The organism is uncultured Veillonella sp., from assembly GCF_963551295.1.
GTDB lineage: Bacteria > Bacillota > Negativicutes > Veillonellales > Veillonellaceae > Veillonella.
Window position 1 is genome coordinate 1 of the sequence record NZ_CAUVFT010000002.1, and the last position, 57,671, is coordinate 57,671.

At 40.4% G+C, this 57,671-nt stretch carries 45 protein-coding genes and 1 tRNA gene (1 of these 46 running past the window's edge); 38 read left to right on the forward strand and 8 right to left on the reverse strand.

Annotated elements, in window-relative coordinates; translation table 11 throughout:
* The 27 genes from RYO55_RS00460 to RYO55_RS00590 form a co-directional block, all read left to right on the forward strand.
* Positions 1–420, forward strand: a 420-nt coding sequence (locus RYO55_RS00460; protein WP_314983659.1) for an ABC transporter substrate-binding protein, incomplete at its 5' end; no start/stop codon positions are given.
* The gene (locus RYO55_RS00465; protein ID WP_302497986.1) at positions 404–1,405 is read left to right on the forward strand and encodes an iron ABC transporter permease; all 1,002 of its coding nucleotides are present in this window, start codon (positions 404–406) and stop codon (positions 1,403–1,405) included. The genes RYO55_RS00460 and RYO55_RS00465, both read left to right, overlap by 17 nt.
* On the forward strand, positions 1,402–2,190 hold the full coding sequence (locus RYO55_RS00470; protein ID WP_314983660.1) for an ABC transporter ATP-binding protein: 789 nt from the start codon (positions 1,402–1,404) through the stop codon (positions 2,188–2,190). The genes RYO55_RS00465 and RYO55_RS00470 overlap by 4 nt, the downstream gene beginning before the upstream one ends.
* Before the next feature lie 252 nt (positions 2,191–2,442).
* Complete coding sequence (locus RYO55_RS00475) at positions 2,443–3,030, forward strand: DedA family protein (RefSeq protein WP_004694680.1); 588 nt, start codon at positions 2,443–2,445, stop codon at positions 3,028–3,030.
* A gap of 11 nt (positions 3,031–3,041) precedes the next feature.
* Positions 3,042–4,673: a glycosyltransferase family 39 protein gene (locus tag RYO55_RS00480; protein WP_314983662.1), complete on the forward strand. Its 1,632-nt coding sequence runs from the start codon at positions 3,042–3,044 to the stop codon at positions 4,671–4,673.
* Between the two features lie 322 nt (positions 4,674–4,995).
* On the forward strand, positions 4,996–5,949 hold the full coding sequence (locus RYO55_RS00485; protein WP_314983664.1) for an ABC transporter substrate-binding protein: 954 nt from the start codon (positions 4,996–4,998) through the stop codon (positions 5,947–5,949).
* A gap of 10 nt (positions 5,950–5,959) precedes the next feature.
* Positions 5,960–6,712, forward strand: a complete 753-nt coding sequence (locus RYO55_RS00490) for an ABC transporter permease (RefSeq protein ID WP_314983666.1) — start codon at positions 5,960–5,962, stop codon at positions 6,710–6,712.
* A gap of 11 nt (positions 6,713–6,723) precedes the next feature.
* On the forward strand, positions 6,724–7,497 hold the full coding sequence (locus RYO55_RS00495) for an ABC transporter ATP-binding protein (RefSeq protein WP_004698211.1): 774 nt from the start codon (positions 6,724–6,726) through the stop codon (positions 7,495–7,497).
* Positions 7,498–7,840: 343 nt separating this feature from the next.
* Entirely contained in the window at positions 7,841–8,638 is a 798-nt protein-coding gene (locus RYO55_RS00500; RefSeq protein ID WP_314983668.1) for a uracil-DNA glycosylase, read from the forward strand.
* Between the two features lie 12 nt (positions 8,639–8,650).
* Positions 8,651–9,727, forward strand: a complete 1,077-nt coding sequence (locus tag RYO55_RS00505) for a DUF805 domain-containing protein (protein WP_314983670.1) — start codon at positions 8,651–8,653, stop codon at positions 9,725–9,727.
* Between the two features lie 395 nt (positions 9,728–10,122).
* Positions 10,123–12,291, forward strand: a complete 2,169-nt coding sequence (locus RYO55_RS00510; RefSeq protein ID WP_314983672.1) for a ribonuclease J — start codon at positions 10,123–10,125, stop codon at positions 12,289–12,291.
* Positions 12,292–12,484: 193 nt separating this feature from the next.
* Positions 12,485–13,444: a DUF2232 domain-containing protein gene (locus tag RYO55_RS00515; protein WP_314983674.1), complete on the forward strand. Its 960-nt coding sequence runs from the start codon at positions 12,485–12,487 to the stop codon at positions 13,442–13,444.
* A 17-nt stretch (positions 13,445–13,461) separates the two neighbouring features.
* A complete protein-coding gene (locus RYO55_RS00520) occupies positions 13,462–15,489 on the forward strand; it encodes a DHH family phosphoesterase (RefSeq protein WP_314983676.1) in 2,028 nt (675 codons plus the stop codon).
* On the forward strand, positions 15,486–15,932 hold the full coding sequence (rplI, locus tag RYO55_RS00525; protein WP_004694699.1) for a 50S ribosomal protein L9: 447 nt from the start codon (positions 15,486–15,488) through the stop codon (positions 15,930–15,932). Before RYO55_RS00520 ends, rplI begins: the two co-directional genes overlap by 4 nt.
* Before the next feature lie 69 nt (positions 15,933–16,001).
* A complete protein-coding gene (gene dnaB, locus RYO55_RS00530) occupies positions 16,002–17,360 on the forward strand; it encodes a replicative DNA helicase (protein ID WP_105087211.1) in 1,359 nt (452 codons plus the stop codon).
* A gap of 214 nt (positions 17,361–17,574) precedes the next feature.
* A complete protein-coding gene (locus tag RYO55_RS00535; protein WP_008602176.1) occupies positions 17,575–18,042 on the forward strand; it encodes a hypothetical protein in 468 nt (155 codons plus the stop codon).
* Positions 18,043–18,237: 195 nt separating this feature from the next.
* Positions 18,238–19,521 carry a DNA repair protein gene (locus RYO55_RS00540; RefSeq protein WP_314983680.1) on the forward strand — a complete coding sequence of 428 codons (1,284 nt, stop codon included), beginning with the start codon at positions 18,238–18,240 and terminating at the stop codon, positions 19,519–19,521.
* Positions 19,522–19,604: 83 nt separating this feature from the next.
* Complete coding sequence (locus RYO55_RS00545) at positions 19,605–19,931, forward strand: YolD-like family protein (RefSeq protein ID WP_308521268.1); 327 nt, start codon at positions 19,605–19,607, stop codon at positions 19,929–19,931.
* A 183-nt stretch (positions 19,932–20,114) separates the two neighbouring features.
* Complete coding sequence (locus RYO55_RS00550) at positions 20,115–21,647, forward strand: glycine betaine ABC transporter substrate-binding protein (protein ID WP_314983683.1); 1,533 nt, start codon at positions 20,115–20,117, stop codon at positions 21,645–21,647.
* A 218-nt stretch (positions 21,648–21,865) separates the two neighbouring features.
* Positions 21,866–23,995, forward strand: a complete 2,130-nt coding sequence (locus RYO55_RS00555) for a heavy metal translocating P-type ATPase (protein ID WP_314983686.1) — start codon at positions 21,866–21,868, stop codon at positions 23,993–23,995.
* Positions 23,996–24,460: 465 nt separating this feature from the next.
* Positions 24,461–25,414 carry a magnesium transporter CorA family protein gene (locus RYO55_RS00560; RefSeq protein ID WP_008602185.1) on the forward strand — a complete coding sequence of 318 codons (954 nt, stop codon included), beginning with the start codon at positions 24,461–24,463 and terminating at the stop codon, positions 25,412–25,414.
* Between the two features lie 139 nt (positions 25,415–25,553).
* A tRNA-Ser gene (locus RYO55_RS00565) sits at positions 25,554–25,642 on the forward strand.
* A gap of 294 nt (positions 25,643–25,936) precedes the next feature.
* Complete coding sequence (locus RYO55_RS00570; protein WP_314983688.1) at positions 25,937–26,518, forward strand: hypothetical protein; 582 nt, start codon at positions 25,937–25,939, stop codon at positions 26,516–26,518.
* Positions 26,519–26,964: 446 nt separating this feature from the next.
* On the forward strand, positions 26,965–28,251 hold the full coding sequence (locus RYO55_RS00575) for an AAA family ATPase (protein WP_314983690.1): 1,287 nt from the start codon (positions 26,965–26,967) through the stop codon (positions 28,249–28,251).
* Positions 28,248–28,811, forward strand: a complete 564-nt coding sequence (locus RYO55_RS00580) for a hypothetical protein (protein ID WP_314983692.1) — start codon at positions 28,248–28,250, stop codon at positions 28,809–28,811. Before RYO55_RS00575 ends, RYO55_RS00580 begins: the two co-directional genes overlap by 4 nt.
* 179 nt (positions 28,812–28,990) lie before the next feature.
* Positions 28,991–30,217, forward strand: a complete 1,227-nt coding sequence (locus tag RYO55_RS00585; RefSeq protein ID WP_314983694.1) for an MFS transporter — start codon at positions 28,991–28,993, stop codon at positions 30,215–30,217.
* Between the two features lie 148 nt (positions 30,218–30,365).
* Complete coding sequence (locus RYO55_RS00590) at positions 30,366–30,914, forward strand: GDSL-type esterase/lipase family protein (protein WP_314983696.1); 549 nt, start codon at positions 30,366–30,368, stop codon at positions 30,912–30,914.
* Positions 30,915–31,077: 163 nt separating this feature from the next.
* On the opposite strand, the gene RYO55_RS00595 is transcribed toward RYO55_RS00590, so the two are convergent.
* Positions 31,078–32,070 carry a hypothetical protein gene (locus RYO55_RS00595; protein WP_314983698.1) on the reverse strand — a complete coding sequence of 331 codons (993 nt, stop codon included), beginning with the start codon at positions 32,068–32,070 and terminating at the stop codon, positions 31,078–31,080.
* Between the two features lie 350 nt (positions 32,071–32,420).
* Between RYO55_RS00595 and RYO55_RS00600 the strand changes: the two genes are divergently transcribed.
* A complete protein-coding gene (locus tag RYO55_RS00600) occupies positions 32,421–35,978 on the forward strand; it encodes a PD-(D/E)XK nuclease family protein (protein WP_314983700.1) in 3,558 nt (1,185 codons plus the stop codon).
* Positions 35,968–39,834 (forward strand): helicase-exonuclease AddAB subunit AddA, encoded by a 3,867-nt coding sequence (gene addA / locus RYO55_RS00605; protein WP_314983702.1) that lies wholly within the window; start codon positions 35,968–35,970, stop codon positions 39,832–39,834. The genes RYO55_RS00600 and addA overlap by 11 nt, the downstream gene beginning before the upstream one ends.
* An 80-nt stretch (positions 39,835–39,914) precedes the next feature.
* Here addA and RYO55_RS00610 read toward each other — a convergent pair whose 3' ends face one another.
* On the reverse strand, positions 39,915–40,856 hold the full coding sequence (locus tag RYO55_RS00610; protein WP_101928544.1) for a diacylglycerol kinase family protein: 942 nt from the start codon (positions 40,854–40,856) through the stop codon (positions 39,915–39,917).
* A gap of 208 nt (positions 40,857–41,064) precedes the next feature.
* On the opposite strand from RYO55_RS00610, the gene RYO55_RS00615 reads away from it, so the two are divergent.
* Complete coding sequence (locus RYO55_RS00615; RefSeq protein ID WP_308521259.1) at positions 41,065–41,772, forward strand: GntR family transcriptional regulator; 708 nt, start codon at positions 41,065–41,067, stop codon at positions 41,770–41,772.
* Between the two features lie 177 nt (positions 41,773–41,949).
* Here RYO55_RS00615 and RYO55_RS00620 read toward each other — a convergent pair whose 3' ends face one another.
* The gene (locus RYO55_RS00620) at positions 41,950–42,333 is read right to left on the reverse strand and encodes a helix-turn-helix domain-containing protein (RefSeq protein WP_278617732.1); all 384 of its coding nucleotides are present in this window, start codon (positions 42,331–42,333) and stop codon (positions 41,950–41,952) included.
* 189 nt (positions 42,334–42,522) lie between these two features.
* On the opposite strand from RYO55_RS00620, the gene crcB reads away from it, so the two are divergent.
* The 3 genes from crcB (at position 42,523) to RYO55_RS00635 (ending at position 46,929) form a co-directional block, all read left to right on the forward strand.
* Positions 42,523–42,903, forward strand: a complete 381-nt coding sequence (gene crcB, locus RYO55_RS00625; RefSeq protein ID WP_314983707.1) for a fluoride efflux transporter CrcB — start codon at positions 42,523–42,525, stop codon at positions 42,901–42,903.
* Between the two features lie 127 nt (positions 42,904–43,030).
* Positions 43,031–44,011 carry a molybdopterin-binding protein gene (locus RYO55_RS00630; RefSeq protein ID WP_314983709.1) on the forward strand — a complete coding sequence of 327 codons (981 nt, stop codon included), beginning with the start codon at positions 43,031–43,033 and terminating at the stop codon, positions 44,009–44,011.
* Positions 44,012–44,430: 419 nt separating this feature from the next.
* Positions 44,431–46,929: an S-layer homology domain-containing protein gene (locus RYO55_RS00635; RefSeq protein WP_314983710.1), complete on the forward strand. Its 2,499-nt coding sequence runs from the start codon at positions 44,431–44,433 to the stop codon at positions 46,927–46,929.
* A gap of 243 nt (positions 46,930–47,172) precedes the next feature.
* Here the strand turns inward: RYO55_RS00635 and RYO55_RS00640 are convergent, their stop codons facing one another.
* The 3 genes from RYO55_RS00640 to RYO55_RS00650 all read right to left on the reverse strand — a co-directional run bounded on the left by RYO55_RS00640 (position 47,173) and on the right by RYO55_RS00650 (position 49,029).
* Complete coding sequence (locus RYO55_RS00640; protein ID WP_004698256.1) at positions 47,173–47,403, reverse strand: hypothetical protein; 231 nt, start codon at positions 47,401–47,403, stop codon at positions 47,173–47,175.
* A 9-nt stretch (positions 47,404–47,412) separates the two neighbouring features.
* Complete coding sequence (locus tag RYO55_RS00645; protein ID WP_314983711.1) at positions 47,413–48,180, reverse strand: metallophosphoesterase; 768 nt, start codon at positions 48,178–48,180, stop codon at positions 47,413–47,415.
* A gap of 75 nt (positions 48,181–48,255) precedes the next feature.
* Positions 48,256–49,029, reverse strand: coding sequence for a DUF4931 domain-containing protein (locus tag RYO55_RS00650; protein WP_004698244.1), 774 nt, complete (start codon positions 49,027–49,029; stop codon positions 48,256–48,258).
* A 117-nt stretch (positions 49,030–49,146) separates the two neighbouring features.
* On the opposite strand from RYO55_RS00650, the gene RYO55_RS00655 reads away from it, so the two are divergent.
* The 3 genes from RYO55_RS00655 (at position 49,147) to RYO55_RS00665 (ending at position 52,167) form a co-directional block, all read left to right on the forward strand.
* Positions 49,147–49,668 carry an 8-oxo-dGTP diphosphatase gene (locus RYO55_RS00655; RefSeq protein ID WP_314983712.1) on the forward strand — a complete coding sequence of 174 codons (522 nt, stop codon included), beginning with the start codon at positions 49,147–49,149 and terminating at the stop codon, positions 49,666–49,668.
* A 203-nt stretch (positions 49,669–49,871) separates the two neighbouring features.
* The gene (mutY, locus tag RYO55_RS00660; protein ID WP_314983713.1) at positions 49,872–50,969 is read left to right on the forward strand and encodes an A/G-specific adenine glycosylase; all 1,098 of its coding nucleotides are present in this window, start codon (positions 49,872–49,874) and stop codon (positions 50,967–50,969) included.
* Between the two features lie 16 nt (positions 50,970–50,985).
* Positions 50,986–52,167 (forward strand): metallophosphoesterase, encoded by a 1,182-nt coding sequence (locus RYO55_RS00665; protein WP_302497964.1) that lies wholly within the window; start codon positions 50,986–50,988, stop codon positions 52,165–52,167.
* Positions 52,168–52,264: 97 nt separating this feature from the next.
* Here RYO55_RS00665 and RYO55_RS00670 read toward each other — a convergent pair whose 3' ends face one another.
* Entirely contained in the window at positions 52,265–53,620 is a 1,356-nt protein-coding gene (locus RYO55_RS00670; RefSeq protein ID WP_314983714.1) for a class II fumarate hydratase, read from the reverse strand.
* 579 nt (positions 53,621–54,199) lie between these two features.
* Between RYO55_RS00670 and RYO55_RS00675 the strand changes: the two genes are divergently transcribed.
* Together RYO55_RS00675 and RYO55_RS00680 are read left to right on the forward strand one after the other, a co-directional pair.
* Positions 54,200–56,278: an OPT family oligopeptide transporter gene (locus RYO55_RS00675; RefSeq protein ID WP_314983716.1), complete on the forward strand. Its 2,079-nt coding sequence runs from the start codon at positions 54,200–54,202 to the stop codon at positions 56,276–56,278.
* A gap of 11 nt (positions 56,279–56,289) precedes the next feature.
* Complete coding sequence (locus RYO55_RS00680; RefSeq protein ID WP_120054949.1) at positions 56,290–57,135, forward strand: hypothetical protein; 846 nt, start codon at positions 56,290–56,292, stop codon at positions 57,133–57,135.
* A gap of 95 nt (positions 57,136–57,230) precedes the next feature.
* On the opposite strand, the gene RYO55_RS00685 is transcribed toward RYO55_RS00680, so the two are convergent.
* Positions 57,231–57,671: the 3' portion of an S-layer homology domain-containing protein gene (locus tag RYO55_RS00685; RefSeq protein WP_314983718.1), read on the reverse strand. It continues 942 nt past the right edge of the window; only the last 441 of its 1,383 coding nucleotides appear in the window; its start codon lies off the right edge, out of view; its stop codon occupies positions 57,231–57,233.

Here is a 57,671-nt window from a genome sequence, read left to right on the forward strand (position 1 = left end):
GATGAGTCGGCACCGCGTGTCCTCATCGTTTTTGGGACACCTACAAGTTACCAACTAGCCTCCAGTAAAACATATGTGGGAGATATTTTTCAAAGATTAGGGGCAAAAAATGTGGCTGATGTATATTTGCCGCAAGATGTATCGGAGAATGCTTTGGATGGATATATTCCGCTTAATCTGGAGACGATGGCAGTTCTTGATTGTGACAAGGTTATCTTGATTAATCATGGCAGTAGCGGTGAGAAAGATATAGCAGCTTTTAAAAAGGCTTTTAAAACGCCGGCATGGCAGAATGTACCTGCTGTTGCTAATGGGAATATAGAGGTCTTGCCAGGTCCGTTGTTTGCGTCGGTGCCGACCGCTCGAATGGATCAAGTGTTATTATATGCGGAAAAGGTGTTATATGGACAATCTCATTAATGTGCAGGAACGTCGGGGCTTACGCGTTTTTGTGGCCGCGCTGATTCTGTTAATAGCAGGTGTGTTGCTGAGTATGAAATTGGGCGCTGTTCCATTAACTTGGGGCGAACTATACCAAATCATAACGGGTAGCGACACATCGAAAATTGGTCAAATTATCATGACTATACGCTTACCACGTGTTGTAGTGGGCTTTTTAGCGGGCATGAATCTTGCCTTAGCTGGCGTGATTTTACAAGGTATCTTGCGAAATCCTTTGGCGGATCCTGGAATTATTGGCATTACCTCTGGCGGTGCTTTGGCGGCTATGATTATTATGATTCTCATGCCTACTTACGTTATGCTTGTTCCTATTGGCGCTTTTGTTGGTGCGTTAGCAGCATCGTTTTTGGTTTATGGGATTTCTTGGCAAGGTGGGCTCAATCCGTTGCGCCTTATCTTGGCCGGTGTGGCTGTAGCTGCTTTTTTCGGCGGATTTAATACGATTCTATCCGTATTTTATCCGGATCGTGTTCAAGGAACGGTGAGCTGGATGGCAGGTGGTTTTGTAGGGCGCAGCTGGGATGATGTAATGATGATCTGGCCTTATACGGCTATAGGAATTATTGGATCTATGATATCTATCAGATGGCTTACATTGCTTAGTTTAGGCGATGATACGGCGCGCACTTTAGGTGTGCATGTTGAAAGATGTCGATTGTCCTTACTCGTATTAGCTTCTTTATTAGCCGCATCAGCGGTGAGCGTGTCGGGAATGTTGGGATTTGTAGGCCTTATCGTGCCTCATGTGGCGCGTCTCATTGTAGGTGTGGATTATCGTTATTTGATTCCTACGTCTATGGTTTTTGGTGGCATATTAATTGTTTATGCCGATACTTTGGCGCGCATGATGATTGCGCCTGGTGAAATCCCTGTAGGCGTACTGATGAGCTTTTTGGGTGCTCCATTCTTCTTGTATCTATTGAAAGGGGTGGGGCGAAGATGAGTGTGTTAACAGTCGATAATATAACGGTAGGCTATGGAAAACGATTGATACTGGAAAATCAATCCATCGTCTTTGATAAACCGGAAATAATATCTATTATCGGTCCAAATGGTTCGGGAAAATCAACGTTTTTGAAAGCTTTGGCCCGACTTATTAAGCTAAAACAAGGCACCATATTGCTGGATGAAAAATCTTTACATTCGTGGAATACAAAGGAATTAGCGCGCCATATAGCTTTGTTGCCGCAAATTACGACAGCCCCTGAAGGAATGTTAGTTGAGCAGTTGGTTCGATCTGGACGAAATCCGTATGTATCGATTTTTAAGGAACTATCTGATGCGGATTTAGCTGCTGTGGAGCAGGCGATGAAATGTACAGATGTATGGAAATATCGGTATCGGCACATAGGGGAATTATCCGGCGGTGAACGGCAACGCGTATGGCTTTCGTTAAGTTTGGCTCAAGAACCAAATATTTTACTCCTCGATGAACCGACTACCTATCTCGACAGTCGTCATCAAATTGAATTGATGGAACTGGTTAAACGGACACAGCGGGAACGAAATATTATGGTCGTTATGGTGCTACATGATTTGAATCTAGCTTTGCGCTATAGTGACCGCATTATTGCCATCAAAGAGGGGGCTATCGTCGGTGATGGAGCTCCGCATATGATGATGACTGCAGAGAATCTAGCAAATTGGTTCGGCATTAAAGCGGATATTTTACAAAGTCCTCGTAGTGAAGAAACATGTCCTATATGTGTACCATATGGTCTTGCTTAAACAGAGAAGTTTAGATGCCGTATAGCTAGTTAATTGTTAGTTGTTTTTAATGAGCTGTACACAATAGCAAAAAAAACTATTGTGAAAATCGCATACTGTTTATACCTTAAAGAGGCCCCACTTGTGGTGAGGGTCTCTTTATTATGGTAAAATATATGGTATACCAAATGGTTGGGTGAAACTTTCACGAAACGATGTACAAGAATAAGTACATTATAGAACCCGGATGGGGATTTTTAGTGAGGTAAAATAGTGGAATATATTATTTCGTTTATGGAAACATATGGCTATACGGCCATGTTTATTGCAATGGTTCTAGAAAATGCTAACGTGCCTATTCCAAGTGAAATCGTACTTGGTTTTGCGGGGTATTTGATAGCTCAAGGCATATTTGATATGCATACGACAATGGTGGTAGGTATCTTAGCAGGGATTGTTGGTTCTATAGTATCCTACTGGATGGGTGAGCATGGTGGGCGCCCTTTATTATTGAAATATGGTAAATATATATTTTTTAATGAACATAAATTTGAACTGGCAGAAAAGATGTTTAATAAATATGGCGGTGTAGCTGTATTTTTTGGTCGACTTTTACCCGGTGTTCGTACCTTTATCTCCTTCCCAGCAGGAATGGCACGCTATCCCATGTGGCATTTCATCATCTGGACGGTACTCGGTACGATTCCTTGGACGATTTTGCTCGTTTACTTAGGCAAGGTACTTGGTGAAAATTGGCAAGACCTTATCGAGTACAATCATGAGTTCTTGATTGGTATGATCGTTGTATTTGTCATTATAGCTGCAGTACTGGGCTTTAGATACTATCGTAATCGTCGATAAGGAGACCCCTTATGAAACTCTCTCGATTAACACCAGTTGTATTTATTGTGTGGCTAGTGTTTTATATGTTTGGCAATAATATGTTGCCTGTTACAGATCCCGTTGAATCTAATTATGCGTTAACGGCAAAGGAAATGGTTCTTTCTGGTGATTGGCTATCTCCGCAGATTTATGGTACTTATTGGTACGATAAACCAATCATGATTTATTGGCTCATTGCTCTTGGCTTTAAAGTCTTTGGAATTGCTGATTGGGTGGTGCGCCTACCGAGTGCTATTTTCGGTGCTTTGTCGGTGGCGACCATGTATCAATCTACGCGTACCATGAGCGGTAAGTGGGCGCTTGGTCTCATTGGGGCATCCGTTCTAGGCACATCTCTCATGTTCTGGACCGTAGCTCATGGCGTTATTACAGATATGGTGCTCCTTTATACGACATTGATGGTCATGATTTACTCTTACAAGGGTCTGGTGGAACAGAAACCATATGCCATGATTGTAGCTTATGTATTCGCTGCGTTAGGTGTACTCACTAAAGGTCCGGTAGCCATTGTGTTGCCTGGTATGATTTTACTTGTCTTTGCAGGTATTAATCGTTCTTGGTCTATGGTGAAAGCTATCTTTGATTGGCGTGGCATTTTAGCTTTTTGTGTAGTTTGTTTGCCGTGGTATGTGTACATGTACAGTGTTCATGGTCAAGACTTTATCAATGGCTTCTTAGGGCTTCACAATGTGACTCGTGCTACTCAATCGGAACATCCGGAAGATAACGTATGGTGGTATTACCTCGCTATCTTCCTTGGCGCCTCTATGCCGTGGACAGGTGCTGTTATTTACGGCATAATCGATGGTTTCAAACAACGTCATACAGGGTTTATCTATAATATGACCTGGGGTGTTGGAATTGTGCTATTTTACACCTTGATGGCAACAAAATACCCTCTATATACCTTTGTTAGCTTAGTCCCATTTAGTGCTATCGGTGCTTTGGGCGTTATGAAGCTTATTCGCAAAGGCAAATCTAGAGCCTTAAAATGGATTATTATGGGGCCGACGTTACTTCTGTGGATTGCTTATGTGGCAGGTTCTTTTTTCGCACCATGGGGTTTTTATTGCTTGCTCTATGTCGTGGTTGCTATGGCAATATTGTTTATGTTCTATGCGTGGTATACGAGAAGAGGATATCGTTTAGTTACAATTATTGTACTTGGTACGATGGTTATATCTTCTATAGTTGTTATGGAAGGCTTAGAGCCATTTGTTAAGCAGCGTAGTAATATTGATGTTGTTCCAGTAGTGGACTCCTATGAAGGAGATGTCTATTACTATAATGGCTATAGTACGGCTGTTGTGTATTATACGGGGCATAAGGTTATCAAGATTAATGGTGATGAAAGTCGCTGGGATGATCGAGATAAATTGAAAAAACGTAGCGCTGAATGGCAGAAGAAATATCTTATGGAACAAGTAAGTGAAGAGGAATTTAATAAGACTATCGAATCTGGTAAGCCACTTATGTTAATCGTTCCTAAAGGGGAGATTAAGCATTTCCGTCAGTCCTCCATTTATCCACATGTATCTGAGTCTAGTGAAGCCGGTACATCTGAAGTTTACATATTAAATAAAAAGACTTTATTCAAATAATTGTGAAAACTTAATAAACATTAAAAGCAGGTAGTATTCAACGGATGCTACCTGTTTTTTGTTATGTTTGTCATTCTTAGTTAAATGCTTGTTTAAAGAGAATATGATTCTGTGCATATTGATATTTTTCGTACATAAATAATAATACCTACAATATTAATATGATTTATTGACATAATTAATACATATTGATATAGTAGGTTATATTAAGTTTAAAAGACGAGGTGTTCTAAAGCCTTATTTCATCTAAGGTTTAGAAAAATGCGAAAAAGTGACATGAGTCATAAACGCCCCTTGTTGTGAGGTAGAAAGAGGGGACACTATGAAAAAAACTTGGTATCTAATCACTGCTATCGTGCTGTTGGTAGTAAGTGGGTTGACGTATGGTTATCATGAATACAGTAAACCGAAGACCGCCCAAGAATTAAAAACTGTGCGCGTTGCGTATTTACCGATTACTCATGCGCTGCCCGTATTTGCTACGAAGGAATTGGAGACGGCAGATGGTCCTGTCCATGTAGAGCTTGTTAAATACGGTTCCTGGCCGGAACTCATGGATGCGCTCAACACCGGTAAAGTAGATGCTGCAGCCGTTCTCGTTGAGCTGGGCGTAAAGGCTCGTGAACAGGAAATTGATGTGCGTGCAGTGGCATTAGGTCATACGGAAGGCAACATTATCGTTGTAAATAACGATATTAACTCTGTACAGGATTTGAAAGGCAAATCCTTTGCCATCCCTCATAAGCAATCTACACAAAAGATTCTCGTAGACCTCATGCTTGAACGGGCAGGCCTTAGCGAGAGGGACGTACAGATAGTGGAGATGAGCCCTCCCGAAATGCCGTCCGCATTGTCGGTCGGTCAAATCGCAGGATATAGTGTGGCTGAGCCTTTCGGTTCTCTTGCCATAGAAATGGGAGCCGGGAAGGTCTTTGAAGACCCTGATCACTTATGGCATGACAATATCTGCTGTGCTCTCGTGTTCAACGGTCAATTCGTCGATGAACATCACGACTTGGCGAAGGCTTTCACAAAAGCCTATCTCGATGCAGGTACATATTTAGATGAGCATCCTGAGGCGCAAAAGGAGATTGCCTTGAAATATATGAAATTTAAGGATCCTGTTATCGAGCGTTCCTTGCAAGTAATTGGGTTTGGAGATTTGGCCCTCACCGAGGATCGTTATAATGCGCTCGTGCATCACATGACCCATGTCGATTTGATTAAAAAGGTGCCGAGTTATTCGGAGTTTGTAGATACATCGCTATTGCCATAGGGGGTAGACCATGAAGAAATACACATATGTGCCGGGCGCGTTCATCGCGGTCTGGCTGATTTGGGAACTGGTTGTCTGCATCGGCGGATTTAACGAAGCCTTGCTGCCGACGCCGTACAAGGTGTTGCTTGGGTTCGGGGAACTCATCGGGGACGGCGTATTGTTCAAGGATATTGCGGACAGTTTGGTGCGCTTTTTCATCGGCTATATCATTTCCGTCGTAGCCGGTGTATTCTTAGGCCTTATTTTAGGTTGGTATAAGGGCATTTGGAATTATATTAATCCTATCGTTCAGGTGATTCGTCCTATTTCGCCGGTGGCATGGTTGCCGTTTATCGTTTTGTTTTTCGGTATCGGACAGGCGCCTGCCATCGTTATCATCTTTATTGCGGCGTTTTTCCCGGTTCTATTGTCCACGGTGTCCGCGATTCAAAATATCGATCCCGTGTACATCAAGGTGGCTCGAAATTTTGGTATCAAGCAGCCGGAATTGTTATTTAAAATTGTATTGCCCGCCGTGTTTCCCGGTATTGCATCAGGACTTCACATCGCGCTCGGCACGGCGTGGATTTTCCTGGTGACGGGGGAAATGGTAGGTTCCCAGACGGGTCTTGGATTCCTCATCATCGATATGCGGAACAATTTGCGCAACGATCTCCTGATGGTGGCGATTTTAACAATCGGCTTTGTGGGACTTTTGCTCGATTGGGGCGTGTCCCTCATCGAAAAATGGATTTATAGACGTTGGGGCATTGAGAAATAGGAGGTGGACGCATGGGTTACATTTCGGTGCGCAATGCACACAAGGAATTTATGAAAGATGGAGAACCGCTCACCATCCTTGAGAATATTAATCTGGATATTGAACGAGGTGAATTTATTTGTCTCTTAGGTCCTTCCGGGTCCGGTAAAAGCACGCTTTTAAATGCTATGGCAGGCTTTGAGCTCGTTACCTCGGGTTCTATTACTATTGATGGCGCAGAGGTGAAAGCACCCCAATTGCGGTATGTAACGGTTTTTCAGAATTACGGACTGTTACCGTGGCGAACGGTGGAAAGCAATATTGAACTGGGCCTTGAAAGCAAGAATGTACCGAAGGAAGAGCGACCTGCTATCATCGATAAATACGTGAAAATGGTGGGGCTCGATCATGCTCGGAATCGCTATCCGGCGGAGTTGTCCGGCGGGATGCAGCAACGTGTTTCCATTGCGCGGGCGCTAGCGGTCGATCCGGATATTATATTTATGGATGAACCGCTAGGGGCCCTCGATGCGTTGACACGCATCAATTTGCAGGACGAAATCTCCCGCATCTGCCGTGAAGAGGGTAAAACGGTCGTATTTGTTACGCATGATATCGAAGAGGCTGTAGTCCTTGCGGACCGCGTTGTGGTCCTAGCCGCTAATCCGGGACGGGTGCAAACGATCATCCCCGTCAATCTCATCGATAGGACGGACAGGACCTCCGCATCCTTCGTCAATATTCGAAATCACATATTTGAACAATTCCAACTTGCCAAAGAAGACAAAATCGAGTTTTATATTTAAGCGATTTTTATATACAATCTTTTCCTAGCTACTTTCCTCGTCTACTTTGCAGGGATACTCTGTATCAAATATATCGAGATTCTACATTAGATCCATCAATATTTTGCATCAAATTCATTTATATTCTGCATTAAATCTTCAGAAATACATGGTAATATGAATACAATATTATTCTTATGCAATATGTGTAATCATTAGGTATTATAGATATATCGATAGTATTATAGTTATATAAGTTATAGTGTATAAATACAGCATATAAAGAAATACAATATATAAAGAATACAGTATATAAAGAAGTGCTTAATGTATGGTTTTGTAGGATATAAACTTTGGAGGGACTATGTCCTTATTTGAATTAGATGAAGCAAAAACGATGGATTTTGATGTATATCTTGCGTCGTTTGATGTGAAGCGAGTGGAAAAAGTACAGCAGTTTGTAGATTGGCTCGGTCAATACAGGGGTGAGCTTACCCACAATCCGTGGGGCGAGGTAAACTCTGAACTAGAAATCATTCAACCCAATTTTGATGCGGCTCAGGTACGTCGCAATAATTTGATAGCATATTTGTTGCCTCGGCTGGGTCGCTCTAACATCTTTGTGGTAGCTGAAGCGGTTGGGTATCAAGGCGGGCGCTTTTCGGGCATTGCCATTACTTGTGAACGTATGTTATTGGATAGACATAAAGCGATTCGAGCTCATCAGATAACGCCTATTACGTTACAGCGGACCAGTTCACCTACGAGTTCAATGTTGAAGCGCACTCAACAGGAACAAGGTTTTAACGAGCCTACAGACACGGTGGTGTGGAGCGCAATCATTGAACAAGGTATTGATCCGTACGATGCGTTGCTGTGGAATATATTTCCCTTTCACCCTCATAAGTCGGGTGAACCGCTTACTAACCGAACACCAACAGAGATAGAACAACAATTGGGTTGGGACTATACGAACCGGTTGTTGGAGCTACACGCTGAATTAGGTGGACCTGAGCCTCTCATACTCGCGGTAGGACAAAAATCCGCTGACACGATGGGTCGATTTGGTCTTTCCGCTATCGGACTTAGACATCCTGCTAACGGCGGAGCTAATTTATATCGTGAAGGCTTTGCTAAAGCTGTAGAGCGCGTATTGAGATAGAGGAGAATAGATATGAAACGTTATTGTGACTCTTGCCGTCAATATTGTGACGAGGCAGCTATGTTCTGTCCTAAATGCGGTCAGTATACGACACTGGTTGAGGTTGAGCGAATTGCACCGGAAGGGGAAATTATCTATCCTTTGGCTCATTATCAGCTAAGTTATAAGGATACATTTCTCCATGTGGTGGGCCGCAAATTTATGAATTCAGATGGCCGTGCGTCCAGAGGGGAATTTTTGCGGTTCTTTTTGATGTGGATTTTAGTTATCGCTGGAATTCTGGCCCTTTCTTATGGGCTTACGGTGGTGCTTCATACAGGTATTTATTTAATCCTGTTGGCATGGATGTTAGTGACAATCATCGGTCTTGTCTCGTTGATTCCGTTGGGCTCTCTATGCATCCGTCGCCTTCATGATACCGGTAAAAGCAGTGACCATCTGTTTTTAATCTTAATTCCTTTCATCGGACCGATTATTCTATTTGTTCTACTGTGTAAGAAAGGCGAACCGAAGGCCAATCAATATGGTGAGGCGTTGAGGAACATCATTATCGATAAACGGTTGGCATCTATTATGAAAGTATCGCCTACGAGCAGCGCTTTCACTACTCGAATTCTCGTTGCATTGCTGGTGAGTGCTATCTGTGTATGCAGTGTTTCGACTCGTTATATGGGCCCGGAAAATGAACTGGATCCGGGCGGATGGTTTACGAATATCATCGTCGGTCAAGGCAGTGATGAAGCTGCACGGGATGTTGTTCACGGTTATTTTGACGCCGTCAATGAAAAGAACTATGATAAGGCTTTCACCTATGTTACCAATCAGGCTAAGACGAATCCCGTAGAAAAGCAGAAATGGATGGAATCTATGATGTCGGCGCCGAAGGTGGTTGTCGGGTCCTTAGGCACGAGTCGTATCAGTCGTATAAATAGCATGAAACGCATCATTTACGAAGCGGATCTGCAAGTCACTAAACCCGGAGATGGCGCGGTTGAGGCTGCGCACATGACACGCTACATATCTCTCGTCGAAGAAAATGGCGAATGGCATATTGAAGGGTTTTATAAAAGTATGCCAGATGATAAATAATGAAATGCTTTGGGGCGGTTCAATTTGAGCCGCCCTTTTAAGTAGTAGTAAAATTTTATGTTACTTTTAATGAATCAAGCGTAGAACTCTTTTGTTTATGTTGTTTTTATGTTATAATGAGCACAACGTATGAAAGTGAGGCTTTCATCAAAACAGATCGGACTATATTGCACTGCGTATCGGATTGAGATAAAAACAGAGGTCTCTTGCGGTTGAAGCATCTGATAGTGCACTATACTCATTTGCTGCGGCAAATGGCACACAAACTAGGAACGGCAAAATTTGATAGCGCATTTTTGCGCCCATTTGACGAGACGCTAGTATAATAGCGCCTTTTTCTTTGTGTGACATTTCCTCGTGGCATAGATCAATTCAAGTGATAGGTGAGAAAAACTATGTTAAATAAATTAATGAACAAAATTTTAGGAGGAACTGTGAATACAACAGATAATCAGGTTACTGCGCAAGTGAAAGCAGAACCGACAGTAGCAAAAAACGCTACTCTTACAGCTGCGACTGAAGGCGAGCAAAAACAAACGCGTCGCCGTACAAATACACGCCGCCCTGCTGGCGAAAGTCGTACTCGTCAACAAACAGCTGGTGAAGGTGAAGGCACAACACGCCAACGCCGTTCTACAAATACTCGTACAAGTGCGAATAGTGGCCGTACTAATACGACTCGCCGTACAAATACACGTCGCAATGCGGAACAAGGTGAAGGTCAAGAACGCAAAACTCGCCAAACTCGTGCACCGCGTGGTGAAAATACACGTAATGCGCGTACTAATAATGGTCGCAATGGCCAAAATAGTCAGAACCGCAATAATAACCGCTCAAATAACCGTTCTACAGGTTGGAATAATCAAGAAGAACAAGTAGAATTAGTGGGACGTACGCCAAATGGCGCCAACAAGGGCAAATTCCAAATCATCCCACTAGGTGGTCTTGGTGAAATCGGCAAAAATATGACCATCTTCCAATACGAGGACGAAATTATCGTTCTTGACTCTGGTCTTGCGTTCCCTAGTGAAGATATGCTTGGCGTAGACATCGTTATTCCTGATATGAGCTATATCATCGAGAATAAGGATCGCGTGAAAGCTGTCGTAATTACTCATGGTCACGAGGACCATATCGGCTCTTTGGCGTACCTTATGAAAGAAATTAGTTGCCCAGTATATGCAACAAACCTCGTTTGCGGCTTAATTGAAGGCAAGTTTAAAGAACATAAGGTATCTCCAAAATGTCTTCGTACGATTGCTGCCGGTGATGAAGTTCAAATTGGTCAAGTAACTGTTGGTTTCATCCAAACAAATCACTCCATTCCTGACTCCTGCGCTGTATACTTTAATACACCAATCGGAACAATTCTTCATACAGGGGACTTTAAAATTGACCAAACTCCTGTTGATGGCCGTTTGATGGATATGCACAAATTTGCTGAGCTTGGCAACAAAGGCGTATTAGCGCTATTATCGGACTCTACAAATGTAGAAAAACCAGGTACTACCGGCTCTGAAAGTTCCGTAGGCCCTGCGATTAAACAAGCTGTTGGAGAAGCAAAAGGCCGCGTTGTTTTGGCAACATTTGCATCCAACGTATCCCGTATCCAACAAGCTATTGATGCGGCGGTTATGTTCAACCGTAAGGTTGTAGTTATGGGCCGTAGCATGGTCAATGTTACAGAAATTGCCCAAGAGCGCGGATACTTGAATATTCCACCAAATACAATCATCGACGTAGACGTAATGCACAACTACACAGATGACCAAATCATGATCTTAACAACTGGTTCTCAAGGTGAACCGATGGCAGGCTTGTCCCGTATGGCAACAAGCAACCATCGTACTGTAGAATTGGCTCCGAATGATACTGTTATCATTTCTGCTACACCAATTCCAGGCAACGAAGGTGCTGTAGGTAGAACTATCGATAACTTGCTTCGTTTAGGTTGTAATGTGGTATACGGTAAAGACCGTGGTATCCACGTATCTGGTCATGCGAGCCAAGAAGAGCTTAAAACAATGCTTAACCTTGTTCGTCCGGAATACTTTATCCCAGTTCATGGTGAGTACCGTATGTTGCGTCGTCATGGTGAACTTGGTGTGGCCATGGGCGTAGATCCTAAGAAAGTCCTTATCGGGGATAATGGTCAAATCTTTGAATTCGATAAAGATGGTGGTCGCAAAGGTGGCCGCGTACAAGCTGGCGCTATCTTCGTTGATGGCCTTGGTGTTGGTGACGTAGGTAATATCGTTATCCGTGACCGTCAACAATTGGCACAAGAAGGTATGGTTATTGTCGTTATGGCGATGGACAAAGCTTCCGGTACTATCGTAGCTGGTCCAGACCTCGTATCTCGTGGCTTTGTATACGTTCGTGACGCAGAAGAACTCATGCTTGCTGCAGAACGCCGCGTAGAACAAGTTCTTGAAGATTGCGAAATGCAACGCATCAAAGACTGGACAACAATTAAACAAAACGTACGCGATGCATTGGGTAAATTCTTCTATGATAAAACCCGTCGTCGTCCTATGATCTTGCCGATTATTCAAGATGTATAATCTTATATAATACAGAAAAGTACCGCACCTCAAGGTGTGGTACTTTTGGCATTTTGAAAGAGAAATAAAAACTACCATTAATAGCATTGCTATCGCATTCGTCTACTATATGGGGTATTTGAAGTTACCCTTTTAAACTGTTATAATTAAAAGATACCAATTAATATATCTTCTTATGTAAGAATGGTGATTTATGAATAAAACAAATACAAGAGCGATGGTGGAAACTGCATTTGTATCGACCATCGTTGCTATGTTGACTATAATTGGGGCAGTCATGCCGTTTACAGCTTTTCTAGCAACTATGGTAGCTCCAGCAGGTGTTTCTATCATTGGTATCCGTTGGGGTAGTAGATATAGCTGTACTTCCTCAATAGTAGCCTTCATGTTAGTAACACTCTTTCTTGGTCCATTAATTGCTATGTCTACAATCTTAATATATTCATTGCCGAGTATATTTTTGGGTGAAGCTTTTAGAGCAAACTGGTCTTTTAGAAAGTTAATATTAGTGCCTGCCGCTGTATTGCTTGGTATGGGCCTCTTACAATTGGTGGTTGCTAATAGTTTTGCATCTGTAGATTTTATTACCTTAGGACAAAATGTAAATAATGAGTTAAAAGAAGCTATGATTGAGTCTATACGACAACAATCGGCACCGCAAGAACAGATTGATACGATGATTCAGCAACTCAATTATTCATTTGCTCAGGCAGAACGTATGATGTTGTCATTGTGGTTCTGTGCGTGCTCTGTCATAACGTACATCATGGCTAAATTAGTATCTTATATTGGCCGTCGGACTAATACAGTTCATAGAGAATTACCGCCAATGGCTACATGGCGTATGCCAATTTGGGGTGCTGGTATTTTAGCTATAGGGATTATTATTATTTATGGATTATCCTATATTGGATATGATAATAGTTTGCTTAAAGACATCGGGATGAATATTGCTTTTGTAGGTTCTTTTATTTGCTTAATTAATGGTATTACCTGTTTAATGGCAGTTATGAAAACTTACGGAGTAAATGGGTTCTTTCAATTTTTAATTCTTTTTTTCTTATATATAATGAGTCCTTATGGTCTTGTTTTTTATGGTATTATTGATATGTTTTTAGATATGCGAGCACGTTTCGAAAAACGTAGCTCTTAATAAGAAAGGAGGCCGTTATGAAATCCTTTCAACGGAGATGGAAAGGTTTAGAAATTACCATTGTTGCCGTTCTCGTATTATTGCTATTATTGTTGGCCTATTTAAATTGGGCTATTGCGATTTTAGCATTAATCATTGTAGTAGCGGCGTATTTGGTTAATTATAATACCCTTCATAACCGGCGTCGTTTAGCAAGAGAACAGTTTAGTGCGATGATGAAGAATGTCACACAAGCTTCTAACTTTGCTTTACAAAATTTGCCAATGGGGATTGTTCTTGTTAATAAACAAGGTACATTGGTGTGGAATAACAGTGTTTTTGCTGACTGGGTTAAGGTGGATTGGAATAAGCTTCAAAAAATGTCTGCGTTGTTACCTGGTTTCCGTATCGATAAAATCTGGGGTAAGTCCGGATATATGACGGAAAAATATGAAAATCGATACTTCCAAATTATTTATAAATTTATCGATCCTCGGGATACGCGATCAGATATTGATAGTAAAGATGAACTTGCGGAACATGCAGTGATGGCATTGTACTTCAAGGACATTACAGACCTAGAAAAAGCCCGTATTAAAGCGGAAGAGGGACAGCCTGTATGGGGCATGATTCAAATCGATAATCTTGAAGAATTGACGAAAGGCCTCAGTGATCGTGAGTATACTAGTATTTGGACAGATATAAATAATATCATCATGGATGAAATTGACCGCTACGAAGGTTTTATTCGTAACTTCCAAGATGATATGTATACCTTTGCCATTTCTCGTGGTGCGCTTCATGAGATGGAGGAAGATGGTTTTAAAGTGCTCGAACGAATCCGTAAAGTACCATCTCCTCGTCAAGTACCAGCTACGATTTCCATTGGTATTAGTGAAAATGTAGGCTCTGTGAAAGATGTATCTGGCCGTGCTCGTGCAGCCTTAGATATTGCATTAGGTCGCGGTGGTGACCAAGTGTGTATTATGGATGGTGAAAGTACGCGCTTCTTTGGCGGTAATACGGCAGGCGTTGAGAAGAATACGCGCGTTCGTGCTCGTGTTGTATCTCAAGCGATCCATGAGCTTATGATTGATTCTGATAAGATCCTTATTATGGGACATCAGCGCGAAGACTATGATGCCTTAGGTGGCATTATCGGTGTAGCTGCCATTGCTCGAGCACTTGGTAAAGACGTGCGCATTGCGCTTTCAAAAGAAACTAGCGCCATTGATAAAATGGTGAATGTTCTTAACGAGTCAGAGTTCTGGCAAGAGAATATTATTACTGCAGAAGCTGCAAGAGTATGGGTAGATGCGAATACGCTCACTGTTGTGTGTGATACGCACCGTCAAGAAATGGTAGCGGCTCAAGAGGCGCTTGAAATTTCTGAACGACGTATTGTTATCGACCATCACCGTCGTGCAGCAGACTTTGTGGAAAATCCATTGCTTACCTATTTGGAACCAACTGCATCGTCCACATCTGAACTCGTAACAGAGCTTGTACAATATGCAGGCGTTCCTGTGAAGCTTTCAAAAGCGGAAGCCACAGGTATCTATGCAGGTATCGTATTAGATACAAAGAACTTTATCCAACAAACTGGTGCGCGTACCTTCGAGGCAGCAGCATTCTTGCGCCGTGCAGGAGCGGATATCGACAGAGTTAAACAATTATTTATTGAAACCTTCGATTCTATCCAATTGCGTGCTAAAATGGTATTTGAAGCAAGTCGTACTGAAGGGATTGCTATTTCCGTAGCGCCTGAAGGTTTGAAGGATATGATGGCGTTGGCTGCACAAAGTGCGGACATGCTCATTAGTAATGAAGATATTGAAGCAGCTTTTGTACTATATTCCTTGAATGACGGCGGTATCGGCGTCAGCGCTCGATCCAAAGGCAAGGTAAACGTACAAGTTGTAATGGAAGCCTTGGGTGGTGGCGGTCACAGAACTGTGGCGGGTGCTCAATTACAAGGTATGACCGTAGAGGAAGCAAAGCAGGCCATCTTGGAGCATGCTCTTGAGGCGCTTCATTCCGCAGAACAAGAGGAGGAACAACAATGAAAGTAGTATTGTTAGAAGACGTTAAAAAAGTTGGTAAAAAAGGCGAAATCGTTGAAGTTAGCGATGCATATGGTCGCAATGTATTGATCAAAAAAGGCCTCGGCCTTGAAGGTACAGCAACTAACGTAAATAATGCGAAACAAAAACAAGAATCCATTGCTCATAATAAAGCTGTTGCAAATGACGAAGCTAAGATCTTGGCAGCTCAATTGACTAAGGTTGAAGTAACTGTAAAAGTTCGCATGGGCGAAGAAGGCCGTGTATTCGGATCCGTTACTGCTAAAGATATTTCCGATGCTGCTAAAGCTCAATATAAAGTAGATATCGATAAAAAGAAAATCGAAATCAAAGAACCATTGAAAACATTGGGCGTACATGACGTATTAGTTCGTGTTCATCCTGAAATTACAAGTACTATCAAGGTTAATGTAGTAGCCGAATAATAGTATTCACCATGCTCTTTGAGTATGGTGAATTCTTTTATCCATAGTGGTTGTGTGAAGGGGATTATCATGGATGTACGCATTCCACCGCATAATCTAGATGCGGAAAAGGCCGTTTTGGGGGCTTTATTAACTAATGGATCCAATATGGGAGCCGTTGTAGATACGGTGACGAGTATTCTTAAATCTGAAGATTTTTACCGCGATGCACATCGTATTATTTACGATGCTATTTTAGAAATCGTGCATGCCAATAAGACGGCTGATTTTATCACCGTTGGTGAAGAACTAGACCGTCGTAAGCGCCTTGATGCAGTAGGTGGTCTTGCTTATATTACATCTCTTGCGAATGAATCGGTTTCCTACAATGTTGAGGAACATGCGAAAATCATCAGTGAGAAAGCTCAGTTGCGCCGCCTCATCGATGCAGGGAATAAAATCGTAGGCATGACGTATGCTGGCGAAGATGAGCCGACGGCCATTCTCAATAAGGCAGAGCAAATGGTGCTAGATGTAAGCGGTCAAACTCAGTCTGAATCATCCTTTGCAGCCATTGGTGAAGTGGTTTTATCTAATCTAGATAAACTCAATGCACTGCAACAGCATGATGGTGCTATTACAGGTGTGCCAACAGGCTTTAAAGATGTGGATCACATTTTCAACGGCTTACAAAAATCTGACCTCATCCTCGTAGCAGCTCGTCCTGCGATGGGGAAAACAGCTTTCACCTTGAACATCGCTCAAAACGTAACGATGTTGTACGACAAGACAGTGGCGTTCTTTTCCCTGGAAATGGGCAAGGAACAGCTCGTTGGTCGTATTTTGTCCTCCGTGGCAGGTGTGAGCTCTGAAAAATTGCGCCGTGCGAACATGGATCCTGCTGACTGGGAAAAGGTTATTGCCGCAGCGGACCGCATGAGTAAATCCAAGCTCTTTATCGATGATACGCCGGGTCTTACCGTACAAGATATGCGCTCTAAATTGCGCCGTCTCAAGGTGGAACATGGTCTCGATCTCGTTATCGTCGATTATATTCAGTTGATGCAAGGTCGAAATGCTGGTAAGGGCAGTGAAAATCGTCAACAAGAGGTGTCCGAAATCTCTCGTAATCTTAAACTGATTGCTCGTGAATTTAACGTACCGGTTATCGCTTTGTCTCAGTTGTCTCGTAGTGTTGAAAGCAGACCAGATAAACGGCCTGTACTTTCGGACCTTCGTGAATCTGGTTCCCTCGAGCAAGATGCGGATATCGTTATCTTCTTGTACCGTGATAAATATTACGATGAAAACTCTGAAAAAGGGGACAATGCAGAAGTCCTCATTCGTAAAAACCGTAACGGTTCCGTCGGTACCGTGGAACTCCAATTCGTTGGAGAATTAACACAATTTAGAGACGTAGAATTCCGAGACCTAGGGCCGGAACAATAATAAAAACTATTAGTTAGTTCTTATATATTGATGGGGCCCAATTTTATTTCGACAACTTAGTTACAAAAAAGCACCACCTATCTCGTGGCTCCAAACGACACGTAAGTCGCCCCTCGATAGGTGGTGCTCTTTTTGTATTACGTTAGCAAAATAAGTCCCATCAATATATAATTGAACTAGATAGTTTTCATTGTATTGTTGGGAAAGAGAAATTATGAAAGTAATAGCTGAGTTTTTTAGGAGTTTACTACAATTATCAAGTGGATTATTAGTTATATTTGGTTTATTTTTTTTCATCGGTGGAGGATGGTTATTTCATGATTTGCAATATCGATATGTAGTAGAGAGTAGACATAACACTATTTTTGATAAAGCATATAATGTATATCTTATTAATAAAGGTAGCTCTATGATTATTATTGATGATGAAATTTATGCGATAGGAGATAATATTTATTTGACCATCAACCAGAAGAATAATATCATTCATGTATATTATTTAAATCCACAAGATATCGAAAGTATAAATAAGTTTAATGAGTTACAGCAGCAGTATTACGGCAATAAGATGATCTTACAACCGATTAAAAGTTTAGAAACATCAAAGGCGCTTGATATTTATAAGCAGCTAGTGGAAAATCCAAAAAGGTTTAAATCACAAGGTGTTCGTTTTTCTCTTTAAAATAGATATATTTTATCCTGAGTCCTAACTATATAGTTAAGGCTTGGGATTTTTTATTTATACTTAAAATTTACTTTTATAATAACAAACATATGTTTGAAAATACTTTGTTTTTTTGTTATACTAGTCATACAAATTCTTGTGTTCTTAATTTTTGTAAAAGCCAGTTTTTTAGCGGTTCAGGGAGGTGTTTGTATGGGGTCAGCTGATACGAATCGGCTGTATATGTGTATTGATTTGAAGTGTTTTTACGCGTCTGTAGAATGCGCCGATTTGGGACTGGATCCGTTTACAACGCCTCTGGTGGTGGCCGATGGTTCTCGTGGCAAGGGTGCTATTACATTGGCTATTTCTCCTGCCTTAAAAAAGTTAGGTGTTAAAAATCGCAGTCGATTATTTCAGATTCCACCGCATATTGAGTATTTGACGGTGAAGCCACATATGAAGCGGTATATGCAGGTGTCTGCTGAGATTTATGGAACCTTGCTCAAGTATGTGGCGCCCGAAGATGTGCATGTGTACTCTATCGACGAGTATTTCATCGATATCACGCCCTATTTACCACTATATAAAAAGACGCCTCGTCAGTTGGCTCAGATGTTACTTGATGCGGTGCTAGCGGCAACGAAGATTTATGCCACCGTTGGAATCGGAACGAATCTGTTTCTCGCCAAGATTGCCCTCGATATTTTGGCGAAACATGCACCTGATTTTATAGGCTATCTTGATGAAAGCCTCTTTAAAGAGAAAATCTGGTATCATCAGCCCTTGACCGATATATGGCAAATCGGCAAAGGGATTGCTAATCGACTACATAAATATGGTGCCTATGATTTGCATGGGGTTACCTTAGTGCCTGAGGCGAAGTTGTACAAGGAGTTCGGCATTAATGCAGAGCTCATCATTGACCATGCTTGGGGCCGTGAGCCTTGTACGATTGCGGATATCCATGCATATCGACCTATCAAGCATTCTATCTCCCATAGTCAGATTTTATTGCGCAATTATACTTATGAAGAGACATACGTACCTATGCGTGAAATGGTAGAGTCCTTGGTATTAGAACTTTTACAAATCAAAGGGGTTACGAACCATATTCATGTGCATATCGGCTATGCAGATGAAATGGTGCGCTCTACAGGAGGTTCTAAAAAGCTTAAGCAGTACACTGACTCTTTGCAGGTGTTAACGGCGGCTGTTATTAAATTATATGAGCAGCATTGCCATAAAAATGAGCTTATCCGTCGTATTGGAATCAGCTTTGAGGATTTAGTCAATCGATCCGCCATACCTCAAGAGGTGGACTTATTTAGTACTCTTACTACAAATACAGAGGAAAAGGAACGACAGGTACAAGAAGCAATGCTATCTATTAAGGAGCAGTTTGGTAAGAACTCTATTTTGCGTGCCTCTAGTTTGCAAGAGGAAGGAACCATGCGCTTTAGAAATACCTTGGTAGGCGGGCACAATGGGGAATAAATAGTAGAATGGATACATTGGAAATAAGTAGTAGAATAGCTAAATTGGAAATACATTAGTCGCGTAAGGGGAGGTATACATTAATGAAACATCGCATGTCTCGCTTACAGCGAGCAAAACAATTTATGCCCTTTGCGGCATTGAGGGGCTTTGAAGCTTTATTAACCGCTGTAGCAAGGCCAAAAGAAAATCGGGCAGAGTTGTCAGAGGATCAAATAGATGAGTTAAATACAGTTTTACAATCTGTACGTTGTGGGGAGTGGGTGCGAATTGTTTACTATAACAAACGAAAATATACGGAACTTATAGGCGCTGTTGATATGATTAGTGAGCAATTACAAATTCTCTCTGTACAAGGGACTGTTATTCCTTTCAGACATATTAAAGAGCTGAACATGTATGATATGTAAATATAAATATAAATATAAATAACGGCTTTTGTTGTGTATGGTAAATAGACTAGAGTTAAGGCATAATTAGGTATACAATGATATTATGGGTTAATATAGCTTGATGATAAATGTTTGAATTTGGTTAGCTGTAGTATATCTATATAGTTTTTTATTTCTTAACTTAGAAAGGCGGTGTATGTAATGCATGATGTCATATCATTACTTATCAATCGCTATGATTTTTTTCTCCAGTTGTTATGGGAGCATATAGAAATTTCAGTATTAGCTTCTGTTATTGCTACCATCATCGGTGGCTTATTGGGTGTGTTTATATACGAATATAAACGGCTAGCTGCGCCAGTTATGGTAGTGGTTAATTTCCTATATACAATTCCATCTATATCGATGCTAGGTCTCTTGTTGTACGTATCAGGTGTTGGTAATACGACCGCTATTATTGCATTGGTTATCTATGCTTTATTACCGATGGTACGCAATACATTTACTGGTCTTAACCAGATTGATCAAGCCATGTGTGAAGCGGGAATTGCATTAGGACTCACGCGGATTCAACGTTTGTGGAATATAGAGATTCCTTTGGCTATGCCGACGATTATGGCTGGTATACGGACTATGCTCGTTATGACCATTGCCTTGACAGGTATTGCATCCTTTATTGGTGCTGGTGGCTTAGGTGTGGCGATTTATAGGGGCATTACAACAAATCAAAGTGCTTTGACGATTGCCGGTAGTCTACTGATTGCACTATTAGCCATTACCGTTGATGCGCTCTTTTCTTTAGGTGAAAGAGTAACGCGTATTAGCCCTCATATGAAGCGCTATACGATTATATTTGTTTCGATTATGACGATAATTGCGATAGGTATAGGTGGCTGGGCTATGTATTGCCGTCATGTGAAGACCGATGTTATTCATATTGCAACGAAACCTATGACGGAACAACTTATTTTGGGGAATGTTTTAAAAGAATTAATCGAGAAGAAGACTAATCTAACTGTAGAGGTTACAGAAGGTGTAGGTGGTGGTACATCAAATATTCAACCAGCTATGCTTTCCGGCCAATTTGATATATATCCTGAATATACGGGGACGGCTTGGTCTGCTGTGTTAAAACGTACAGATGCTTATGATGAAAGCTTATTTAATGAGCTTTCACAGGCTTATAAAGAGAAATATAATTTTGAGTGGGTCGGCATGTACGGCTTTAATAATACCTATGGCATAGGGGTGCGTAATGAAATCGCTCAGAGTTATGGCGTAAAAACGTATTCTGATCTTGCTCGTATAGCACCATCCCTAACATTAGGAGGGGAATATGATTTCTTTGGTCGTGAGGATGGCTATCCTGGATTACAACGGGTGTATGGCATGAGCTTTAAAGCGACTAAAGATATGGATATAGGTCTAAAATATACGGCTATTAGTCGTGGAGAGGTGGATGCAATGCCGATATTCACGACTGATGGTCAATTAAGTATTGCACCGATTACGGTGTTACAAGATGATAAACATTTATATCCATCCTATATGTCTGGTAATGTGGTGCGTAGCGAAGTGTTGATTGCTCATCCTGAACTGCGGCCTGTATTAGAAAGTTTGAATCATACGATTACAGATCAAGAGATGGCGAAGATGAATTACGCCGTTGAAACGGAACATCAATTACCAGCTGATGTAGCACATCAATTCCTGGTAGAACGAAGTTTGATATAAGGTGAATATAGTTAGAATTAAAGTAAATAAAATTTGATATAATAGTAAATATAATTTTGTATTGACATTTAATCTCTTTCAATATAAAATAAACATATGAACAGATATTCATATAAAAAGAATATCTAATAGAAACCTCTAATAAGTATTAGAAATATATTAAAATAATATTTTAAAATACATGGATAGAAACTTTCACTATTATCAAAGGAGATATCATGGAAGAAACATTATTGCTGAAGGATTTGAACTGTGCGAACTGCGCAGCGAAAATTGAAGATCGTATCCGTAAAATGGATGTGGTAGAAACTGCAAACTTTACAATTGCTACTCATCAGTTAAAATTGACTGGTTCTTGGGAAGACCGTGAAGCGCTAAAGCGTGATATCCAAGATATTTGTGATGCTATCGAAGAAGGCGTTACAGTGGCAGATTATGAGCGTAAATCTAAAGCGTCTGTAGATGAACACGGTCATGACCACGATCATGGCAGTGATGCTGTAACAATTGCAGTTATCGTAGCAGGCCTATTGTTCATGGCTTACGAAGCGTTGACTACAGTTGTGCCGTCCATTGGCATGCCAGAGTCTATCGAAACTCCAATTTACTATATTGCCTATATCTTACTTGCGTTCCCAGTATTGCGTATCGCAGGTCGTAATATCCTAAAAGGTGAAGTATTTGATGAAAACTTCTTGATGTCTATCGCTACATTGGGTGCTATTGCTATCGATGCATTACCTGAGGCCGTAGGTGTTATCTTGTTCTACCGTATTGGTGAGTTCTTCGAAGAAAAAGCAACTGATCGTAGTCGTACAGAAATCATGAACGCTGTCGACATGCGTCCTCAAGAGGTGCGGGTTGTAGATACAGACTGCGGTGGTGAAATCGTAGTTATGGCTCCTGAAAAGGTTGAAGTAGGCTGGACTATCGAAGTTCGTCCTGGCGATTTAATTCCTCTAGACGGCACAGTGCTTGAAGGTGAAACACGCGTTAATACAGCACCTGTAACAGGTGAACCTGTACCTGTTCGCGCCGTACCTGGCACTCAACTTATGTCTGGTTGTATCAACGAATCTGGTCGCATTACAATGCGTGTAGATAAGGTTCTTGAAGAATCTATGGTTACTAAAATTCTTGATGCCGTGGAAAATGCAGCATCCTCTAAACCTAAAATCGACCGTTTCATTACGCGTTTTGCTCGCGTGTACACACCAATCGTTGTAGCTTTTTCATTGGCTGTAGCTATCATTCCGTCCCTTATTACAGGTGAATGGCATAAATGGATCTACACAGCCTTAACATTCCTCGTTATTTCTTGCCCATGTGCATTGGTGCTTAGCGTGCCACTCGCATTCTTCTCCGGTATCGGCAATGCGTCTAAACACGGTATCTTGCTTAAAGGTGGTCGCGTTATCGAGGCGTTGGCTAATGTGAAAGCAGTAGCTCTTGATAAAACTGGTACTATCACATCTGGTGAATTTAAAGTACAAAACGTAGAAACTGTAGGCTCTCATGTGAGCAATGCTCAATTGTTGTCCATGGCTTCAGCTATCGAAGCAGTATCTACACATCCAATCGCAACAAGCATCGTTTCCGAAGCAAAGGCACAAGGTATCGTAGTAGAAGCGTCTGACTTTGTTCAAGAATTAGCTGGTGAAGGTATGGTTGGCACCGTTGATGGTCAACAAGTACTCGTTGGTAACCGTCGTCTCATGGAACGCTATGCTGTTCAAGGTTACCCAACAGAAGCTGCTGAATACGGCACAGAAGTACTAGTAGCAGAAGGTAATGTATACCTCGGTCGCATCATTATCGCTGATGAAGCTCGTCCAGATTCCGCAGAAGCGATTGCAGATCTTAATGGTCAAGATATTAAAACAGTCATGCTTACAGGTGATGCTGAAGCAAGTGCTAATTATATTGCCAAAGAAACTGGCGTAAGTGCCGTTCGTGCTCAATTGTTGCCACAAGATAAATTGTCCGTTGTACAAGATATTCGCTCCGAATATGGTCCAACTATGTTCGTAGGCGATGGCATCAACGATGCACCAGTGCTTGCTGGTGCTGACGTAGGTGGTGCGATGGGGAGCGGTGCCGATGCGGCTATTGAAGCGGCAGATGTTGTATTCATGCGTTCGTCCTTGACTGCCATCGCTCACGTACTCGACTTGTCCAAAGCGACTTTGCGTGTAGCATGGCAAAACGTAGTATTCGCTATTGCCGTTAAAATTCTTATCATGGCATTAGGCCTTATGGGCTATGCATCCATGTGGTGGGCGGTATTCGGTGATACTGGCGTATCCATCCTTTGTATCTTGAACTCTATTCGTATCTTGCGCCGTTAATTTGGCGACAGTAATCGCATAGATTTATATAGGAATATATAAGCTATAGGATACAAAGCATATAAAGCATATAATATAAGATATCTGATCTAAAAGGTTAGAGTCAAAATAAATAACCTCTATATTAGCGACAAGCCAGTATAGAGGTTATTTTTATAAGCTTTAACCTAATGATATGTTTTAAATTATTTGTTTGCATACTTACTCACTGTAAGTTTTAGTGGTCTAATCTTTTGGTGGATTTTTTAGTTTAGCAGCCTTATTAATCTATCTATTCGCTAGATTTGATATAAGGATAGTTTTAAGATGCTTTTAACATATACAATTGTGCATTCTTAATAGACATAAAGCGATTTATGTATGTACTACATAAACAAAACTTTCACAATTGAATTGAATAATAGCTATAAAATAGTATATAATTTATTAGATGATTACTATATGTTCGTTGGAAGGAGGGATAGCATGATCACGGTGTACAAACACATAGAAGAAGAGTTGGTTTCAGACTGCACTGTATCAGATGCCACAAAAGGTTCTTGGGTAAATTTGGTGAACCCAGACCCCGATGAGTTGTCCCTTATCAACATTTTGACGGAAATTCCAACGGACGTTTTAAAGACCGCCCTCGATATGGAAGAACGTTCTCACGTGGAGTTAGAGGATAACTATATTTTCGTGGTTATCAACATTCCTGCGATTCGTGGTAATGATATGTACGATACGGTGCCACTTGGTATCTTTTTGACACCTGACTTCTTTATTACCGTATGTCTTGAAGAATCCGAGGTGTTGTATCCGTTCATTTCAAACCAACTGTCTACGTTCTATACGTATAAAAAGACGCGGTTTTTGTTCCAAATCTTGTATCGTACAGCCACATTGTTCTTGCGCTACTTGCAACAAATCAATCGTCGTACAGATGACATTGAAATCCAATTGCGTCATACAACAAAGAACAAAGACTTCTTCCAATTGTTGGAATTACAGAAATCCATGACGTACTTTACCTCTGCGTTGCGCACGAATGGTACCGTTATGGAACGTCTATTGCGCTTGCGTGGACACAGCACGTATAGACATTTGCTCAAGATGTATGAAGAGGATGAGGACTTACTAGAGGACGTTATCATCGAGAATAAACAGGCCATCGAGATGGTTGAAATGTATTCCAATATCTTGATGAACATGATGAACGCCTTCACATCTATCATCTCTAATAACCTCAACATGGTTATGAAAATGTTGGCGACCCTTACCATTACAATGGCCGTGCCAACCATCATATTCAGTTTGTGGGGGACAAACGTGCACTTGCCGTTCCAAGATGATCCAGACGGCTTTGTGAAAGTTGTCGTTATTTCTGTTATTTGCTCTGCCATTGCCATCTTTGGTATGTGGAAAAAAGACTTGTTCTAAGATGTTGGAGCAATAGTTGAAAGTTTGATTCAACACTAACTATACATGAAAAAAGCTGGCTATGAGCCAGCTTTCTTGCTTGATTAACTATTACGTTATTGCTTATTATTAGACCAATCTGATATAATAATACCGTTATGGAGAGGTGTCCGAGTGGTTTAAGGAGCTGGTCTTGAAAACCAGTGACTCCGCAAGGGGCCGTGGGTTCGAATCCCACCCTCTCCGCCACATAAACAGTAATATGCCAGAAGTACTATAAAATCTACAGAAGTGTAGGGATTATATAGTCTTCTGGCTTTTTTATTATATAATCACATAGAATATATAACTTTGGCTGTAAAATAATATTTTACATTGTTAATGATTATAGTATTAAGTCGTAAATTTGAGTATATTTTAACTAGAAGACTATTAAATAATAGAATTTAATAATAGAAAACTACTATAAAGTTATATCTTCATTTTTTTTAGTTATTATGCTAATATGAAAAAATGAATTCATTGTTATGGGAGTGATTGAAAATGTTTGAAATCATTGTGATTATTATTATTATTATAATATATAAGTGTAGTGTTAACTCTTCAACGAGTAAAGCTTTTAAAGAAGGTATTTATAGAGATCAATATGAAATGCTATTAGAATTCTCTTGTAAAGGGTTTGATAAATTAGGTTATCATACAGAAGATGATGAAGAAGATGCTCTTATGGGGTTTCGTTTAAAATTTTATGATATAAAAAAAAGGGCTTGTATAGCTAGAGTACAGCTAATAACATTGAATAACTATGAAGAGTTAAAATTGAAACATAGATACTGTATAAGAATAGAGTATATAAGATTAATTAATTCTGATGAAATTAATTATTATGACAGTTTTTGTAGTTATGCAAATGAATCACGAACAGAGTTGACAAGAAGTTTTATTCATAGAGTTGAACGACAAAATGATATGACAACAATATATACGTGTCAATCAAAATGGGTTAATCTAGAAAATGATATAGAAAAAATTGATGAATCTTCTTGGTGTAATATAATATGGAGTAGAATTAAATTTATTGAAAAAGAAATTGATCGATTACAGGAATTATTTTATAAAAGTTGACTTTAGTCTAAGAAATATTAATGTATAAGTTAATAATATAGTACTGATAAGAGGATATAAGTATAGTCTTATAATTGTTTTCGTATATAGTTAGTAGATTATTTTGAAGTCAAATAATTATAAAATTTTGATTAGCACTGATATGACATAATTGATTTAACACACGCTCTTTAGGAGACTCCTAGAGGGCGTTTGTTTTAAGCAAGTTATTCTTTTCTATGGCGATAAAGAAGATTTCATATTAGAATAATCAGAGGAATATTTTAGGAATATGTTTTATGAACGTATATTATATAAAAATATTAATAACTATAGTTAGAATATTGTAGATGTTTATGATATATGATGAAATAAGATACATTTATTATTAAGAATAGCATTAAAATCTTTTCTGACGATAGAACTAGATTAATATTTTATAGAAGAGATATTATTGTGAGGTAATAATGCGAATAACACTTAAAAATATAGCTAAAGTCAAAACTGCAGACATTGATATAAAGGGAATTACTGTGATTGCAGGTGATAATAATACTGGTAAAAGCACTATTGGTAAAGCGTTATTTTCTATTTTTAATGGTTTAAATAATATTGAACAGAAACTATATATGGATAAATTTCAGTCATTGGAAAATATTATAGATAGCTTCTGTACAAACTCTTTTTCTAGCCCTTTTATTGATCAAAAAAATAAAAATTTAATTATACACGATATTGATACTAATATATTGATAAAGGAGCTATTAAAAGTTAATACTATTAATAGGAATAATGAGTTAGAGATTGAGTCGGTTCTGAATAAATACTTAAGTTCTGAGGTTCGTAAAGCTAAAGGTTTAAATGAGTGGAGCGAACTAATAAAAAAAGTTCAAGAGATTTTGTTAGTAAATATGGAGGATTATATTAAGCATATTCTATCTAATGAGTTATTCAATGAGTTTAATGGACAAACTATCAATATTTTTGAAGCTTTAGAGGGTATTATTTCTGTAAGTATTTCTAATCAGAAGGTAGTTGTTAAAATAGATTCTGATAATACTATATTTATTAAATCTCTTCCAAAATCTCAAATTAATGTTAATTTGGTTTACATAGATAATCCTTTTATTTTAGATGATGTATTAAATGGTCTATTTGTAGATCACTCAATATACACTAATCATAGAAGAAATACATTAGAAAAGTTAGTAATAAGTAAAAGTATTAATAATATTGATAGTATAGTAAGTAATAGTAAATTCCAAAAAGTAATGGATCTTATTAATGGTATTGTTCCAGGTAATCTTGACTTTGCTAATAGTACTTTGTTTTATGTTTATAATAAGAAACGATTAAATGCTAAAAATTTATCGACAGGTATTAAAACATTTGCTATATTAAAAAAATTACTTTTAAGTGGTGGTATTAGTAATAATGGTGTTATTATACTAGATGAGCCAGAGATACATCTTCATCCAGAATGGCAACTAATATTAGCCGAATTAATCGTATTATTGCAGAAAGAGTTTAACTTACATATTCTTATAACTACACATAGTCCATATTTTTTAAATGCAATAGAGGTATATGTTGCTAAACATAATATTAATGATAAATGTAAATATTACTTGTCAAAATGTATAGAAAATAGTGAGAGTGTTACATTTGATGATGTAAGTAATGAAATTGATTTAATTTATAAAAAGTTAGTAAAACCGCTGCAGAAGCTTGAAAACTTGAGGTATAGATTATGACAGATTACTTTTTTAAATATGTAGGCTGTTTAAAAAGTTTAAAAGAAACATCAAAAGATACAGCAAATCAAGAATACATGACAAATTGTGAAGGTATAGTATTTGACTTTGACTCTATTAAGCAAGAATACACTAAATGTCTGTCTATGTCATATACAGTATGTAAATCTTGTGACGCATTGAAGTGGGATGATACACATAAAATTTTGATTGAATTTAAAAATAGGAATTTTAATAATAAAGAGATTAAAGATAAAATTCAAGCTTCACTTTTATTATTATGTGATATTGTTAATACTAATATAAGTAAAACTCGTGAGGAATTAGATTTTATACTGGTATATGATAAAGATGTAAAACCGTTAACAAATGATGAAAAAGAATTATTGGTTCAAGAATCTTCTAGTAGGGTAGAAATAGGGGGAATATTGGGTAAATTGGCACATACCCCTTTAGTAAGATTTGATTTGGAAAAATATAAGGGGTTCTATTTTAAGCATGTGTTAACATTAACTGGAGAAGAATTTGAATCTTGGGTCGAAGCAAGTTTTGTATCGTGAGTTCTAATGAACTGATTATCAAAGTACTTAATATATTATATTGGTAGTGATATTTTAATAATTCGTCTGAAATGGATTAGCCAATTAAGTATAGTTACACATTTTTAGTTAGATTGTTATTATGATATGAGTGGAAGTCAATCTAATATTTATTAGGTAGTCTTTAGAAAGGAGCTCCTATGAATCGACTTAGTTTCTCGCGAACTCAGATTTTAATTCTCCTTAGTGTGTGGCTCACGTTCTTGTTGAGCTTTGTTATGCGCTTGTCCTGGGCATCTGTTATGCCTATCCTCAATGAGGCGTTGCATTTCACAGCTAAGATGGGGGCTCAACATATTTCGGCCTTTTACTTTGGTTATGCGTTAACGGTATTACCAGGCGGCATCTTAGCCGATAAAATCGGTTACAGACGCACCATCTTGTTTAGTTTGATCGGTATGGCCGCTGTAACAGCTTTGATGAGTACCATTACAGACTATACCATGGCTTGGGGTTTGCGCTTCTTGCTAGGGGTTATGTCTGGTCCTGTACAAGCTTCTTGCTTGAGCGCTATCGGAGATCACTTCGGTCCTAACCAACGCGGTGCGGCCGTAGGTATCTTCATGAGTTGTACTTCCTTTGGTATTACTACGGTAAACCTTTATGCACCGTATGTAGCTACACATTACGGCTGGCAAACTGCATTCCTTGCTACAGCTATCTTGCCATTGGTAGTACTCGTGTTATGTTACTTCACGGTGCGTAAGCCAAGCGCAGAAATCCTTGCACAACGGGAAGCGGAGGCTTCTGCAGCAGCTGCTAAACTTGGCGTAGGTCAAACATCTTTAGTAGAAAACTTGAAGCACATCGTTTCTAACCGTAACATTCGTTGCTTGGCAATTGCAGGCTTCTTCGCAACAGGTACGACTTGGGGCGTAACGCAATGGGCGAACTTGTACATGGTTAAACAATTAGGTGTAACTGCTATCTATGCAGGCCAAGTCATGAGCGTATTCGGTACGGCTGCGCTCATTGCGAAACCAACTATTGGTATTTTATCTGATATTTTGCCAATTAAGAAGAACCATTTAGCGGCGCTCGTTATGTTCTTATTTGCGCCCGCTTTAATCTTGTTTGCAAGTACGGCAAATCCAAATATGCTCTTTGTAACAGGTCCAATCCTCGGTATTGGTGCCTTTATGCATAGTGCGTTGACTAATGCTCTTGTAGTTCAATCGGCAGCACCTCATTTACGCGGCACAACAGCGGGCTTTGTAAATTTGTTTAACCAAATCGGTGCTCTCTTGGCGCCATTACTCTTGGGCAATGTCCTTGTTATGACGGGCAGCTACCAAATGTCCTTGATGTCTATCGCCATAGCGCCGATCATCGGTGCTTGTGCATTGTTCTTCATTCGTCTTAAATAATATAAAAGGATCCGTAAATGAACTGTCCTTCTAAAAATTGCGTCTAATTGGAGGGTAGTTCAAAACGGGTCCTTTTTGTAATTAATATGTATATTGTGTATGGTGTTCTTTTATTATATGATTGAGTCATAGTACAGGAGGGATGTAAATGGAAATCATCTGTTTTGGCGATAGCATTACGCGTGGCTATGATGTACCCTATGGACGCGGTTGGGTCGAAATCTGCGATGCTTCCATAGAGAACGTTAATTTTACAAATTATGGTGAAGATGGCTGCTCCGTACAGGGGATGATATATAATATTGAAAATTGGGCGGTTACTGCTGTATCCGATCCAACACATCATATTTTCTTGATGTGTGGCACTAACGATATTTTACAAGGTCGAGATAGTAGCTATGTGTATAAGACTTTGGTGAAAGCTATCGAATTTGCTAGTACAAAAGGGACGGTAATCATCGGTTTAGAAACTCAAATTGATAGCGATATGGATGGATTAAATCTGGTTGTACGAGAGGTTAATGAACAGCTAAAAGCCTACGCAGCGGAGCGTAATATTAAGGTCATAGATTTCTATACCACCTTGTTTGAAGCGGATCAAATTGGACAAATTGTCTTTGCCGGAGAGGTACACCCCAACGAGCGCGGTTATCGATTAATGGCGTATAAGGCATTAGAGGTCTTTACGCGATTATAACGTCACTATAATACGACTGTAACGGGACTATAATACAACTGTAATATAAAGAACATAAAAACTCCCCTAATGAGTTGCCTCATTGGGGGAGTTAGTGATTTATAGCCTTTTGTGCTAGCGAAAGTTGGGGGCTTTCACCAGATACAATTAAATTCGTAACGAATTATTTTTTAGATTTAGTAGATACTTTATTGTTGGACACCTTAGCAGATTGTGCGATTGCATATGCAGTGCCTTTTACTAAATCAGAAGCTTCAGCAGTGTTGCCAGATACGGTTACAGCTGCTACAGTGTCTTCGGTTACTGCGAATAATGCAGTTGCATAAGGGTGTTGCGCACCATTTGGTACAGTTACAGCACCGGATTTAACAACGATGTAACGACCGTTGTTGTTAAAAATATCATAATGAGCTGCTTGTTTTACACCATCATAGCTTTCATTGTAAGCGAACAATGCAGCTACTTCACCACTTGCTACTTGACCAGATTGTTGCATGGAATGCAATTTAGCAGCTGCTACAGCTGTTGGTTGAGTCATGTTTACAGTGATGCGCAAAGAGTTGTTGTTTACAACTGCTTCAGTGATTACGTTTGTAGAGAATACATTCGCAACACCGTTGCCAGCACGGTTGTAAGAGCTAGCAGTTTTCACTTGGTAGCCGTTAGTGTATGCAGGCAAGTCATATGTGTAAGTTTTACCATTTAACAACAAGTCGAAAGAGTTCAATTGGTTAGCTTTGTAGCGAGAAACGTAGGAGCTGCCGTTGCCATTAGCTGTTACGGAGTTTACAGTTTCTTGGTATACAGGTTGGGCTTCAGTAGGGATAGGATCCATGATTTGAAGACCTACAGCTGTTGTTTGTGGTGCCACAAAGATTGGATCACCTAATTCTTTAGATACAGGCATTTGTTGAGCCATATCACCTGCTGTATAAGGCACTGCTGGCAATGGTTTGTAGCCAGGGCGTGGTGCACTTGTGGCATAACTAGTTTGGTAAGCTGGCGTAGCCGCTTGTGGTGCAGGATAAGAATATTGTTCTGCTGAAGCACGTTCGTAAGCGCGTGCATTAGCATCAATAGTTGCAGCAAAAGTAGAGAAAGACATCGTTGTCGCTGCAAACACTGCAAAAGCAGTTGCTAAATGTTTTTTGTTCATAATAATTTACTCCTAAATACATGATTTTACAAATAACACAGATACTAACTTGTATTATATAGGAATTCATGCTAATTGTAAATAAAATATAAAATATTATCTTAATTATAAATAAATATAATCAAATGAGTCAAATATTGTACAATTAGCCATAGAATGTCATATTACTATATAATAATAATCAGTATAGTAATTTATTATATCGAAAAATTTCGTTTGATGCTATATCTAATTCGTATAGTGCTACAATTAATTTGTGTAGTGCTATTCTAATGCGTTAACTGATATGAGCAATATAAATTTGTGGATTATATTAATTGAGATGGTGAAAGTTTCACTAGGGAGGTCTCATGAGTATTAGCGTCTATTATGGACGAGCTGGATCAGGCAAGACGCGCGCCGTATATGAACGCATACGTCAGGTCATGACAGACTGTCCAGGGGAACCAATAATTTTGCTCGTTCCTGAACCTGCCACCTATCGGGTGGAACGGGAGTTAGCTGAATTTATGCCTGAGAAAGGCTTTACTACGGTTCGCGTCGTAGGCTTTGGTCGTTTGGGTTATCAGATATATCAATCGATAGGCTCAAAAGGGGTCGGTCAATCAAGTTTATCAAGCTTTGGCCGGTCTATGTTGTTGCGCCTTGTAATGAAACGAAAGCAAAAGGAACTCGGGCTGTTAGAACAGGCCACAAAGCGACCTGAGTTTTCCTCTGTATTGCAACAACTCTTTTCTGAGTTTCGCGCCTTCCGTGTAGGCCCTGTGGACCTAGAACGAGGGGCAGAATCTGTTAAAAATAAAGTATTACAAAAGAAATTGCGCGAGCTAGCTATTTGTATGTCTGCCTATGAAGAAGAACTCAGTCGCCATGGGGAGCGCGACATCGATCCTATCATGGAAATCGTAGAGGCATTGCCACAATCTCCTCTCATGGAGAATAGTCACGTCTTTATCGATGGTTTCCATTGGTTTACGCCCACACACTATGAGTTGATTTATACCTTGTTTGACTTGGCGAAGGAGGCCGTTATTACTATCGATTTACCGATGGCTCCAAAGGCGTTAAATCTAGCTCGTCGAGGGGAGCATCTCTTCAGCCGCCCTTTAGAAATTTACGACACCTTAGTCGCTCGTTATGGCTCTAGTATCAACTGGGTTGGCTTTGAGGAAAAACGAGGGCCTCAAATTGTTCGAGAGTTAGAGTCTAATTACTTTATTAGCCCTAGTAAGAAAAACTCTACAGATGAAACGATTCCGCTTATTCGAGGCTATAACCGGGAACGCGAAGCAGATGCTGTAGCTCGTCACATTTTAGCCTATGTAGAATCATCTGAAGAGGCGCGTTACCGAGATGTATGTATTATGCTCCGCGAGTCTGAAACCTATGGTGACACCCTAGAAAAGGTCTTTGCTCGCTACGGTATTCCGCACTTTATCGACCGTCAGCGGCCTATGAAAAACCATCCGTTAGGCGAGCTGTTGACGGCTCTCTTTGATATCGTACGTCATAACTATAGTCGAGACAGCATGTTCCTCTTGCTCAAGACGGACTTGATGCCGCTTACTCGTGAGGCTGTAGATGAGCTAGAGAACTACGTTCTCGAGTTTGGTATCGACCATTATAAATGGGAACGTGAAAGCTGGCCGTACCTACGAGGCTTTTATGAGGGGCAAAATGAAGATAACCACGTAGATGCACCACGCAGAGCACGTGTAAACAAAGCAAGACAAACCATTATGGATGTTTTATCTCCGTGGTTTGATTTTGCGGCTTATAGTGATGGACATACGGGCGCAGAATGGGGAGCTCAATTATATAGTTTGTTAGAAACATTGCAAGTGCCAGAGCGCCTTTATGAATGGGCGAAGGATGCAGAAACTATAGGTGATCAAGAAGCTAAAGCTAGTCATGAACAGATGTACAATGCGGTCCTTTCCTTTATAGACGAAATTTCTATGGTCATGAAGGATGAAATATTGACCTTGGATGAGATGATGCTCCTCCTCGAAGAAGGCCTTAGCGATGTAAACTACTCTATGATTCCTCCGTCTTTAGATCATGTGGTGATTACCACCATCGAACGTGGTTACAGCCAGTGGTGGCCTAAGGTGTTTGTAATGGGCCTCAACCAAGGTGTGTTCCCTCAAAGTATGGGCGATGAAGGACTCATCAAGGACAAGGAGCGTCAAGAATTGGCCGATGCAGGCATTACCTTAGCAGAAGGTGCTTTGCCGAAGGCTTTCAACGAGAATTTCCTATTATACCTCGCCATGACGCGGGCATCCGATTCGTTGACCTTGTCCTATGCGGGCTCTGGTGAGGATGGAACCGGTCTTGAGCCGTCCCTCATTGTGAAACGATTAGAATCCCTTGGGTACGTAGATCAGGCGGTAGAAATTCCTCTCTCCATTGCACCTGATACAGAGACGGATTACGTGTGGCGACCACTTCAAAGTCTATCTTTATTATCCGAGCGCTGGGGTGCTCTCTTTAGCGGACTTGAGGTCAATCCTCTTTGGTGGGGCCTCTATAACTGGGCTCGTGAAAGCGAAACCTATCGTCCTCGTTTAGCGGAGGTGTCACGTGGCATTCGAGATAATAACGATGTGCCTGTCATAACGCAGGATTTAGTGAATGGTCTATTTTTGTCTAAAGGCTATATGTCTGGCTCTGTGACGCGCCTTGAACGATACCAACAATGTCCGTTTAAGTTCTATGCTCAATATGGTTTGAAACTAGAACCGCGTCGTGTACGCTCCTTTGGTGCTCCTGAAATTGGTACATTCCTACATGCTAATTTAGAGCGCTTAGGAAATTATCTATTAGAAAATAACAAACAATGGCGTGACCTTGACGAAGAGGAACAAGAAAAACTATGTCGCACTGTGGCAGACGAAATCTTACAAGAAAATCAGCTGGGTGAAGAAACGAGCGATGCCTATCAAAAGGCCATCGAACAGCGTGTACAGAGAACATTGCATGTGACGGTAGACCGCCTCGTAGAATGGTCTAAGCGTAGTGATTTTGATACGAAGTATTTAGAGCAAGACTTTGGTCGTCAAGGTGGATGGGATCCTATTCGAGTCCCTCTTGGTGAAGACCGTTACTTGCGCCTCATCGGGCAAATTGACCGCATCGACGAATATACACGGGATGGTCAAACCTATGGTATGGTTATCGACTACAAATCGGGTGGCGCTCATGTGACGGCCCAAGATGTGTATTATGGCCTTAAACTGCAACTCATGACCTATCTGCTAGCGTTAGAATCCGCTTATGGTAAAACACATGGCGAATCTATGTCCCCTGCAGCGGTGGTTTACTCTTACGTGAAGAACCCGAAAATCCCTGCTGATGCGCCTATATCTTATGAAGATGCTGTTTCGTTGACTAATGAAAGCGATGCTTGGCAAAACAGTGGGTACTTCTCCGATGATATAGAGCTGTTGACGCATATTGACAATAAGTTTTTGTCCTATGGTTCTAAACGAGGCCCTTATGTGCCGATTGCTACGAAGAAAGATCAAACCATTTCCAGTAGAGATTTACGTAAGGTTAAGAGTACTGGTGAATTTGATGTAATGTGCCGTTATACAAATCACGTGATGGCTGAGACGGGCCGTCATATTGGGGACGGACAGTTTCCGATTAAGCCATATCAATTGAATGGCTTTAGACCTTGTACATACTGCGATTATAGAACGGTATGTCGCTTTGACTCTAGCCGTAATCGATATAATTATTTGTCTAGATTGTCTGAAGATGATGCATTAGAACGGATGAAAGAGGTCTTAAGCGACGGAAACAACGGAAACAACAGTAACGACAGAAATAACAGCAACGAAAAAAATAATAATAATGACGGAAATAATAGTAGCGAAGGAGGTGAAAACCATGGGGGTTAAATGGACGCCAGAGCAGGAGTCTGCCATCATAGCTCCTAAGGACTCCTCCTTAGATAATCAGACCTTACTTGTTGCGGCTGCGGCCGGCTCTGGTAAAACGGCAGTTCTCGTAGAGCGTATTATTACGCGTCTTAAAGATATGGATAATCCGTTATCGGTTCAAGAACTCATGGTTGTAACTTTCACAAAGGCTGCAGCTCAAGAGATGAGTGCTCGTATTGGCCTTGCTTTGGCTAAAGCCATGGAATCCACTGAGGATGCAGCAATGCAAGAACGCCTTGAACGACAGCTCAATCTATTGCCGTCTGCTCATATTTCTACATTGCACTCCTTTTGCCAATGGGTAATCCGGTCCTATTTCTACAAGCTCGATATTAATCCAACGGCTCGTATCGGCAATGAAGCAGAAATGGCATTGCTACAACAAGAGGTACTGGCTGATTTATTAACTAAATCCTATGAAGAGGGTCTTTATAATATCTATGAGCTAGCGGACTTCTTCAGCGACGATAAATCCGATGCGGGCTTAACGGCAAAGATTATGTCCCTATATAACTACGCCATGTCCCTTGCTAATCCTGATGGATGGCTAAGGAAAGCCTTAGAGCCTTATAAAGAGGCGATGACCATAAACCCTAGTGATACGATGTGGGGCGAATATATGTGGTCGAATCATTTAGCGGTTATCGACCGTATTCGAGAGCGCTTAGAGCGGATGGAGCAAATTTTACTTGATCCAGTAGGTCCTCATAAATGGCAAAATATATACGATAATCAACTGGCTGCACTAAGTATGCTTTCAGCAGCTCAATCTTGGAATGATATGGGCGATGCTTGTAAGCATATGGATACCTTTATTAAGGATCAATTCCGTATGGGTTCAAAAGAGGCACAAGCTTATGACCCTATGTTGGTAGCAGAGTTTAAATCTTTAGGAGGTCAAAATAAAGATGACCTCAAAGCCATGCAAACCGCTATATTCACCGTTCCGGAAGCTACCTTGCAAGAGCAGTTTAAGGCTCAATATCCAATCATAGAAGGCCTTGTAGAGCTGACGATTGCTTTTCATAAAGCTTATAGAGACATGAAGCAAGAGCAAGGCATCATGGATTTCAGCGATCTTGAGCATCTATGCTTGGCTCTTCTCGTTGAATCTGGCACAGAGGATGATCCTCAGCCGTCTGAAGTGGCAAAGGAATTGCAAGATACTTTCAAAGAAATCATGGTCGATGAATACCAAGATACGAACGGCGTTCAAGAGACGATTATCAACTTGATTTCTCGCGTCGATAATAGGTTCTACGTGGGGGACGTGAAACAGGCTATTTATAGCTTCCGTATGGCCGATAGTTCTCTGTTTATGGAGAAATACAACACCTACGGGGGGACTGATGCGGTAGAGCGACGTATCGACTTGGCGAAAAACTTCCGATCTGACGCAAATATTTTGGCTGCTACGAACTTTTTGTTCTACCAAATCATGACGGAAGACGCGGCAGAGCTTAATTATACAGAGGCTGAATCGCTCATTCCGGGCCGCATCGTAGAGGATGCACCAGAGGATTGGGTTGGAGGCGACGTGGAATTACAGCTCATAGATGTGAGTAAGGATACCCTTGGTGCTAGTGAAAGTGACGAAGATGAAGGGGATGACCCTGAAAACAACGAGCGTGAGCTAGATTTCATCATTCAAAAAATCAAGGAAATCCATGTTGCTAAGAAACAGGTGCAAAATCCAGATGGCACATTCCGTCAAATCGAGTGGCGAGACTTTGCTATTTTGCGCAGATCCTTGGCGGGTTGGGGGACGCGTGCCGTAGAAGCCATGCGTCAAGCGGGGATTCCTGCGGTTGTAAATGAGCGAGACGGTTACTTTGAAGCACAAGAGATTCAACTTTTATTGGCATTGTTATCCATCATAGATAATCCGGAACAAGATTTGCCGATGGCTGCCGTATTGCACTCTGGCCTGGTAGGCCTTGATGCGAACGAACTAGGCGCATTGCGACTGTCTGGTGAGGGTTCTCTATGGTCGCTCATGCCAACCTATGCAGAAGAGGCTCAAGATGAGCGCTTATTAGCTTTCATTGGCCATATGGAGCGGTGGCGCACCTTGTCGCGTCGCCATGGTGTGACCGATTTGTTGTGGGATATTTACGAATCTCAAGATTACGTAAACTATGTAGGGGCTATGCCGAATGGTCTCGTGCGCCGTGCTAATGTGCTTGCCTTATATGATAGAGCTAAGGGCTATGAAGCTTCTGGCTTCCGCGGGCTCTTTAGGTTCTTGCGCTTTGTGGAAAGCTTGCGCGACAGCAACCAAGATATGCCACTTGCCAATGTGGTGAGCGAGACAGATAATGTGGTGCGCCTCATGACCATCCATAAGAGTAAGGGCCTTGAATTCCCTGTAGTATTTTTATCTGGTGTACAAAAAAGATTCAATATGATGGACTTGCGTTCAGAGCTTCTTATCGATAAAAATGCAGGACTTGGTTTGAAAGGATATTTTCCAGATATTCGAGTGTCCTTTCCGACCATGCCTTGGTTCTATGTGAAAGACGTAAAAGAGGCGGCCCTCAAGGCGGAGGAGCAGCGCATTCTCTATGTTGCCTTGACACGGGCACGAGATAAGCTATTCATGACAGGATTTATTAAAGGCTTTAAAAATTCTAAAGGTGTATTAAGCACCATGGGTGAGCTCATTAAAAATGCGGCTTCCGTAGAAACTCAACAGTTACCGACAGATATTATCACGCAAGCCAATAGTTATCTAGACTGGCTGATCATGGGCTTTGCTCGTCACTTAGATGGTGGTAATCCGTTGCGTGTAGCTATTGAATACGAAGGGCCTACCTATTTTGATTTGTCTGATAAACAGTGTCGTTTAAAGGTTGAGATCCATGATGGCTCTCTTTATGGTGATCTTGATTATAAAGCAGATGTCGATGAGACTACAATCAATAAAGTTCGGGAGTTGAAAGCGGTTAATTCTGTAGAGTTGCCACAGGAAATCGTGAATCGCTTTAACTATAACTATCCGTACAGCGATGCTACTCGTCGGACAGCGAAAATTTCCGTTAGTGAATTGAAACGACGCTACCAAGAGCGAGAATTTGAAGCAGGAACTATTGATACTCTAAATGAACCGATTGCAACGGTAGATTTGAGTGCTAAACGAGCCGTGTCGGATGCGGTTCAGGCTATCAAGCTAGATACAACGAACCCGAATCTTAATGCCGATGACACTAGTAATATTAGTGTTCAGCCTGTTATAGTTTCGGAGGATGAATTAGCAAATTCCGTATTCGGTAGAAAGCCACAAGCACTACAGTCCGAAGAAGATATATTGACAGGTGCTCAATGGGGTACCTTGATGCATGAGGCTATGCAATGGTTGCCTCTTGTTGAGTATACGCAAGCTTCTTTGACAAAAGAACTAGATGCACTGGTGGCGAAAGGGACTTTCACAGAGGAAGAGAGAAATTTATTAAGCGATATAAGTTTGTATAAATTTTTCAGCTCTGATCTTGGTAAGCGCCTTATTAGGGCAAAACGTATCGAACGAGAATTGCCGTTTAGCATGCTCTTTGAAGGAAAACGCGTATACGACACCTTAGAGGATGGGGAAAATCTCTTCCTTCAAGGTATTATTGATACGACCTTTGAAGAGAACGGTGAATGGGTTCTCGTAGATTACAAAACGGATCGCGTTACATCCGGAGAAGACCTCATCAAGCGCTATAAAATCCAAATGGATCTCTATAAAGAGGCCTTGCAGCGATTGACGGGGATGCCTGTAAAAGCTTGCTATATCTATAGTTTCCGCTTGCATGATGCAATTATTGTGGACTAAAGTGTATAGATTCTTATAAATTAATAAACACAAAAGCTCTCTATTCGTTGATAGAGAGCTTTTGTGTTACCAATTACTTGTTATATATGTGGTAGTTTAGGCAGATTTAAGGCTTTTTTCTTTTTATGCTTTGCAGGTGCAAATACTTTGAGTACGCGCGGCAATACTTCAATGTCTACTGGCATAGCAGGACCTGCATCACCATCCATATTGGTCGATAAATCATCGACGTCAGATAGAAGTTCGATATGAGCTTTTTTCACAGTTAATGTCGTTGTATAACGAGAGTTATAGATGGCACCACTGATAATGAGTGGTAATACGCTGAGAATATCGAGGATAAAATATTCTTTGAAGATGATGATACGCATATAACCATCATCTACAGAGGCTTCTGGCATAAAACGCTCAAAGCTAGATACTACATTGGTAAGTAGGGCTAAAACGAGAGGAGATTTGCAAATGAAATCATCGTCCTCTGTTTTGATGCGGTACGTGTAGTCCTTTGTAGTGAACAACGCTTGGCCTGCTCTCAAGAAATACGCGAGAGGGCCGAGTATGCTCTTTTCCTTTGGTGTAACTTCATCTACAACCTTAGGAATAACGCCAGCTGCAATATTATTGCAGAAATACCGATCATTACAACGGCCGATATCAATGGTTCGAGTTTCATTGATATCGATACGTCTGATAGCTTGCGTTGGATTTTGGTGAATGCCGAGCGCACGAGACATATCATTTACTGTACCAACGGGGATAAACCCAAAGGTACAGGAGAATCCACCTTGGGCAATACCATTAACGGTTTCGTTAACAGTGCCGTCACCACCCATGCAGAATACGGCATCAAACCCGCGTTCACAAGCGTCCTTAGCAAAACGTGTAGCATCGCCTTCGCCTCTGGTGAATTTGACCTCAATCGTTTCGAACAAGGTACTCAATTTCCATTGTAAATCGAGGGCATAACGGCGCGCTGCACCTCCTCCTGAGACAGGGTTGATGATAATCAAACAACGGCTCATAGTATACTTCCTTACTTTCAAAAATGAGATATAGCTATTATCTATAGTTAAATTGACAGTCTTAATGATGAGTTCTATAATTGTAATGTATGCACTTAATTTCGCACAACATACTTTCTAAGATATGTTGTATACTATATTATACTCATTTTAACCGTTCTTTGAAAGTGTGAAAGCACGAATGGTTAGTAAGGTTTAGGGGATAGTAATGGGAAGACAAAGTTCAAAAGATAAATACAAATTGTCCGCAGTGGATTCTATCGAAAGATTACCTCTCAGTGAACAAGTATATTTAACATTAAAAACAGCTATCTTAACAGGCAAATTGATGCCTCAAGAGAAGCTTAACGAAGTAAAAATTGCAGAACAATTGCAAGTGAGTGCTACACCTGTGCGTGAAGCATTCCGTAAATTGGCTAAAGATAATCTCGTAGTTATCGTTCCTTGGAAAGGTGTTACTGTAAAAGCTGACACTCCAGAGGAAATCGTAGCACTTTACCAAGTGCGCGAAGTAATGGAAGGACTTGGTGCTAGATTGTGTGCTCGCCATGCTACGTCTGAGCAAGTGCAAGAGTTAAGAGCGCTTTGTAAAGAGATGCACGAAATCGAAGATGCTACAGAGCGTGTTGATGTGAATAGCCGATTCCACACAATGATTGCTCATTACTCTGGCAATGAACGTATTGTAGATTATTTAGCAGGTTTCCGTGAACGCGTTAATCGTGACATGTACATCAGTTCTTTCAATGCTGTACGTACACATGACTGTGATGATGAACATGACCAAATCGTAGACGCTATTGAACGCCACGACGAAGTAGCAGCAGAAACGGCTATGCGTCAGCATATCAACAATGCATTTATCTTCAAAAAAGCAAATGCGGAAGTACAGCATAAAAAACTTAATGAAGTATAATGTTTGCTGATGCTGATGCTGATGCAATGGGCATAATGACATATGAGAGGCTCCGCCAATGGTGGAGCTTTTTTGATTATTATTTTGAATATCTAATCCAAATTTAATATAGATTATCTTAATATAAGGTAGTTATCATTTGTTGTACTTAATTAACAGCTATATTAGATCATTAGATTAGTTTGCTTTTGTTTGGTTTCGAGACGTTCTCTTGGTGTGGTTCAGAAACTCTAGCCGTTTATAGTGTGATGTTAGGTGCGCATTACAGTTTTTATAATCTATAACACGCAGTCTTACGAGCTGACTTACGTTGATTTGAAAGGCTTGAGCGATTTTAAAAAGAATTTCTAAAGACATGCCCGAGATGCCTGTACCACATTCTAATTTACTTAAATAACTACGACTGATACCAATGTGACGAGCTAACTCTTGTTGAGACATATTTAGGGACACACGAATAATGGCGATTTTATGACCTAAACAAACATATTGATGTTGTAAAAACGGGTCTTCGTACGTGTTGATCCGCAGTTCGGTGAGCGGTGTAGCCGAGGGGTTCATAGGGACTCCTTCCTTTTCCCTACTCTCTAAATATAGTATACTGAGATTGTTAGCGTCTGACTAATATAGAAAAGTAGATAATTATCGGCTATTACAGATAATTACACGAATTGTGAAAATAGTATTACATGTATGCTATAGTAATGTGATCATAACATCTAGTATGTTATCGTAAGTAAAGGAGGCACTATGGAAAAATACATAGCCGTTGCCCTCGGTGGCGCCACTGGGGCCTTATGCCGTATGGCTCTCGGTGAATGGGTTATGACAAAGGTCAGCTCTTTTCCGTATGGTACGGTAGTAGTAAACCTCGTTGGTTGCCTCATTATCGGTTTAGTCTTAGGCCTTTATATGCAAAAGCCAGATCTACCTCAGTGGGCGAGATTTTTCCTCGTTGTAGGTGGGCTAGGTGCATTTACCACCTTTTCAACCTTTGCCTTTGAAATGCTACAGCTTATGATGGCTGAATCTTATGTACAAGCACTTTGGTACGGTGTGGTGCAAATAATAGGAGGTCTAATTCTTTGTTGGATTGGTGTATTAGTAGCACGCTTACTCTGTTCTATGTAATTGCACAAATGGGTTAAATCTTATACGTATTCTATAGGGTGACTTGAGTTACAGCTTAACCATTGTTAATTATATATGATTAATAGGTAAGATATGTAAAGCATTTATAAATCGCTTGGGAGATATTATGAAATCTATTAGAACACAAGATGCCGTAGGGCAAATATTATTACACGATCTCGTAAGAATCGTCATCGGTGAGGTGAAAGACACGCCCTTCCGCCGTGGACATGTAATTACAGAAGAGGACATTCCTAAACTCTTGGATCTTGGTAAGGAGCATATCTTTGTGATGGAACCAGAAGATGAAGGTTTCTTGCACGAAGAGGATGTAGCTCGTGCTTTGTATCATATGGCAGGTGGCGAAAACATGCATGATGGCCCTATGGCGCAAGGTAAAATTGAAGCCATTGCAGATGTAGATGGTCTTTTCAAGGTCGATGTGGAACGATTGCACGCTATCAACAGCATTGGAGAGCTGACTATTGTAACGAGATTTAATAATACACCTGTGAAAGCTGGTGATAAATTAGCAGGCATGCGCTGTATTCCATTATTGTTAGAAGAACAACAAGTGGAGGATGCCAAGAAGATTGCTAACGGTGTGCCTTTACTCAATGTGAAGCCCTTCGTACGCAAAACTATGGGTATCGTTACGACTGGATCTGAAGTATTTGAAGGGCGTATTAAAGATGCTTTCACCCCAATCATTGAAGAACGTTGTGCTGAATTTGGTGTTACAAAGGTAGCTCACGAAATTGTAACGGATAATACAGACGATATCGTGGCGGCTATCGACAAGGTGAAAGCGGCGGGTGCCGATATCATTTTCTGCACTGGCGGTATGAGCGTAGACCCTGATGATTTAACACCAGGTGCGATTAAACGCTATGCGGATCGCGTTGTGACGTATGGTTTGCCTGTGTTACCGGGTTCCATGGTTTGCATTGCTTACTGTGCAGATGGCACACCAATTCTTGGTGTACCAGGTGGTGTATTGTTCAGCAAACCGACTGCTTTTGATGAAATTGTGCCACGCCTCATCGCAGATGATGAAATCACCAAAGAAGATTGTATAGCGATGGGTCATGGAGGATTCTTGGGCTAATAGGCTAGTATAACTAGAATAGTTAGAATAACTAATATAGCTATTCTAAGTAATATAGCTAAAGCAAACAATATAACTAGAATAATTAGTATAGCTAATATAATGAATATAGTTAATATAGCCAATATAAGGAGATAAGATAAATCTTATCTCCTTATATTGTTACTATGCTATTAATTTATAGTATGATGAATTTGGTAGAATTTTTATTTATCGATAAAATTGATAATTTTATCTATTTTGTTAAAAAATCGTTTACTTCATTTAATATTTAAAGTACAATAATAGTTAAGGATAATGATAATACATTATTTAATAATGGACATATTTTATGCTGAGTTTTGTTGAATATATATTATAAATGATAATATATTATCCGTTGTATTTATAATTTTAGATGTAGGGAGGAATAGTAAACGATGAAAAGCAAACAAGTTGCATTATCATTGGCAATACTACTTGCGTTAGGTACGGGAACTGTATTACATGTAGAAGCACAAGGAAATCCGACAGAGTATTCACGTCACTTTGGTGATGAAAATACGGTTACCAGTGACCATAGTTTAGCAGTAGGTTTCAGAAATACGGTATCCGGTTCATATTCAACTGCTGTAGGACAGTCTTCTACCGCATCTGGTGAGACTTCACTAGCTATCGGACGAAGTGCACAGGCAACTGCTAATAATACTAATGCTATTGGTCGGAGTGCACGAGCAGAAGGTGAAAATGCTACTGCAATAGGTCATGGATCAGTTTCTTCAGGGCGTAATTCAAATGCCTTTGGTTCATCCGCTAAAGCATCTGCTGAAGCTTCTACAGCGGTTGGCAATAGCACAAAGGCTAGTGGTATTTCAAGTACCGCTACTGGCTTTAATGCTGAGGCATCTGGTAATTTCTCTTCAGCATATGGTAATGATGCTAGAGCAAAGGGAAATCGTTCAGTAGCTGTTGGATATAATGCAAAAGCTGAAGAGAGTTCAACTGCTGTAGGTAATAATGCTAATGCTGGTGCTGCAAATGCTGTTGCACTAGGTTCAGGTAATACGATTACTGCACGTGGTGGAGTTGGAATTGGTAGCAGTAATTCTGTCTCTGGCATTGATTCTGGCGCTTTTGGGGTTAGAAATAACGTAGCGCAAGCAAATACATATGTACTGGGCAGTAATGTGACGTCAACACAAGGAAATAGTGTTCTCTTAGGCAATGCATCTACCGATAGAGCTGCCACAACAGAAACACAAGCTAATATAAATGGTATTAACTATTCCGGCTTTGCTGGGGTAGGGTCAGCTCGTAACGGCGTTACGAGTGTTGGTGCATCTGGTAAAGAACGTCAGGTGATTAATGTAGCATCTGGGAAAGTATCTTCTGATAGCACGGATGCTATAAATGGTAGTCAATTATATGCAGTAGCAAATACAGTGGGCGGAATTCTTAATAATCACAATACATTAATTCAAAATAATATTAATGAAATCGATAAAAATAAAGAAAAAATTGCCGACAATGAACGAAAATTAAAAGATCATACAGATGTCTTACAAAAACATGAAGATATTTTAAATGGACATAGTCAAGAATTAGAAAAACATAATAAATTAATTGTAAATCATGATAATCAAATTACTCGTTTAACTAAAGAAAATCTTCGTCAAGATGCTGATTTACTTCGTCATGAAGATCAAATTCAAAATCATGACATTCAATTAAAAAATCAAACTGAACGGATGAATAATCAAGAAAAACGTATTGACAATCAAGATAAGCGTTTAGATTATTTAGATAATCGTGTTGATAATCATGATGCTCGAATTGAAAATCATAGTGAGCGTATCGAAAGTCATGAACGTCGTATTGAATATAATAAGACTTTAGCCACAGAAGCATTAAAAGAAGCTAAAAAACATACTAGCATTTCTGCAGGTAATAATGTAACTGTAACTACAAGCACAAATGCTGCTGGTGGTACTGATTACAAAGTATCTGTAGATAAAGTTAAATTTGGTAATGTTTCTTTGGACAATAAAGGTCTAAATAATGGTGGCAATAAAATCACTAATGTAGCCGATGGTGAAGTATCCGCTACATCTAAAGATGCCGTTAACGGTAGCCAATTGTATCAAGCTACTAGCGGTATTAGTAATGGTGTGAACCTATTAAATAGCAAAATAGGAAAAGTTGGTGCTGGTGCGGCTGCATTAGCGGCTATTCATCCATTGGATTTTGATCCTGATGATAAATGGAATTTTGCGGCTGGTTACGGTAACTATGCCGGTGAAAATGCGATGGCATTAGGTGCTTTCTACAGACCAAATGAAGACACTATGTTCAGCGTAGCTGGATCCATGGGTAACGGTGAAAACATGGTCAATGCCGGCGTTTCATTGAAATTAGGTCAAAAAAATGGTGTATCTACTTCTAGAGTAGCTTTGGCTAAAGAGGTTCAAGACTTAAAGGCCATTGTAAAAGCCCAAAATGTAGAGATTCAACAAATGAAGGCATCCATGGGAATGGCTCCTCAGTATGAAATGAAAGATGTGAACTTCCCTGATGTACCAGCTAATCACTGGGCTTATGAATATGTAAAAGACTTGGCTGATAAAGGTCTTGTTGAAGGCTATCCTGATGGCGAATTTAAAGGCGATCGCGCAATGACTCGTTATGAATATGCTGCGATTATTTACCGTGCTTTACAATTGGGTGCTCCAATTGATGGCAAAATGGGACGTGCAATTAACGAATTTAATCCTGAATTGGCTCGTCTTCGTGACTTGGATCGCACTCGTGTAGATCGAATCTCGGGTAAAGACAATGACCGTCATAAGGTAGAACGACTTCGTGTAAACAATAAAGACAATAAGCAAACTAATGATTACAGAGATGTTTATGGTAGTCATATCGAGCGTAATGCGAAGTAATTACTTGTCATGAATTAACCTTTTAAACTAAAAGGAAGACAACAAAATAGTTCTTGTATAAACTAAAGAAAAAACAAAGGAGGCTGTGATAAACAGCCTCTTTTCATCTAGCGGATAGTTGAGTTAATAACAATCTGCACTTTCAGAAATCAGAAATTATGATCCTTTTCTGGAGTGCAGATTATAGTCAACTATCCGCTATTTTATTATTTTGTTCAATTAATTACATTATTGATGGCGTTATTAAAATGATTTTTTACCTAGTGTAGGGTGGCTACAACGTTTTAGTGTTAGGGTATCAATCATATGGACTGCTTCGTCCAATGTAATATCTTCGCGCTTCGTTGGTGTTTCTAGGACTGCTAACGGATGCTCCGTGCCTACCTCACCAGAAGGCAAGTAAATATATTCTTGGTTAACATTGTCACCAAAGATATAGCCAGCTTGTAAATGTTCTTTATGAATGCGACTCATGGTCTCTCCTTAGATAATTTGCTTTAGCTTAAAATCTAGATAGTCTGCAGATACCAATTCTAGTTTTGTCATACCAAATTCCTTTGGAATCCGGTTAAAAGAAATTTGATCGTGTAAGTGGCCAAAAATGCAGATATCTACGTTATATTGCTCCATGAGATCCGTAAAGCCCGAAGGTGCGTTGGACTCGTTGAATGGAGGATAGTGTAGTAATAATAATTTTGTTACAGGAATATTTTCTATATCTATACTTAAATCAGATGTTGATGATAAATAGGCCGTTGCCTTATCCATTTCCTGTAGTGCTGCTTCGGTACGCATCAATTCTCTTTCGTAAATGGATTGATCCGTTTCTGGTGAAAAGTGTGAGTCTCCAGGACAGAGATAGGCGCGTGTTCCACCGAATGCAATAAGGCGAGGGCCTTCTTCGGTTTGGATGAGCTCCGCGGTGCCGTGACCTTGTATAAAGGTAATAGCATCACCCATGAGATTGTGCATCTTGTTTGCTGATGCCCACCAATAATCATGATTGCCGCGAATCATATATTTTTTACCAGGCATGGATGCGATTTCTTGTAAATCATAAGCAGCGTCTTCGAGGCGGAGAGCCCAGCTAATATCACCTACGAGAAAAACGATGTCTTCATCTGTTATATTGGCATTCCAATGCTCTTTGATGCGGGCCCAGTGATCATTCCAGTGAGGGCCAAAAATATCCATCGGCTTCGTCGGAGGATTGCCAGATAGATGGAGGTCGCCGATGGCAAATACTTTCATAAAAATCCTTTCAATTATGTATGGTTAAAACCATATAAAATAATATATCAAATTATATACGGTATATGGTTAGAGCTATTTAGTAGCTTGAAAATAAGGCGTAATATCGTGCTTGATTTTAGCAGCTCGTCCCTCATCACAAGTTTGAGGAATTTTGTAGCCTACATAGAGGGGCGTCGTTACATAACGCGCCACTACCTTGATGTAATCATAGCCGTCCTCAAGATTATATACGAAGTAATTATAGGACTGGCTAAAGTTTGCTACACTATGCAATACATAGCGCAAAATTTGCTGTAGTCGAAGGGCTACAGTACGAACCGGTGCATCTGGTTTGAAGCGAATGTTGTACTCAAAGAACCCGATAATCGGATGGGTAGACAAGGTGATGCGTACATCTTGATCCTCGTGCAAGAGCCAACCCTCCATATTTTGGGCCGTAATATCTTTATGGTAATCGTAATTCTCAAGCCCTATGATTTGGCTGTGAGGATGGCGAATAGAGCCACCGGACATATAGCCATAATTTTTGAAGAAGAGTACGGATTTAAACTCTTTACGTTGACGAGTTTCGCGCCATTTATCGAGACCAAATTGGAGAATGTGGGCGGCTTCGTCTGTAGGTAAGGTAGAAAATTCGCCTTCGTCAGTTTCCGTTTCGATAATGACGGTAGGCCAAGTTTTTTCTAATACAGGATACTTGTTCATGAGCCATATAATATGACCTGATGTATCGAGAATATCCGTTAATTTGGAACGATCACAGAAGGGACAACGCACTTGTTCATTGCGAATATTGACGGGCTTTGTGCGCCCTAATTCGATATTAAATCTAAGTGGTTTGTTCATCATGTGCCTCCTTCCTTGTAAGAAATTCTATACTCTTAATCATACCACAACTAGCACATTCGTACATGAAATAATGGTATAATAATAGTGTGTTATTTTTGTGACTAAGGAGGCCCTATGAAACCAACGACGCTCGTATTTCCCATTGATGAACAAAATCGTATATTGTTAGGGCGTAAGAAGCGTGGTTTTGGGGCTAATAAATATAATGGTTTCGGTGGTAAACTTGATGATGGTGAAAGCTTCCGAGAGTGTGCCATTCGTGAACTCTATGAGGAATCTGGCCTTCAAGGACGTGTCGAAGACTTAGAATGTGTAGCGGTTTTTGATTTTCAATTTCCTTTTGATGAAAGTTTAACGCACGTGAGTTATGTGTATTTCTTGCGTACTTTCACAGGTACTGTAGAGGAAACAGATGAAATGGAGCCTCATTGGCTAGAACCGAATCAAATTCCTTATGAACATATGTGGGATGGTGACCGCAGATGGTTGCCGATGTTGTTAGAAGGTAAGAAATTAAAAGGACCTATTGTGTTTGGACGAGATAATAATATGGTGGATAAGATGGATTTGACCACTGTGGATACCGTTCTTGAAAGCGAACACTTGGCACGCATTGATCTGTATATTAACGGCTGATACGTATAGATTATTTGTGTTATATTGTCGAATATAGGTATTCTTTATACTATGCCGACGAATTTTAGAGTATACCTATTTAATTATTAACATAAATTTACTAACATCAAAATGATGGTTTGGTGGATTTTAAAATGTAAAAAGGGGCTATATGACCATGAGAGTGGTAATATGCTCCATAATTTATACTATTTTGAGGTAATATGACTGATAAAAAGAACCCAAAGTGGGTGCCACAGCTATTGGCGTGGTATGATGTGCATAAACGGGAGTTGCCGTGGCGCGATTGTGGGGATCCTTATAAGATTTGGGTTTCCGAGGTGATGAGCCAACAGACGCGCATTGAGGCTATGAAGCCCTATTATGACAACTGGATGCGTCTATTCCCAACTTTGGAGGATTTGGCAAAGGCCTCCGAAGATGAGGTGGTTCACGCATGGCAAGGGCTTGGCTATTACAGTCGTGCTCGTAATTTACGGCTCGGTGTAAAGGATGTTGTTGAAAATTACGGTGGTATCGTGCCTCATGATCGTAAGACCATGGAGTCCCTAAAGGGCGTAGGTTCTTATACGGCTGGGGCCGTACTATCTATGGCGTACAACGAACCAGAAGCGGCTGTAGATGGCAATGTATTGCGCATCTATGCTCGTCTATATCGTATTTTTGACGATATTTTAAGCACTAAGGGTAAAAAGGCTATTACGGCTATCGTAGAGGAGACCTTGCCGCACGATCGACCTGGTGACTTTAACCAAGCCTTGATGGACTTTGGCTCTGCTGTGTGCATTCCAAAAACTCCACGTTGTGGGGAATGTCCTATTGTAAATATGTGCGCTGCCTATCAACATGAAGATACAGATAAACTGCCTGTGCGCATCAAGAAAACAAAGGTAGTAGAGGTGCCTTTATTCGTGGGCATCTTGAATTATAAAGGCTATTATTTGTTGCATAAACGGCCGAATCGTGGACTTTTACGATCCATGTGGGAATTTCCATCTGTAGAAATGGTATCTGCCTTTGAGGACGGAGAACGAGGCCTTGAGGAATTAGTTAAGCCCCTTGGCTTTGACCTATTCTTACAACCAGTGCTTGTAAAAGAGATAACACATATTTTCTCTCACCGAAAATGGTTTATGAAAGCATTCCGCGGTGATTTAACGTACACAGGGAATGCGAATAATATATCGATTGCAGATATCCGCACTCAATTGCCAAAGGATTGGATGCTTATCAAGCGCGATGAGTTCTCCGACTATGCTTGGGCGGGTCCTCATGGTAAATTGACGGAGATTGCAAAATAATTTGTAGGAGCAATGAATGAGAATTCTATTTAATATTATTTTTTCTGCTATCCTCGTAATAGGGTTGGTAGGATTTTGGGCTCTATTCCTCAACTTGTGGAAGCCCAAAAAGAAATGGCCTGCCTGGGTGGGCTATATAATCATTATCGGTGCGTGGTTTGCTGCTATCCGATACTATATACTCAATCAAGTGGATTTATATGGTACGATGTACTATCCTTTGATGAATATGTTCCGTACCGAAAGCTACGGATTCCTCTTTGGCGTATTTCTAGCGATTCCTGTATTTATCATACTTAGTCTATTATATTGGACAATCAATAAGATTTGGAGCAAAACACCAGAGGAAAATAGAACGGGGCGTCGCGCCTTCTTTAGAACTGCTGCAACTATAGTGCCGTTGGCTACTATCGGTGGCTCTAGCTATGCTGCCTTTGCGGGTCAACAAGAGGTAGTGGTAACTCATGAAAGCTTTGGCTACACGAACCTACCACCTGGGTTGAAAAACTATAAAATTGTACAACTTAGTGATATTCATATAGGACCGAGTATCGACTTAGATGACTTTGATGAAATCCTGAAACTTGCACTTTTACAAAAACCTAATCGCGTTGTTATCACTGGCGACCTTATTGATAAGCTTGCATGGTTGCCGCAAGTCTGTGAAAGACTAACAACCTTTGCAAAACAAATCCCAGATGGCGTTGACTTTATCTTGGGAAATCACGAGTATCATCACGATGTAAATAAAGTACTAGATTCACTTAAACGAAATACACCTATGAATATTCTCGTGAATAGTAATATCCAAATCATGGGTGGCAAACAACCTGTATATATTGCGGGCGTTGCGTACGATAACGATCGTAAAAAGGATAACCGAGAAGCGATGATTAACAAAGCTTTGTCCGGAATTCCGGACTATGCTTTTGTTATTCTATTGGCGCATCACCCTGAATTCTTCGAAGAATCTATTGAACGTAAAATTCCATTGACTCTATCTGGTCATACACACGGAGGTCAAATCGTATTCATGGGCATGCCTTTAGTACCAACGGGCACACCATATACAAAAGGTCGCTATGTAGAAGAACAAAGCGTGTGCTACGTTAATAATGGCACAGGACACTGGTTCCCAATTCGGATCAACTGTCCACGAGAAATTACAGTCATTACATTCTTTGATGGAGTGGCGTAATAACTAGAAAACCCCGATACATAATGTATCGGGGCTTTTTCCGTTCATTTGAGGTATGAGAGGATGTTACAGATATGTCATAGAGATGAGAGAGATTTTATTTCATGCGAACTGCTTCAGCAAATTCGTCTTCGGTCATTAGTTTTTCTTCCAAGATGATTTCTTTGATAGAGCAACCGCGTTTGTACGCTTCTTTTACCACCTTAGCGCTCTTATCGTAGCCGATATATGGTGTTAAGGATGTAGCAATCATGAGGGATTGTTCTACGAAGAAGTTGAGTTTTTCAGGTACGAATTCTACACCGTCGATACAGTGTGTAGTGAACGAATTCATAGCATCTGCAAGGAGGCGACAGCTTTCAACAAAGTCATAGATCATGATAGGCATGTACACGTTCAATTGGAATGCACCGCTACCTGCGCAAAGCGTCATCGTCGTGTTATGGCCGAATACTTGGGCGCATACCATGGTCAAGGCTTCACATTGTGTAGGATTTACCTTGCCTGGCATGATGGAGGAGCCCGGTTCGTTTTCAGGAAGATGCCATTCGCCATAGCCACAGCGAGGGCCAGAGCCTAAGAAACGAACATCATTAGCGATTTTGAATAGTGTAGTAGCTAACGTATTGAGTGCCCCGTGAGCCATCATGAACGCATCTTTGAGGGCAAGTCCTTGGAATTTATTGTTCTTCACGCGGAATGGAGCGCCTGTTACCTCTGGTAATACAGTTTCCATAACGTCTAGATAGCCTTTAGGCGTGTTCACACCTGTACCAACGGCAGTACCGCCGAGGGCTACGTCGAGGAGATGGTCAGAATTTTGAAGGAGCATAGTTTTGGCAGTTTTTAGGCCGTCCACAAAGGCGCTAATTTCTTGATCTACCATGATAAAAGTAGCATCTTGTAGGTGGGTACGACCAACTTTTTGCAAGCCTTTCCCTTTTTTTTGCAATTTTTCAAAGGATTCGATAAGGCCGTCCAATGCAGGAATTACGCGTTTTGTAATTTCAAAGTACGCACAGATATGCATTGCCGTAGGGAATGTATCATTTGTACTTTGGCCGCGGTTTACATCGTCGTTAGGATGAAGCGGATTGCTTTCATCTAACTGTTTAGCCCGGTGAGCGATTACCTCGTTCACATTCATGTTAGTTTGTGTGCCAGAGCCTGTTTGGAATACGGTTAACGGAAATTCTTCATCCCATTTGCCGTCCACGATTTCATCTACTACTTGAGCGATGAGTTTCGCTTTTTCCTCAGTTACTGCGCCACACTTTGCATTGGTTAAAGCACATGCTTTTTTGACAAGCGCAAGCGCTTTGATTTGTTCAATAGGGATGCGGTGGTCACCGATCTTGAAGTTATTGAACGAGCGTTGCGTTTGAGGTCCGTAAATTCGTCTAGCGTCGACTTCGACTGGTCCCATTGAATCATATTCAATTCTTGTTTCCATAATGTTTACAACCTCCTTAAAAGACATGCCGACCCTACTGTCGGTACTTTAATTATATAAAATCCTGTATATTTGTATAGAATAAAAGAGAATGATTTCTATTTTCATATAATTGGTAGCTGTATATGCATAATGCGCATATAAGAAAGGGGACGCATATTGCGCACTCCTTTTCCCCATACCTTTATGATTTCAATCTATATATAAGATTGATAATGAGTTATATGTAGAAAGATTATAAATTAAATATTTTACTTGGTGAATAATGAAAGGTCTATTCTTATAGTAAGACGATTAGGTATATATTAGCGTGTTGGTACTACAAAATGACTTAGCGGCCCCACGGAGCGGGGTGGGTGGCTTTGGAGACTTTTGGAGGGCTACCACGCTTAATAAAGAGTTTAGGGGAGAGAATAGACCTTTCAAGATATCTATTGAAGGCTCTTAAATTTATAATCTTTTATATGTATACATTATAAATATCGCATATATATTGAAATCATCGCTTTAACACGATAAAATGAAAGTAGCTTAGTATATTGTTTTAAGTTTATGATTTCACAGAGGAGGTAAGTACTTATGAAACATGACTTTACGAGCCATGACCTTCATCTGCCGGAACTGACGTTACGTGGGATGCTACTTGGTGCATTGATTACTGTTATTTTTACAGCATCTAACGTATATCTCGGTTTGAAGGTAGGTTTGACGTTCTCGTCATCCATTCCGGCTGCTATTATTTCAATGGCAATTTTACGGTTCTTCAAGGATTCTAATGTTCTTGAAAATAATATGGTACAAACGCAGGCTTCTGCCGCTGGTACATTGTCCGCCATTATCTTTATCTTGCCAGGTTTACTCATGCTTGGGTATTGGAACGGCTTTCCATTCTGGCAAACATTCTTGCTCTGTGCCTGTGGTGGCTCTCTAGGTGTATTATTCACCATTCCATTGCGTCGTGCCATGGTAGTGAATAGCGATCTACCATATCCTGAAGGCCGTGCAGCAGCAGAAATTTTAAAGGTTGGCTCTCACAATGGTGAACAAGGCCCTCAATCTAGCTCCGGTATGACCGATATCGTGTCCGGTGGCTTTGTAGCTGGCCTTATTAGCCTTTGTGCAAATGGTTTCAAAGTGCTTGGCGATAGCATGAGCTTTTGGATTCCTGTAGGTAGCAAAGGGATTACTCAAATTCCTTTGGGCTTCTCTACAGCGTTGTTAGGTGCTGGTTATCTTATTGGTATCGCCTCTGGTATCGCTATCCTCGTTGGTGTACTCATCGCGTGGGCTGGCTTCGTACCTTACTTCACTAATATGTTTGCTCCAGATGGCGGTGCTACTGCCAAGTTTGCAATGGCTGTTTGGAAATCTAAAGTTCGTTTCATCGGTGCTGGTGCTATTGGTATTGCTGCGATTTGGACTTTGATTACCTTAATCAAACCTATCATCGAAGGCATGAAGATTTCTGTAAAATCTATGAATAGCAGTTCTGCTGAACGTGAATTGCATCGCATGGATACAGATATGAGTACAAAATCCGTTTTAGGTGTATTCATACTTATTCTTATTGGATTAGTATTTACATTCTGGGATTTCGTATCTGTCGTACCTATTAGTGCAGGTTTAATGTGGACACTCGTTGTAGTAGGTATCGTAGTAGCTTTATTGATTGGCTTCTTCGTAGCTGCAGCATGTGGCTATATGGCAGGCCTTATCGGTACATCTGCTTCTCCAATTTCTGGTATCGGTATTTTAGCGACTATTATTTCTTCCTTGGTTGTATACTTTATCGCAGCGGAAAATAATTTATTTGCTACACAAGAAGGTGTTCAGTTCGCTACCGCTATGGCTATCTTTATGACATCCGTAGTTATTGCGATTGCATCTATTTCTAATGATAATTTACAAGATTTGAAAACTGGCCAACTCGTTGGTGCTACACCTTGGCGTCAACAAATTGCCTTGTTACTTGGTTCTGTAGCCGGTGCCATTGCAATTGCTCCAGTTCTTAACTTGCTTTACCAAGCATATGGTTTCACAGGTGCGTTACCACGTACTGAAATGGATCCAAACGCTGCATTATCTGCTCCTCAAGCGACTTTGATGACTACCATTGCGCAAGGTATCTTCAACTCTAGCATGGATTGGGATTATATCTTAATCGGCGTTGGCGTTGGTGTTGTGGCGATTATCGTCAATTTGATTCTCAAGAGCACAACTGCTACCTTAACATTGCCTCCGTTGGCTGTTGGTATGGGTATTTATTTACCACCTACTTTAGAAGTACCACTTATTATTGGTTCTTTCATCAGCTATTTCGTAGGTCGTTATCTTGTAGCTCGTGCTAAAATGCGTGCCGGTGAGCTTGCTGACTACGATGTAGAGCAATCCAATCGCCGCGGTGTTCTCTTTGCTTCTGGTCTGATCGTTGGTGAAAGCTTGATTGGTGTAATCATAGCTGTTATTATTGTATTGTCTGTTACAACTGGTGGTGGGGAATCCCCACTTGAATTAGTAGGTCCTGAATTTGAAAGCACAGCACAATGGTTAGGATTGCTTGCATTCATATTCGCTGGTCTCTATCTTGTTCGCCGTGTTGTTACACACAAGTTCAATAAAGAAGAAGCTCTTGCTATGAAAGCTGAGCAAGAACAATAAGAGGTTAAACAATGAAATTAAAACAGTCTGTACTCATCATTATGGCTGCTGCATTGCCAGTAGTCTCCTTCGCAGCAAGCGAAGTAATACCTGTAACGCAAGATACTGTAAATGTACAAGCAAATCAAACAAATGCGAAACGTGTAAATCGTAATGATTTAACATATCGTATTTCTAGCACTGCTACACCTGAGCAGAACCGTGCGTTGCGCTCTAAAGCATCTAAAGTAGATCGTAATGCAGTTGAAGTGGTAGCTCCAAATGCGGACCGTTATATGGATCGCAAAGAGGTTGCTGTATCACCTGTGGAATCTACTACAGATCATTTGGATTTAGTATTCCCAGAGGTTAAATCTGTTAGCCCTGCGGTAGAAAAAGCAATTAATACGACCATCAAAAAGTATGTTTCTAAAATACAAAATGATGTAGAAAAGTTAAATGCTAAAGAATCTGATAAAACAAATGTAGTTATGTACTATGATGTTAAAACAGATAAAAACGGTATTTTCAGCGTATTGATTCACACATATACAATGCGTGATCATGATGCCAATGGTGTAAACTATGTAAAAGGTTTCACATTTAACACCACAACAGGTCGCCAATTGTCCTTGTACGATCTTGGTGGTCTTAATAAAAAAGAATTGGTGAATGCGATTAATAATAATCAAGATGTGAAAGATAAATTAGGTGGCGATGTAAATATCGATAAAATGCCTACTGAATTCTACACAACAGATGATTATTCCGTTGTAATGATCTTGCAACAAGACGTAGATGCAATCCATAGCGCAGGTACTATATATGTACCAGTTGGTATCTTGCGTGACCGCGAAAATGATGTAACAAAAAAATAATCGAACTGTGTAAATTCGATTATGTGTGTATAGTAACAGCTGTTTAATTGTGAAAAGAACCGCTCCTAAGGGAGCGGTTCTTTTTTATCTACTTATTATTTGTCGTTATAATAGTTTACGCGTGGCGGTAATGGGAATTGAATGTTTCCATCTGAGTTTGTAAGTGGTTCCGGTGGTAATTGTAAGAATACATTATCATGGAATTTCTTTTTAAATGCTTTCAACGTCGATTTTTGAATAGAGTCAACGGTAATGAGAAGGGCACTCGTATCAGTATTTGGGGAGATGGAAAGAATCTTTCCTTGAGGTTCTTTTTGTTGGTAAAGGGCGATGGCATCAGATTGATACTCCTCTAGTTGGGCCTGATTTAATTTACCTTTTGATACGACTACAGTTCTATCTAGCTGTGGATCATGAGCTTCTGTAATTGCTTTGGAGACGAGGTCAGTTTTCTTTTGATCCGTTAAAGATGCATGTAATTGGCCTGCCTCCCAGAAGAGGGCCCCGTCTTGACGAAATTTGGTGAAATCATTGCC

Coding starts and splice junctions, on each gene's coding strand:
- RYO55_RS00465 (WP_302497986.1), top strand. CDS start 404: ATGGACAATCTCATTAATGTGCAGGAACGTCGGGGCTTACGCGTTTTT.
- RYO55_RS00470 (WP_314983660.1), top strand. CDS start 1,402: ATGAGTGTGTTAACAGTCGATAATATAACGGTAGGCTATGGAAAACGA.
- RYO55_RS00480 (WP_314983662.1), top strand. CDS start 3,042: ATGAAACTCTCTCGATTAACACCAGTTGTATTTATTGTGTGGCTAGTG.
- RYO55_RS00485 (WP_314983664.1), top strand. CDS start 4,996: ATGAAAAAAACTTGGTATCTAATCACTGCTATCGTGCTGTTGGTAGTA.
- RYO55_RS00490 (WP_314983666.1), top strand. CDS start 5,960: ATGAAGAAATACACATATGTGCCGGGCGCGTTCATCGCGGTCTGGCTG.
- RYO55_RS00495 (WP_004698211.1), top strand. CDS start 6,724: ATGGGTTACATTTCGGTGCGCAATGCACACAAGGAATTTATGAAAGAT.
- RYO55_RS00500 (WP_314983668.1), top strand. CDS start 7,841: ATGTCCTTATTTGAATTAGATGAAGCAAAAACGATGGATTTTGATGTA.
- RYO55_RS00505 (WP_314983670.1), top strand. CDS start 8,651: ATGAAACGTTATTGTGACTCTTGCCGTCAATATTGTGACGAGGCAGCT.
- RYO55_RS00510 (WP_314983672.1), top strand. CDS start 10,123: ATGTTAAATAAATTAATGAACAAAATTTTAGGAGGAACTGTGAATACA.
- RYO55_RS00515 (WP_314983674.1), top strand. CDS start 12,485: ATGAATAAAACAAATACAAGAGCGATGGTGGAAACTGCATTTGTATCG.
- RYO55_RS00520 (WP_314983676.1), top strand. CDS start 13,462: ATGAAATCCTTTCAACGGAGATGGAAAGGTTTAGAAATTACCATTGTT.
- rplI (WP_004694699.1), top strand. CDS start 15,486: ATGAAAGTAGTATTGTTAGAAGACGTTAAAAAAGTTGGTAAAAAAGGC.
- dnaB (WP_105087211.1), top strand. CDS start 16,002: ATGGATGTACGCATTCCACCGCATAATCTAGATGCGGAAAAGGCCGTT.
- RYO55_RS00535 (WP_008602176.1), top strand. CDS start 17,575: ATGAAAGTAATAGCTGAGTTTTTTAGGAGTTTACTACAATTATCAAGT.
- RYO55_RS00540 (WP_314983680.1), top strand. CDS start 18,238: ATGGGGTCAGCTGATACGAATCGGCTGTATATGTGTATTGATTTGAAG.
- RYO55_RS00545 (WP_308521268.1), top strand. CDS start 19,605: ATGAAACATCGCATGTCTCGCTTACAGCGAGCAAAACAATTTATGCCC.
- RYO55_RS00550 (WP_314983683.1), top strand. CDS start 20,115: ATGCATGATGTCATATCATTACTTATCAATCGCTATGATTTTTTTCTC.
- RYO55_RS00555 (WP_314983686.1), top strand. CDS start 21,866: ATGGAAGAAACATTATTGCTGAAGGATTTGAACTGTGCGAACTGCGCA.
- RYO55_RS00560 (WP_008602185.1), top strand. CDS start 24,461: ATGATCACGGTGTACAAACACATAGAAGAAGAGTTGGTTTCAGACTGC.
- RYO55_RS00570 (WP_314983688.1), top strand. CDS start 25,937: ATGTTTGAAATCATTGTGATTATTATTATTATTATAATATATAAGTGT.
- RYO55_RS00575 (WP_314983690.1), top strand. CDS start 26,965: ATGCGAATAACACTTAAAAATATAGCTAAAGTCAAAACTGCAGACATT.
- RYO55_RS00580 (WP_314983692.1), top strand. CDS start 28,248: ATGACAGATTACTTTTTTAAATATGTAGGCTGTTTAAAAAGTTTAAAA.
- RYO55_RS00585 (WP_314983694.1), top strand. CDS start 28,991: ATGAATCGACTTAGTTTCTCGCGAACTCAGATTTTAATTCTCCTTAGT.
- RYO55_RS00590 (WP_314983696.1), top strand. CDS start 30,366: ATGGAAATCATCTGTTTTGGCGATAGCATTACGCGTGGCTATGATGTA.
- RYO55_RS00595 (WP_314983698.1), bottom strand. CDS start 32,070: ATGAACAAAAAACATTTAGCAACTGCTTTTGCAGTGTTTGCAGCGACA.
- RYO55_RS00600 (WP_314983700.1), top strand. CDS start 32,421: ATGAGTATTAGCGTCTATTATGGACGAGCTGGATCAGGCAAGACGCGC.
- addA (WP_314983702.1), top strand. CDS start 35,968: ATGGGGGTTAAATGGACGCCAGAGCAGGAGTCTGCCATCATAGCTCCT.
- RYO55_RS00610 (WP_101928544.1), bottom strand. CDS start 40,856: ATGAGCCGTTGTTTGATTATCATCAACCCTGTCTCAGGAGGAGGTGCA.
- RYO55_RS00615 (WP_308521259.1), top strand. CDS start 41,065: ATGGGAAGACAAAGTTCAAAAGATAAATACAAATTGTCCGCAGTGGAT.
- RYO55_RS00620 (WP_278617732.1), bottom strand. CDS start 42,333: ATGAACCCCTCGGCTACACCGCTCACCGAACTGCGGATCAACACGTAC.
- crcB (WP_314983707.1), top strand. CDS start 42,523: ATGGAAAAATACATAGCCGTTGCCCTCGGTGGCGCCACTGGGGCCTTA.
- RYO55_RS00630 (WP_314983709.1), top strand. CDS start 43,031: ATGAAATCTATTAGAACACAAGATGCCGTAGGGCAAATATTATTACAC.
- RYO55_RS00635 (WP_314983710.1), top strand. CDS start 44,431: ATGAAAAGCAAACAAGTTGCATTATCATTGGCAATACTACTTGCGTTA.
- RYO55_RS00640 (WP_004698256.1), bottom strand. CDS start 47,403: ATGAGTCGCATTCATAAAGAACATTTACAAGCTGGCTATATCTTTGGT.
- RYO55_RS00645 (WP_314983711.1), bottom strand. CDS start 48,180: ATGAAAGTATTTGCCATCGGCGACCTCCATCTATCTGGCAATCCTCCG.
- RYO55_RS00650 (WP_004698244.1), bottom strand. CDS start 49,029: ATGAACAAACCACTTAGATTTAATATCGAATTAGGGCGCACAAAGCCC.
- RYO55_RS00655 (WP_314983712.1), top strand. CDS start 49,147: ATGAAACCAACGACGCTCGTATTTCCCATTGATGAACAAAATCGTATA.
- mutY (WP_314983713.1), top strand. CDS start 49,872: ATGACTGATAAAAAGAACCCAAAGTGGGTGCCACAGCTATTGGCGTGG.
- RYO55_RS00665 (WP_302497964.1), top strand. CDS start 50,986: ATGAGAATTCTATTTAATATTATTTTTTCTGCTATCCTCGTAATAGGG.
- RYO55_RS00670 (WP_314983714.1), bottom strand. CDS start 53,620: ATGGAAACAAGAATTGAATATGATTCAATGGGACCAGTCGAAGTCGAC.
- RYO55_RS00675 (WP_314983716.1), top strand. CDS start 54,200: ATGAAACATGACTTTACGAGCCATGACCTTCATCTGCCGGAACTGACG.
- RYO55_RS00680 (WP_120054949.1), top strand. CDS start 56,290: ATGAAATTAAAACAGTCTGTACTCATCATTATGGCTGCTGCATTGCCA.